Annotated in this window: 40 protein-coding genes and 2 pseudogenes (2 of these 42 cut by a window edge); 26 read left to right on the top strand and 16 right to left on the bottom strand. The window is 72.1% G+C overall.

Annotated elements, in window-relative coordinates:
* The 3 genes from ACIP4Z_RS16075 to ACIP4Z_RS16065 all read left to right on the top strand — a co-directional run.
* On the top strand, positions 1–2 hold a 2-nt sliver of the coding sequence (locus ACIP4Z_RS16075; RefSeq protein ID WP_401308431.1) for an MFS transporter. The gene continues 1,213 nt to the left of window position 1, outside the view; just 2 of its 1,215 coding nucleotides fall inside the window; the start codon falls outside the window, past its left edge; its stop codon straddles the left edge of the window (only 2 of its three bases are visible, at positions 1–2).
* Between the two features lie 267 nt (positions 3–269).
* Entirely contained in the window at positions 270–1,739 is a 1,470-nt protein-coding gene (locus tag ACIP4Z_RS16070) for an aldehyde dehydrogenase family protein (protein WP_401308428.1), read from the top strand.
* A 55-nt stretch (positions 1,740–1,794) separates the two neighbouring features.
* Positions 1,795–2,382 carry a short chain dehydrogenase gene (locus ACIP4Z_RS16065; protein WP_401308425.1) on the top strand — a complete coding sequence of 196 codons (588 nt, stop codon included), beginning with the start codon at positions 1,795–1,797 and terminating at the stop codon, positions 2,380–2,382.
* A 105-nt stretch (positions 2,383–2,487) separates the two neighbouring features.
* Here ACIP4Z_RS16065 and ACIP4Z_RS16060 read toward each other — a convergent pair whose 3' ends face one another.
* Entirely contained in the window at positions 2,488–3,075 is a 588-nt protein-coding gene (locus ACIP4Z_RS16060; protein WP_401308422.1) for a TetR/AcrR family transcriptional regulator, read from the bottom strand.
* Positions 3,076–3,145: 70 nt separating this feature from the next.
* Between ACIP4Z_RS16060 and ACIP4Z_RS16055 the strand changes: the two genes are divergently transcribed.
* The gene (locus ACIP4Z_RS16055; RefSeq protein WP_401308419.1) at positions 3,146–4,039 is read left to right on the top strand and encodes an NADP-dependent oxidoreductase; all 894 of its coding nucleotides are present in this window, start codon (positions 3,146–3,148) and stop codon (positions 4,037–4,039) included.
* Between the two features lie 113 nt (positions 4,040–4,152).
* On the opposite strand, the gene ACIP4Z_RS16050 is transcribed toward ACIP4Z_RS16055, so the two are convergent.
* The gene (locus tag ACIP4Z_RS16050; RefSeq protein ID WP_401308416.1) at positions 4,153–5,325 is read right to left on the bottom strand and encodes an ROK family protein; all 1,173 of its coding nucleotides are present in this window, start codon (positions 5,323–5,325) and stop codon (positions 4,153–4,155) included.
* A 541-nt stretch (positions 5,326–5,866) separates the two neighbouring features.
* On the opposite strand from ACIP4Z_RS16050, the gene ACIP4Z_RS16045 reads away from it, so the two are divergent.
* From ACIP4Z_RS16045 to ACIP4Z_RS16035, 3 genes are all read left to right on the top strand, one after another.
* On the top strand, positions 5,867–9,184 hold the full coding sequence (locus ACIP4Z_RS16045; protein WP_401308413.1) for a GH92 family glycosyl hydrolase: 3,318 nt from the start codon (positions 5,867–5,869) through the stop codon (positions 9,182–9,184).
* Positions 9,185–9,407: 223 nt separating this feature from the next.
* A complete protein-coding gene (locus ACIP4Z_RS16040) occupies positions 9,408–10,253 on the top strand; it encodes a hypothetical protein (protein WP_401308410.1) in 846 nt (281 codons plus the stop codon).
* Between the two features lie 135 nt (positions 10,254–10,388).
* Positions 10,389–11,456, top strand: a complete 1,068-nt coding sequence (locus ACIP4Z_RS16035; RefSeq protein WP_355341605.1) for a chitinase — start codon at positions 10,389–10,391, stop codon at positions 11,454–11,456.
* 73 nt (positions 11,457–11,529) lie between these two features.
* Here the strand turns inward: ACIP4Z_RS16035 and ACIP4Z_RS16030 are convergent, their stop codons facing one another.
* On the bottom strand, positions 11,530–12,414 hold the full coding sequence (locus ACIP4Z_RS16030) for a TIGR03620 family F420-dependent LLM class oxidoreductase (RefSeq protein ID WP_391045885.1): 885 nt from the start codon (positions 12,412–12,414) through the stop codon (positions 11,530–11,532).
* Positions 12,415–12,574: 160 nt separating this feature from the next.
* The gene (locus ACIP4Z_RS16025) at positions 12,575–16,585 is read right to left on the bottom strand and encodes a family 78 glycoside hydrolase catalytic domain (RefSeq protein WP_401308405.1); all 4,011 of its coding nucleotides are present in this window, start codon (positions 16,583–16,585) and stop codon (positions 12,575–12,577) included.
* Positions 16,586–16,852: 267 nt separating this feature from the next.
* Here ACIP4Z_RS16025 and ACIP4Z_RS16020 point away from each other — a divergent pair, with 267 nt between their 5' ends.
* Both ACIP4Z_RS16020 and ACIP4Z_RS16015 read left to right on the top strand, forming a co-directional pair.
* Entirely contained in the window at positions 16,853–19,999 is a 3,147-nt protein-coding gene (locus tag ACIP4Z_RS16020; RefSeq protein ID WP_401308402.1) for a glycoside hydrolase family 2 TIM barrel-domain containing protein, read from the top strand.
* 24 nt (positions 20,000–20,023) lie between these two features.
* Entirely contained in the window at positions 20,024–20,881 is an 858-nt protein-coding gene (locus ACIP4Z_RS16015) for an ABC transporter permease (protein WP_401308399.1), read from the top strand.
* Between the two features lie 65 nt (positions 20,882–20,946).
* Here ACIP4Z_RS16015 and ACIP4Z_RS16010 read toward each other — a convergent pair whose 3' ends face one another.
* A complete protein-coding gene (locus tag ACIP4Z_RS16010) occupies positions 20,947–21,090 on the bottom strand; it encodes a hypothetical protein (protein WP_391045879.1) in 144 nt (47 codons plus the stop codon).
* A gap of 324 nt (positions 21,091–21,414) precedes the next feature.
* Positions 21,415–22,083 carry a TetR/AcrR family transcriptional regulator gene (locus ACIP4Z_RS16005; RefSeq protein ID WP_401308396.1) on the bottom strand — a complete coding sequence of 223 codons (669 nt, stop codon included), beginning with the start codon at positions 22,081–22,083 and terminating at the stop codon, positions 21,415–21,417.
* Between the two features lie 129 nt (positions 22,084–22,212).
* Between ACIP4Z_RS16005 and ACIP4Z_RS16000 the strand changes: the two genes are divergently transcribed.
* A complete protein-coding gene (locus ACIP4Z_RS16000) occupies positions 22,213–22,950 on the top strand; it encodes an SDR family oxidoreductase (RefSeq protein WP_401308393.1) in 738 nt (245 codons plus the stop codon).
* Between the two features lie 128 nt (positions 22,951–23,078).
* Here the strand turns inward: ACIP4Z_RS16000 and ACIP4Z_RS15995 are convergent, their stop codons facing one another.
* Together ACIP4Z_RS15995 and ACIP4Z_RS15990 are read right to left on the bottom strand one after the other, a co-directional pair.
* Positions 23,079–24,068 carry an Ig-like domain-containing protein gene (locus ACIP4Z_RS15995; RefSeq protein ID WP_391045872.1) on the bottom strand — a complete coding sequence of 330 codons (990 nt, stop codon included), beginning with the start codon at positions 24,066–24,068 and terminating at the stop codon, positions 23,079–23,081.
* A 357-nt stretch (positions 24,069–24,425) separates the two neighbouring features.
* The gene (locus tag ACIP4Z_RS15990) at positions 24,426–24,803 is read right to left on the bottom strand and encodes a VOC family protein (RefSeq protein WP_188284292.1); all 378 of its coding nucleotides are present in this window, start codon (positions 24,801–24,803) and stop codon (positions 24,426–24,428) included.
* A gap of 123 nt (positions 24,804–24,926) precedes the next feature.
* Here ACIP4Z_RS15990 and ACIP4Z_RS15985 point away from each other — a divergent pair, with 123 nt between their 5' ends.
* From ACIP4Z_RS15985 to acs, 6 genes are all read left to right on the top strand, one after another.
* The gene (locus ACIP4Z_RS15985; protein ID WP_223187657.1) at positions 24,927–26,117 is read left to right on the top strand and encodes a sensor histidine kinase; all 1,191 of its coding nucleotides are present in this window, start codon (positions 24,927–24,929) and stop codon (positions 26,115–26,117) included.
* Positions 26,114–26,869 carry a LytTR family DNA-binding domain-containing protein gene (locus ACIP4Z_RS15980; protein ID WP_355341632.1) on the top strand — a complete coding sequence of 252 codons (756 nt, stop codon included), beginning with the start codon at positions 26,114–26,116 and terminating at the stop codon, positions 26,867–26,869. The genes ACIP4Z_RS15985 and ACIP4Z_RS15980 overlap by 4 nt, the downstream gene beginning before the upstream one ends.
* Positions 26,866–27,456 carry a hypothetical protein gene (locus ACIP4Z_RS15975; RefSeq protein ID WP_401308387.1) on the top strand — a complete coding sequence of 197 codons (591 nt, stop codon included), beginning with the start codon at positions 26,866–26,868 and terminating at the stop codon, positions 27,454–27,456. The genes ACIP4Z_RS15980 and ACIP4Z_RS15975 overlap by 4 nt, the downstream gene beginning before the upstream one ends.
* Entirely contained in the window at positions 27,453–29,300 is a 1,848-nt protein-coding gene (locus tag ACIP4Z_RS15970; protein ID WP_355341638.1) for a cation acetate symporter, read from the top strand. The genes ACIP4Z_RS15975 and ACIP4Z_RS15970 overlap by 4 nt, the downstream gene beginning before the upstream one ends.
* A gap of 183 nt (positions 29,301–29,483) precedes the next feature.
* Positions 29,484–30,131, top strand: a complete 648-nt coding sequence (locus ACIP4Z_RS15965) for an acetate uptake transporter (RefSeq protein WP_188284288.1) — start codon at positions 29,484–29,486, stop codon at positions 30,129–30,131.
* Positions 30,128–32,119 (top strand): acetate--CoA ligase, encoded by a 1,992-nt coding sequence (gene acs, locus ACIP4Z_RS15960; protein ID WP_401308382.1) that lies wholly within the window; start codon positions 30,128–30,130, stop codon positions 32,117–32,119. The genes ACIP4Z_RS15965 and acs overlap by 4 nt, the downstream gene beginning before the upstream one ends.
* A gap of 93 nt (positions 32,120–32,212) precedes the next feature.
* On the opposite strand, the gene ACIP4Z_RS15955 is transcribed toward acs, so the two are convergent.
* Both ACIP4Z_RS15955 and ACIP4Z_RS15950 read right to left on the bottom strand, forming a co-directional pair.
* Positions 32,213–34,483 (bottom strand): alpha-L-rhamnosidase C-terminal domain-containing protein, encoded by a 2,271-nt coding sequence (locus ACIP4Z_RS15955; protein WP_401308379.1) that lies wholly within the window; start codon positions 34,481–34,483, stop codon positions 32,213–32,215.
* 80 nt (positions 34,484–34,563) lie between these two features.
* Positions 34,564–36,771, bottom strand: coding sequence for a hypothetical protein (locus ACIP4Z_RS15950; RefSeq protein ID WP_401308376.1), 2,208 nt, complete (start codon positions 36,769–36,771; stop codon positions 34,564–34,566).
* A 276-nt stretch (positions 36,772–37,047) separates the two neighbouring features.
* On the opposite strand from ACIP4Z_RS15950, the pseudogene ACIP4Z_RS15945 reads away from it, so the two are divergent.
* Positions 37,048–37,191, top strand: a pseudogene (locus ACIP4Z_RS15945) (transcriptional regulator); the annotation flags it as partial.
* Positions 37,192–37,200: 9 nt separating this feature from the next.
* Here the strand turns inward: ACIP4Z_RS15945 and ACIP4Z_RS15940 are convergent.
* The 3 genes from ACIP4Z_RS15940 to ACIP4Z_RS15930 form a co-directional block, all read right to left on the bottom strand.
* Positions 37,201–38,103, bottom strand: coding sequence for a class I SAM-dependent methyltransferase (locus ACIP4Z_RS15940; RefSeq protein ID WP_401308373.1), 903 nt, complete (start codon positions 38,101–38,103; stop codon positions 37,201–37,203).
* 62 nt (positions 38,104–38,165) lie between these two features.
* Entirely contained in the window at positions 38,166–38,513 is a 348-nt protein-coding gene (locus tag ACIP4Z_RS15935; protein WP_355341654.1) for a VOC family protein, read from the bottom strand.
* Between the two features lies 1 nt (position 38,514).
* Entirely contained in the window at positions 38,515–38,703 is a 189-nt protein-coding gene (locus ACIP4Z_RS15930; RefSeq protein ID WP_355341781.1) for a ribbon-helix-helix protein, CopG family, read from the bottom strand.
* 97 nt (positions 38,704–38,800) lie between these two features.
* Between ACIP4Z_RS15930 and ACIP4Z_RS15925 the strand changes: the two genes are divergently transcribed.
* Positions 38,801–39,715, top strand: coding sequence for an EamA family transporter (locus ACIP4Z_RS15925; protein WP_401308903.1), 915 nt, complete (start codon positions 38,801–38,803; stop codon positions 39,713–39,715).
* 96 nt (positions 39,716–39,811) lie between these two features.
* Here the strand turns inward: ACIP4Z_RS15925 and ACIP4Z_RS15920 are convergent, their stop codons facing one another.
* Positions 39,812–40,360: a DUF1062 domain-containing protein gene (locus tag ACIP4Z_RS15920; protein WP_401308369.1), complete on the bottom strand. Its 549-nt coding sequence runs from the start codon at positions 40,358–40,360 to the stop codon at positions 39,812–39,814.
* Between the two features lie 485 nt (positions 40,361–40,845).
* On the opposite strand from ACIP4Z_RS15920, the pseudogene ACIP4Z_RS15915 reads away from it, so the two are divergent.
* The 5 genes and pseudogenes from ACIP4Z_RS15915 to ACIP4Z_RS15895 form a co-directional block, all read left to right on the top strand.
* Positions 40,846–43,179, top strand: a pseudogene (locus tag ACIP4Z_RS15915) (GH92 family glycosyl hydrolase); the annotation flags it as partial.
* A gap of 1,091 nt (positions 43,180–44,270) precedes the next feature.
* On the top strand, positions 44,271–48,182 hold the full coding sequence (locus ACIP4Z_RS15910) for a GH92 family glycosyl hydrolase (RefSeq protein ID WP_401308366.1): 3,912 nt from the start codon (positions 44,271–44,273) through the stop codon (positions 48,180–48,182).
* A gap of 205 nt (positions 48,183–48,387) precedes the next feature.
* On the top strand, positions 48,388–49,770 hold the full coding sequence (locus tag ACIP4Z_RS15905) for a carotenoid oxygenase family protein (RefSeq protein ID WP_401308363.1): 1,383 nt from the start codon (positions 48,388–48,390) through the stop codon (positions 49,768–49,770).
* 72 nt (positions 49,771–49,842) lie between these two features.
* Positions 49,843–50,025, top strand: a complete 183-nt coding sequence (locus ACIP4Z_RS15900; protein WP_401308360.1) for a hypothetical protein — start codon at positions 49,843–49,845, stop codon at positions 50,023–50,025.
* Between the two features lie 271 nt (positions 50,026–50,296).
* Positions 50,297–52,114, top strand: coding sequence for a hypothetical protein (locus tag ACIP4Z_RS15895; protein WP_401308357.1), 1,818 nt, complete (start codon positions 50,297–50,299; stop codon positions 52,112–52,114).
* 92 nt (positions 52,115–52,206) lie between these two features.
* Here ACIP4Z_RS15895 and ACIP4Z_RS15890 read toward each other — a convergent pair whose 3' ends face one another.
* Together ACIP4Z_RS15890 and ACIP4Z_RS15885 are read right to left on the bottom strand one after the other, a co-directional pair.
* Complete coding sequence (locus ACIP4Z_RS15890; protein ID WP_401308354.1) at positions 52,207–53,037, bottom strand: M55 family metallopeptidase; 831 nt, start codon at positions 53,035–53,037, stop codon at positions 52,207–52,209.
* Positions 53,034–53,981: a N(4)-(beta-N-acetylglucosaminyl)-L-asparaginase gene (locus tag ACIP4Z_RS15885; protein WP_355341674.1), complete on the bottom strand. Its 948-nt coding sequence runs from the start codon at positions 53,979–53,981 to the stop codon at positions 53,034–53,036. The genes ACIP4Z_RS15890 and ACIP4Z_RS15885 overlap by 4 nt, the downstream gene beginning before the upstream one ends.
* A 364-nt stretch (positions 53,982–54,345) precedes the next feature.
* On the opposite strand from ACIP4Z_RS15885, the gene ACIP4Z_RS15880 reads away from it, so the two are divergent.
* The 3 genes from ACIP4Z_RS15880 to ACIP4Z_RS15870 all read left to right on the top strand — a co-directional run.
* A complete protein-coding gene (locus ACIP4Z_RS15880; protein ID WP_401308351.1) occupies positions 54,346–55,005 on the top strand; it encodes a TOPRIM nucleotidyl transferase/hydrolase domain-containing protein in 660 nt (219 codons plus the stop codon).
* A gap of 130 nt (positions 55,006–55,135) precedes the next feature.
* Positions 55,136–56,035 carry a response regulator gene (locus ACIP4Z_RS15875; RefSeq protein ID WP_401308348.1) on the top strand — a complete coding sequence of 300 codons (900 nt, stop codon included), beginning with the start codon at positions 55,136–55,138 and terminating at the stop codon, positions 56,033–56,035.
* A gap of 40 nt (positions 56,036–56,075) precedes the next feature.
* Positions 56,076–57,671 carry the 5' portion of an ABC transporter transmembrane domain-containing protein gene (locus tag ACIP4Z_RS15870; RefSeq protein WP_401308345.1) on the top strand. Its footprint extends 120 nt past the window's final position, so only the first 1,596 of its 1,716 coding nucleotides appear in the window; its start codon is at positions 56,076–56,078; its stop codon lies beyond the right edge, outside the window.

Here is a 57,671-nt window from a genome sequence, read left to right as displayed (position 1 = left end):
GACGCGGACGGAACGCCTCCTGCCGGACGGCCCTCCTGCCGGACGGCCCTCCTCAAAGCCGGTCTTCGCTGCTACGGTGAGAGTTCGGAAGGTTAACAAACTCAGACGGCCGGACCGGCGCTGTCGTGCTGCCCGGGCGCGCGCGGACCGCGAGGACACCGCCGCGCGGGCCGCCGTACCGCCGCGCGCCCGTACCCGACGCGCGGCGCCACCGGGACCCGCACCGCAACACCCGTACTTCGACCAGTGCTTCGACACGGAGGCCCGTTATGCCGACCCCATCCACGCCGCGCGCCCGGGACGGCGCTCTCTTCGTCGGCGGGGCCTTCGTCCCGGCCGAGAACGGGCGTACGTCGACGGTCCTCGACAAGGCGCGCCAGGAACCGCTCGGCCGGGCGGGCTGGGCCTCGCCGGCCGACCTGGACCGCGCCGCGCGGGAGGCCGCCGTCGCCGGACGGGCCTGGGCCGCCGCGGACTTCGGCGCCCGCGCCGACGTGCTGCGCGAGGCCGCCGCCCGACTGCGCGCCCGCGCGGGGGAGTTCGCCGACCTCCTCGTCCGCGAGACCGGCTCGATCCGCGGCAAGGCCGAGTACGAGATCGCCGGAGCGGTCGAAGAACTCCACCTGGCCGCCGCGCTCGCCGGTCACATACGGGCCGAGACGCTGCCCACGCGTGCGCCCGGCCGGGAAAGCGTCGCGCAGCGCGTCCCGTTGGGCGTCGTCGGTGTGATCACCCCGTGGAACTTCCCGCTGGTGCTGGCCATGCGCGTCCTCGCGCCCGCCCTCGCCGTCGGCAACGCCGTCGTCCTCAAGCCCTCACCGCACACCCCGCTCAGCGGCGGACTGCTGATCGCCGATGTCTTCGCCGAGGCCGGACTCCCCGCGGGCGTACTCCAGGTCGTGCCCGGCGGGCAGGACACCGGCGAAACGCTGACCGCGCACCCCGACATCGCCATGGTCCACTTCACCGGATCCAGCGCCGTCGGCCGCACCATCGCGCGGGAGGCGGGCGAGCGCCTGAAGAAGGTCTCCCTCGAACTCGGCGGCAACAACGCCCTGATCGTCCTGGACGACGCCGACCTCGACCAGGCCGGACAGATCGGCGCCTGGTCCGCCTTCCACTACCAGGGCCAGACCTGCATCACCGCGGGCCGGCACATCGTCCAGCGGCCCGTCTTCGACGCCTACGTCGCCGATCTCGCCGCGCGTGCCGCCAGGATCACCGTCGGCGACCCGACCACGGACGGCGTCGGCCTCGGCCCGATGATCAGCGCGGAACAGCGCGAACGGGCCCGCGAACTCCTCGCCGAGGCCGTCGCCGCGGGTGCCACGGTCGTCGAGGGCGGCGACGGCGACGGCCTCTTCCACCGGCCCACTGTCGTCACCGATGTCACCCGCGACATGGCCCTGTGGACCGAGGAGATCTTCGCCCCCATCGCCCCCGTGCTGGCCGTCGACACCGACGCCGAGGCTCTCGCCGTCGCCAACGACACCCCGTACGGCCTGGTCGACGCCGTCCTCACCTCCGACCTCGCGCGCGGTCGCCGCCTCGCCGCGGGGCTCGGCTCCGCCATGGTCCACGTCAACGACTCGACCTGCCTCGACGAGCCCCAGGCGCCCTTCGGCGGCCTCGCCGCGTCCGGCCTCGGCGGCCGTTCCGGCGGTGAGTCCAACCTCCACGAATTCACCCAACTGCGGTGGCTCACCGTGCAGTCCACGCCGGTCCACTACCCGTACTGACCGGGTCGGGTGGGGTCGTTGAGGGGGAGGGGGCCGGTGGGGGATGATCGGGGGCATGAGGGCACTGCTGATCGGAGCTTCCGGAACCGTCGGGAGCGCGGTGGCCGCCGCGCTGACAGCGGCACGGCACGAGGTGGTCGCGGCCTCGCGCCGGGGTCCGCTGAAGGTGGACCTCGAAGTCCCGTCCACGATGGACACGCTCTTCGGTGAGGTCGACGGTCTGGACGCGGTCGTGTGCTGCGCCGCCAACGGCCCGCTGCTGGAGCTGGCGTCGGCCACGGACGAGGACTTCGCGACCGGGGTGCGGGCCAAACTCTGGGGCCAGGTCGCCCTGGTCCAGCGCGCGGCCCGCCATGTGCGCGACGGCGGCTCCATCACCCTGACCGGCGGCACCTTCGCCGCGCCCATGGCGGGCGGCTCGCTGGGCGCGCTCATCAACAGCGGCCTCGAGGGCTTCGTCCGCAACGCCGCGAGCGAACTCCCGCGCGGGCTGCGCCTCAACCTCGTCAGCCCCGGCTGGATCAGTGAGACCCTCCGGGCCATGGCCGCCGATCCCGCCGCGGGCACCCCCGTCCGCGAGGTCGCGGAGGTCTACGTCGGGATCGCGGAGGGGACGGTGCGGGGCCGCACCTTCCGCCCGTGAGCCGGGGGCGGGCTTTCTCTGCCTGAGCCGCGGGTCGCTGCGTCCCGTCCCTGGCGTTCCCGGCGTTCCCGGCGGTCGTCGCGTTCCCCGCGTCCTTCGCGTTCCTCACGCCTGCCGTGAGGGGCGGGCGGCCTCCCAGGCCGCGTCGATCATCGCGAAGACCTCGTCCACCGCGGCCTGCGGATCGGCCGACTCGCGGGCCAGCGAGAATGCGTCGATCACGAACCTCGCGAGCGTCCGGCAGGCCGTCGCGCTCTGCGGCAGTCCGGGATCGGCGACGAGGGCCGCGGCCACCGACTCCGCGTGCCGCAGCCGCATCGACTCCTCGTACTTCCGCAGCGCGGGCGACCCGTCGATCATCCGCCAGACCGGCGCGGCGCCGTCCGCCGTGCAGTGCCGTACCAGGGCGTGTATCTCGCGGCGCAGCGCGGGCACGACCGGCTCGTCCGGTGCCCGGTCGGTGACCGCCCGCGTGAGGCGTTCCTCGAAGTCCTCGTCCTGCTCGAACACCAGCGCCTCTTTGGCGGCGAAGTGCGAGAAGAGCGTGGTGACGGCCACGTCGGCCTCGGCCGCCACGTCACGGATTCCCACCGCGTCGTAGCCGCGCTCCAGGAAGAGCCGCAGGGCGGTGTCGGCGATCTTCCGGCGGGTCGCGGCCTTCTTGCGCTCACGGCGCCCGGTCGGCACGGTCATGACCGCACACTATCAGCTACGAAACAGGAACGGTTTCAAAACGCTAACCGTTAGTGTTACGGTCCGTCGCATGAAGAAAGTGAGCTTCGCCGAGTTCGGCGGCCCCGATGTCCTGCGCCTCATCGACGCCGAGGAGCCCCACGCGGGCCCCGGCCTGATACGCGTCGCCGTACGGGCGGCCGGTGTGAACCCCGCCGACTGGCGGGTTCGCGAAGGCCAGATCCTCAAGGCCCATCCGGTCCAACTGCCCGCGGGCGTCGGGTTGGACGCCGCCGGAGTGGTGGACGAGATCGGCGAGGGCGTCGACGGTGTCGAGATCGGCGACCACGTATTCGGCGAAGGGACCAGCACCTACGCCGAGTTCGCGGTCCTCTCGGCCTGGGCCCGGATCCCCGAAGGGCTGACCTTCGAAGAGGCGGCCGGATACCCCTCCGTGGTTGAGACCGCGCTGCGGATCCTCCGCGAGGTCGGCGTCGAGCCGGGACAGACCCTGCTGGTCAGCGGCGCCTCCGGGGGCGTCGGATCAGCCGTCCTCCAGATCGCCCGCGACCGCGGCGTCACCGTCATCGGCACCGCGGGGCCCGCCAACCAGGACTACCTCCGCGAACTCGGCGCCCTCGCCACGACCTACGGCGACGGCTGGACCGACCGGGTCCGCGCCCTCGGCCCCGTCCACGCCGCGCTCGACCTCGCGGGCTCCGGCGTCGTCCCCGAACTCGTCGCCCTCACCGGCGACCCCCGCAAGGTCGTCTCCATCGCCGACCTCACCGCCCCCGACCACGGCGTCCGCTTCTCCGGCACCGCGGGCAGCGTCCCCGCCGCCCTCGCCGAGGCCGCCGCCCTCATCACCCGCCGCGCGCTCCGCATCCCCGTCGACACCTCCTACCCCCTCGCCGAGGCCGCCGCGGCCCACGCCGACAGCCAGGCCGGCCACACCCGCGGCCGCAGAGTCCTGATCGTCTGACCCGCCAGCCGGACGAGACCTTGCGGACACGCCTGGGCCTATTCGGATGAGCCCGACAACGCAGCGAGCGTGCGTGCCAGGCGCCGCCAGCCGGACGGGACCTTGCGGAGGCCCTAGGTCATCGAGTCCAGGGCGCGGGTCAGGGCGACGTGGACGGCGCCGAGGAGGGTGGCGCGGTCGGCGAGGCCGCCGATGGTGATGTCGGTGGGCCAGGTCAGTTCGTGGACGGTGCGGCGGACTTCCAGGAGGACCAGCTGGTTCTGGCCCACGCCGCCGCCGAGGACGACGAGGCCGGGGTCGAGCAGGGCGACGACGGCGGCGACGAGGCGGCCGATGGCGGCGGCGTGTTCGTCGACGACGCGGCGGGCGGCGGCGTGGCCGGAGGCGGCGGACGCGAAGAGGGCCTTGGCGTCCAGTGGCACGGGTCCGCCGCCGGAGGCGGGCCAGGCGGCGCGGCAGCGTTCCATCAGGGCGTCGGAACCGAGGAACTGCTCGAGCCCGGCGCGCCGGGGCTGTTGGGACTCCGACCAGGGGAAGGGCAGCATGGCGGCCTCACCGGCGGCGCCGTTCGCACCCTGCATCAGGCGTCCGTCGAGCACGATGCCGACGCCGATCTTCACGCCGACCTGGATGTAGGCGAACATCTGCTGGTGGCGGGCGACACCGAAGCGGTGCTCGGCGACGGCGGCGCAGTTGACGTTGTTCTCGACGGTGACCGGCACGCCGTCGGGCACGGCGAGCGCGTCGGTGATCCGTACCGTGCCGTCCGGCTGAAGGCCACCGCCTCCGCGTCCCGCACCGGAAGCCCCCACATTCGGCAGCGTCGGCGCCGCGACCACCACCTCGCGCAGCGGCCCGTACCGCGCCCCGACCTCCTCGCGCACCGTACGCACCACCCCCGCCGCCGCGTCCGCCGCCTCCGGTGTGACCGTCGGCTGGTCGGAGGGCAGCCGCACCTCGGCGGTGCAGATCTCCTGGCCGTCGAGGGTGTACGCCGCCGCCCGGACCACGGTGGCGCCGATCTCGACGCCGAGGACGTGCCCGGCGGTCGGCGCGAGCGAGTAGAGGACGGCGCTGCGCCCGGTGGCACCGCGTGAACTGCCCTGCCCCTCGACCAGCCCGAGCCGTGACAGCTCCGCCATGGCCACCGACATCGTGGGCCGGGACAGCGCGAGCGCGGTGCTGAGCTGCGGCCGGGTCGCCGGGCCGTCGGTGGCCAGCGCGCGCAGCACGGCGCGGGCGCTGGCGGGCAGTTCGAAGCGGTCGGCGGCGGCGGTGGTGTCCATCAAGTCCCATCTCGGACGGCGTCGGACGGTGCCGGACGGCGTCGGTCAGTGCCCGGTCAGTGCCGGACCGTGCCGGTCAGTGCCGACCAGGCCCCGGCGAAGGTCGCCCGGCCTCCGGGGGGCGGCTCCCGATCCCGCCCCGCGGCCCACGCGACAGGCGCGCAGGGCAAAGTTACCCGATCGACGTCACGGCACCCCGCTGTGTTCACCCGCTTGCCCGAACACCGCCGCCCGCGCGCCCGCCGCGAGCCGTACGCGACACCGCCCCGACGCCGCGACTCCGCCTCCCGCCGAGCCGCCACCCCATCCCGCTCCGGGCCGCCACCCCACCCCGCTCCGGGCCGCCGCCCCACCCCGCTCCGAGCCGCCGCCCCACCCCGCCCGCGGGTACCTGACAACTCTTGACACCCTCCAACCCCGGGAGGAACATCTACAGTTGATCGTTTGACAACGTTGTCGTAAGCGATACACACGAAGGGCGGGAACCGTGTCGGACAGATCAGTGCGACCCGTGGACAGAAGGCGGTGGAAGGGTCGCGGCGTGCGCGCCGTGGCCGCGGTGGCGACGGCGGTCCTCGGCATCGGCCTGGGCCTCGGCGCCGGACCCGCCACCGCGAGTCCCGGCGCCTCCGGGGGGCATGACGCCGACCCGGCCTCGTACGTCAACCCCCTGATCGGCTCCTCGAACGCCGGCAATACCTACCCCGGCGCCGTGCTGCCGTTCGGCATGCTGGCGTGGAGCCCGCAGAATTCGACGGGCAACCAGTTCTCGACACCCGCCCCCGGCGGATACCGGTACGACGCGACGAAGATCCGCGGCTTCAGCCTGACCCACCTCAACGGCGTGGGCTGTTCCGGCGCCAACGGCGACATACCGATCATGCCGTACGTGGGCGACGTCGACTCCTCGCCGAGCGCCGACACCAAGGACGCGAAGTACGCCTCGACCTTCTCGCACGCCAACGAGACGGCGCAGGCGGGCTATTACCAGGTCGGCCTGGACAGCGGGGCCAGCGCGCGGCTGACCACCACCGAGCGCACCGGCACCGGCCAGTTCGGCTTCCCGGCCGACAAGCCCGCCAGCGTGCTGTTCCGTACGTCCAACTCCGAGAGCGGCAGCGCCGCGGCGGACGTCACCGTGAACGCGGCGGCCCGTACCGTGACCGGCTCGGTCAGCGCGGGCAACTTCTGCGGACCGCAGAGCGCGAACAACCGGCACGACGTCTACACCCTCTACTTCACGGCCCACTTCGACCAGCCATTCGCCAAGGTCGGCACCTGGACCGACGGCACCCTGACGCCCGGCTCCACATCGGCCAGCGGCGGCACCGGCTACAACTCCAGCGGCAACGCGACCGCGGGCAAGGGCTCGGGCGCGTATGTGACCTTCGCGTCCGGCACCAAGCAGGTGCAGGCCAAGGTCGCGATCTCGTACGTGAGCGCGCGCAACGCCGAGGCCAACCTGACGGCGGAGAACCCGCAGCGCGCCGGCTTCGACTCGATCAGGTCGAAGGCCACCGCCGCGTGGAACACCGCGCTGCGCAAGATCCAGGTGTCCGGCGGCTCCGCCGACCAGAACACCACCTTCTACACCGCGCTCTACCACTCGATGCTGGAGCCGACCCTCACCAGCGACGTCAACGGCCAGTATCTGGGCGGCGACCGCAAGACCCACTCGCTGGCCAGGGGACAGCACGAGCAGTACGGCACCTTCTCCGGCTGGGACCAGTACCGGGCGCAGGTGCAGTTGCTGACGCTGCTTCAGCCGAGAGTCGGCAGTGACTACGCGCAGTCGCTGTTCAACTATGCCCAGCAGCGCGACGGCGAATGGGACCGCTGGCTGCTGGAGAACGGCAAGACCAGCATCATGTCCGGCGACCCGTCCGACGCGGCGCTCGCGGGCATCTACGCCTTCGGCGGCCGGGACTTCGACGTCAGGGGCGCCCTCGCCTCGCTGGTGAAGGCGGCCACCGTGCCGACCGCCAACGACTCCGACAGCTCCGGCTGCAACGTCGAATGCGTGGGCCAGCGACCGGCGTTGGACAAGTACCTGACGCTCGGTTACGTGCCGTCCGACAACTGCCACTGCTGGGGAGGCGCCGCCGAGACCCTGGAGGACGCCGCCGCGGACTTCGGTCTCGCGGAGCTGGCGGGACAGGTCGGCGACCGAAAGAACCAGCGGAAGTTCCTCGACCGCAGCGGCAACTGGACCAACGTCTTCGATCCGAACGCGACCGCGCAGGGCGGCTACATGCGCGACCGCAAGTCCGACGGGTCGTGGGTGGGAGCCACCTTCAACCCCGCCACCGGCAGCGGCTTCGTCGAGGGCAGCAGCGCCCGCTACACGTGGATGGTCTACTCCGACATCGCCGGACTGGCCAAGGCCATGGGCGGCAACGCCACCGCGATCTCCCGCCTCGACGCCTTCTTCCGCAACCCGGACGGCACCTTCGACTTCTCCGCGAAGGACGACACGCGCTACGACGCCACCAACGAGCCCGACATCAACGCGCCGTACGTGTACGACTACCTGGGCGCCCCGTACAAGACCCAGGAGACCGTGCGCGCCGAGACCGACGGCCTGTGGACCAACGCGCCCGGCGGCATCCCCGGCAACGACGACGCGGGCACGATGTCGTCCTGGTACGTCTTCTCCGCGCTCGGCATGTACCCGCAGGTGCCCAGCCGCGCCGACCTGGTGCTCTCCAGCCCGGTCTTCCCGCGCGCGGTGATCCACACCGGGCTCGGGAAGACGATCACGGTCAACGCCCCGCGGGCGTCGGCCGAGAACATCTACATCCAGGGCCTGCGCGTCAACGGCAAGAAGTCCGACCAGCCGTGGGTCCCCGCCTCGTTCGTCACCCGCGGCGGCACCCTGGACTACACCCTGGGCGGCACCGCGAACACCACGTGGGGGAGCGCGGCCAAGAACGCGCCGCCGTCCTTCCGCGACGGTGAGGCCCCGTTCTTCGCCTCGACCGACCCCGGCCAGGTGAAGATCGAGCCCGGCGGCTCCGCGGACGCCGCCGTCAAGCTGTCCACGATCCAGGACAAGAAGGTCGACGTCCGCTGGACCGCGAAGCCGCCCGCGGGCATCACGCTCAAGCCCGCGTCCGGCACGGTGACCGTCCCGAAGGGCGGCGCCACCAGCGCGAAGTTCTCCGTGTCGGTGGCCGCCGACACCAAGGCCGGGGTCTACACGGTCCCGATCACGCTCGGCTCCGCGCACGGCGGCACCGCCCCGGCGGCCTCGCTGTCGGTGACGGTCGGCGTACGCGGCACCCTCACCTGGTACGTCAACAACAACGGCATCTCCGCCGACGACACGAATCCGTCCGCCAACTTCGACGGCGAGGGCTGGAGTTACTCGGCGGCGGCGCTCGCCGCGGCCGGTGCCGCGCCCGGCGGCACGGTGTCCTCCGGGGGCTTCGACTTCACCTGGCCCCAGGTGGCGCCCGGCGCGCCCGACAACATCGTGGTGGGCGGCGGCGACCAGGTGCTGGACGTCTCCAAGTCCGCTGCCGGTGCTACCAAGTTGAGCCTGCTCGGCAGCGCCAGCGAGGGCCAGACCACCGGCACGGTGACGCTGACGTACACCGACGGCACCACTCAGAAGGCCGACATCGGCTTCAGCGACTGGACGCTCGGCGGCGGCTCCCAGCAGCCCTCGTACGGCAACGTCGTGGCGGTGCACACCGCGTACCGCGACGTCCAGGGCGGCGGAAAGGACCCGGTGGGCATCGAGATCTTCTCCACCGCGCCGATCGCGCTCCAGGCGGGCAAGCAACTGGCCAGTGTGACGCTGCCGTCCAGCACGAACGGCGGTGACATGCACATCTTCTCCGTGGCGACCGCCTGACCCCGGCAGCCCACCGCGGAGAGCGCGGGGCGGGCGAGGACCGGCACGACCGGCCCCGCCCGCCCCGCACCCATGTCCGGCGCGAACGAACCGATCGCCGCCCGTTCAGGCCGAGTTGGCCCACGCGCTGTGGTGGCGTCGGCCCGTCAGGCCCTAGGGTCACTGCTGTCACAGGGCTGCCCCGTGCCGCGGGCGGCCCCCACCGTCCACACCGGGGGTTCCGTTGACCGCACGCGCACTCCGTAGCCGCGCCGCCGCCCTGCTGCTCGCCACCGCGGCCCTGACCGCCGTGGGCACCTCCACCGCGCACGCCGACTCGCCCGGCGGGTGGGTGGCCGCAGGCAACACGGTGTACAGCACGCTCACCGCGGGCGAGGGCATCGCCACCCGCGCCGACGGCTCGGTCCTCACCCGCGGCCTCGGCTCGATCCCGCTGCGGCTGCGCATCGCGGGCTGGAACCACGTCGGAGACCCGGACATCGTCAACGGCTACGTCTTCGACGCCTACCAGGGCGGCGACAGCGCCACCTCGAAGATGTTCGAGGTCACCACGCCCGACGGGCACAGCTACGACTACGTGCACCCGCTGGACCAGGGCGAGTTGCTCAACAACTCCTTCGCGACCGTCTCGCCGGACGCGCGGTGGCTGGTCGAGGGGGAGTGGGGCACGGTCAACCGGCTCCAGGTCTTCCCCGCCCCGCTGACCAACCCGGCCACCCCGGCCACCGGCGGCACCCTCGCGCAGGCCGGACAGATCAGCCTCGACAAGGCCGTCACGGACGTTCAGGGCTGCGACTTCGTCTCCGCGACCCGGCTGGTCTGCGTCTCCGACAACGACGCCAAGGACGTCTTCCAGGTCGACCTGCCGCACGCGCTCGACGGCACGCCCGTCACCGGCCGGGTCGCCACCCTCTTCCAGGTGCCGCGCGTCAGCGTCTGCTCGGGCGGCTTCGAGACCGAGGGCGTCGACTACGACGCGAACGCGAAGGTGCTGCGGGTCGAGATCATTTCGCCGAGCGTGTGCGCGGTCTCCACCACCGCCTACGCCTACCGTCCGACCACCGGCTGACCCTTCCGTATCCCCCGTCACTGTCGTCGCCGCACCACGGGCTTGGTCCAGACCTATTGACGAGTGGTTCAGACCACTTTACGATCCGGTCCACTACGGCCTGTGAGTGCGCGACGACACCACGAGGAGTACGACATGATCGGTCGGAGGGTGCGTCTGCTGGGAGTCGGCCTCGCCATGGCCTTCCTGGCGCAGATTCCGGTCGCCGCGGCGACCCACGCGGCACAACCGGCGTCGGCCGCGGCCGACACCTGCGCGACCAAGGCACGGCCCTCGGGCAAGGTGCTCCAGGGGTACTGGGAGAACTGGGACGGCGCCGCCAACGGCGTGCACCCCGGCCTCGGTTGGATCCCCATCACCGACAGCCGGATCGCCGCCCACGGCTACAACGTGATCAACGCGGCCTTCCCCGTCATCCAGTCCGACGGCACCGTCCTGTGGCAGGACGGCATGGACACCGGCGTCAAGGTCGCCACCCCGGCCGAGATGTGCCAGGCCAAGGCGGCGGGCGCCACGATCCTGATGTCCATCGGCGGGGCCGCGGCCGGCATCGACCTCAGCTCGAGCGCGGTCGCCGACCGCTTCGTCGCCACCGTCGTGCCGATCCTCCAGAAGTACAACTTCGACGGCATCGACATCGACATCGAGACCGGCCTGGTCGGCAGCGGCAACATCAACACCCTCTCCGCCTCGCAGGCCAACCTGGAGCGGATCATCGACGGCGTCCTGTCCCGGATGCCCGCGGGCTTCGGCCTGACGATGGCCCCCGAGACGGCGTACGTCACCGGCGGCAGCATCACCTACGGCTCGATCTGGGGCGCCTACCTGCCGATCGTGAAGAAGTACGCCGACAACGGCAAGCTCTGGTGGCTCAACATGCAGTACTACAACGGCAGCATGTACGGCTGCTCCGGCGACTCCTACCAGGCCGGAACGGTGGCCGGCTTCACCGCGCAGACCACCTGCCTCAACAAGGGGCTCGTCGTCCAGGGCGCCACCATCCGCGTCCCGTACGACAAGCAGGTCCCCGGCCTTCCCGCCCAACCCGGCGCGGGCGGCGGCTACATGACGACCGGTCTGGTCTCGCAGGCGTGGAACAGCTACAGCGGCGCACTCAAGGGTCTGATGACCTGGTCGCTCAACTGGGACGGCTCGAAGAACTGGACCTTCGGCAACAACGTCAAGGCGCTGCAAGGCCGTTGATCCCGCGGGAATCCGGGGCGCCCGTCCGCGGCGGGCGGGCGTCCCGGTCAACTCCGCGCGAAGAAGCGGAGACTCAGCCCTCGATCAGCACCGGAGCGAGCCTGCGCCACTCCGCCAGCGGCAACGGCCGCGCCGGATCGCCGGTGACCACCTGGACCGCGAGGTGGTCGGCGCCCGCGGCGAGGAACTCCGCCGCCCGCGCCGCGATGACGCTCTCGTCGCCCACGGCGAAGACCGCGTCCACCAGCCGGTCGCTGCCACCGCCCGCCAGGTCCTCCTCGGTGAAGCCCGAACGCAGCAGATTGCTCGTGTAGTTGGGCAGCGCCAGGTACAGCTTCAGATGGTCCCTGGCCTTGGCACGCCCCGACTCCAGATCCGTGTCCAGCACGACCTTGACCTCTGGCGCGAGCAGCGGCCCCGCACCGAGGACCGCGCGCGCCTTCGCGGTGTGCTCGGGGGTGACCAGATACGGGTGCGCGCCGCCCGCACGGTCACGGGACAGCTCCAGCATCTTCGGGCCGAGCGCCGCCAGCACCCGCCGCCCGGCGGGCACCGGCTCCGGCGCCGCGTCCAGCGCCGCCAGGTAGTCGACCATGGCGGAGTACGGCCGCGCGTAGCGCTTGACCAGCGGGCCGTGGCTGACGCCGAGCCCGAGCAGGAACCGGCCCGGATGCGTACGCTCCACCGCCGCCCACTGCGAGGCGACGTCCGCCGCCTCGTCGTTCCAGATGTTGAGGATGCCGGTCGCCACGGTCAGCCGGGTGGTGGCCTTCAGCAGCGGCTCCGCGACGGCGACGCCGGGACTCCCGCCGAGCCAGACAGCGCCGTACCCCAGCGCCTCGACCTCGGCGGCGGCCTCGTCGTACGCGCCGGTGTACGTCACTCCGGCGCCGTTCACCGCCGCCGTCCAGGCGCCGCTCCAGATCCCGATCCTGCCCAGCCGGTCGTGCTGTCCCATGTGAGCCCTTCCTCGATGCGCGCCGCGCGCCCGCCCGGTCGGCCGGGCGCGGTCCATCACCCATGCAAGCGGAACGGGCGGCCCGTCTGTTCCGCACCCGGTGAGCCGAACGGGTACGAACAGCCGGGCCGCCCGTGTGAGGCGCCCTGGGACGGCGGCCCTAGGGGGTCAACTCCACGATCCGGGTGAAGCTGTTCTGCGCCGCTGTCACCACGACGCGGACCCGCGTGGTGGTGACGGAGCCCGCGAAGGGGATCCAGCGGTACTGGTCGGTGTTGCCGGTGAGGTCGGCCTGTGTCACCCACGCCGCGCCGTCCCAGGTCTGGACGGTGAAGGCGGTCGGGACGCCGTCGCTGTGCGAGGCGAAGCCCACGCCGTTCAGTGTGGTCGGGGCGGGCGCGGTGACGGTCAGGGTGTCGGGGTACCGGGAGTCGGTGTCGTCGTTCCAGAAGGTGCTCAGATCACCGTCGACGGCATTGCCCGCGGTGTACGTACGGGTCGCGCCGTCCACGACGTTCGGCGCGTGTTCGCTGGAGGCGGCGGCCGTGGTGCCCTGCGGCCAACTGCCGAGGACCAGCACCTCGAGGGCGGCCTTGGCCGTCGTACCGTCGGACGACCGTACGGTCACAGTGACCGGATACGTACCGCTCCTCGTCCCGCTCGGCGGGGTGACCTTGACGTTCGCCAAGGTCGCGGTGGACGCCGGGGTCAACGGGACGCGGGCGGGCGTGGACGTCACGGTCCAGCCCGCGGGGACGTCGGCGCCGACCGCCGCCGTGGCGCCGGGCGCGGTCGAGTGGCCCTCGACCACCGCGCCGATCGTCGTACCGCCGTTCCCCTTGACCAGTGCGGGCGCGGGCGCGCCCGCGGAGACCGACACCTGGGTGTACGGGGTCCGCGGCGGGCGGACGGTGAAGGTGTAGTCACCGGACCCGGCGGTCACGGTGAGCGTCGTGCCGTCCGCCGTGCCCACGCTCAGGCCGGGGTCGCTCCGGCCGCGGCGGCCGTCCGCGAAGATCGTCCGGCCGCTCTCGGTCACCGTCGACCGGGCGCCGCCGAGCAGCGGCACCTTGATGGTCGCGGTCGAGCCGACCGGCACCACCGCGTGGTAGGTCAGCGTGGACCCGTCGCGCTGCCAGGCGCTGACGACCGTGCCGCGCGCGGTCCGCTGCCGCGCGGAGACCCGGGTGAGGTCGCCGACCACGCTGGGCGCGAGGGTGAAGGCGCGGTACGCGGCGCCCGCCGGTCCCGTGTCCGGCTGGATGCCGCCGAGCTGCTGATAGTACCACTGGCCGATCGAACCGGCGAGACCGATGTGGTCCTTGGACGAGGTGCCGTCCGCCGCCGAGGAGTTCGGCCACTTCTCCCAGATCGTGCCGGGGCCGTTGGCCACCATGTAGCCGAAGCTCGGGAAGTCGGTGCGCTCCGCGACGGCCAGCGCCACGTCGTTGCGGCCGGACATGCCGAGCGCCTGGTAAACGAAGGACGTGCCGACGAAGCCGGTCGTCACGTGATTGCCGTGCTTGGCGATGTCCTGGACGAGCCGGTCGACGGTCGCCTTCTGCTGAGCGGCCGGGACCAGACCGAGCACCAGGGGCATGGCGTAGGCCAGTTGGGTGCCGGTGCTCCACACACCGGTGTCGGCGTCGAGGAACCGCTTGGTGAAGCCCGCCCCGATCTGCCGCGCCAGGTCGGTGTAGCGCCTGGCGTCCGCGGTGTCGCCGACGACCGCGGCCATCTTCGCCAGCAGTGTGGCGTCCAGGTAGTAGTAGCCGGTCTGGAAGAAGACGTGCGGGGTGCTGACCGTCGCCACCCAGTCGTCGCCCCAGGAGCCGGGCGCGGCGGTGACGACGTGGTCGCTGTCGCTGATCGTGCCGAGGTAGTCGACCCAGCTCTTCACCTGCGCGTAATTGGCGCGCACCAGGCCCGCGTCGCCGTACTGCGTGTAGGAGTCCCAGATGATCTGCGGGTAGGCCGAGCCCCACGCGGGGTCGGTGAACCAGTCGGTGGCGCCCTGGGTGGGCGCGACCGAGGGCAGGCTGCCGTCGGGGTGGGCGCTGGTGACGACGGTCTGCGCCCACTGGTCGTAGAACGCCCGCATGTCGAAGTTGCTCATCGCCTCGACGTCGGTGTCGCCCGCGTCGCCGAGCCAGCCGTGCTTCTCACGCGTCGGGCAGTCCAGCGGAATCGACTGGAGGTTGTTCAACTGGGTCTGCACGAGGGCGGTCTGAATGCTGTTCAGCACCTTGTTCGACGTGTCGAACTGTCCGGTCGTGGCGACGTCGGAGTGCACTTCTTGCGCGGTGACGGTGACGGCGGTGCCCGCGGGCACGCCGGTGAGCTGGGCGTACCGGAAGCCGGAGTAGTTGAAGTGCGGGGCGTAGGTCTCGGCGCCCTTGCCCGCGAAGGTGTAATGCTCGGTCTGCCGGACCGGATCGCCGTCGCCGAAGCTGATGTTGGACGTGGTGACCTGGGCGTCCGAGGCGAGGATCTCGCCCTTCTTGATGTCAACGGTGGTGCCGGACGGGGCGCTTGCCCTGATCGTCACCCAGCCGACGATGTTCTGCCCGAAGTCGTACACCTGCGACCCGGCCACCGGGTGCGTGACGGCCACCGGCTTGAGGGTTTTGACGATACGTGTCGGAGGCGTCGTGTCGGCCTGGAGCCGGGTCAGCGCGCTGAAGACGGTGGCCGGGCGGGCGCCGTACACGCCGAGTTCGGCGAGCCGGAGATTGCACCCGGAGCCGTTGCAGTACAGCTTGGTGGCCGTGACGCGCACATAACGGGCCGTCACCTCGGCCGGTATCGAAACCGACGCCGTACCGGGGTTGGGCTGGTCGGCGCCGGTACGGTCCACGAGGGTCGTCGCGGTGGCGAAGGTCGGGTCGTCACCGGCCTCGACGCGGTAGCGGACCGGGAATCCGGCGCCGGGCAGGTCGCCCGCCGGGTCGTTGGTCGGCCGGGCGGGGAAGAGTCTGACGCCCGAGAGCGGCTGCGCGGAACCGAGGTCGACCTGCACCCACTTGGCGTCGTCCGCGGTCGTCGCGACGGCCGAGTGGTAGCCCTGGGAGGCGTCCGTCGAGCCGTCGACGCCGTCGGTGAGGGCGGCGGGCGACCAGCCGCAGCAGGCGGTCGTGTCCCGCGAGGTCACCGGCCTGCCCTGCGCGAGGCTCTGCGGGTGCGTCGCGGCGGCGACCGCCACGACGGGCTTCCACGCGCTGTCGTCGAAGCCCGCGGTGTCCCAGCCGGTCACGGCCCGACGGGCGTCGTACGTCTCGCCGAGGTAGAAGTCGTCGCCGGTCACCGGCCCCGCGGTGGTGCGCCAGGCCGGTCCGGTGCCGAATGTTGCGGAGGTGCCGTCGGTGTAGGTGACGTTGAGCTGCGCGACGAAGGTCGGCTCCCCGGAGAACTGTCCCTTGCCCGCCATGAAGGCCAACGCGTTGTGTCCGCGCACCAGTTGCCGGGTGACGTCGAAGTCGCGGTAGAGCACGCGCTTGGTGTAGTCGGTCACCGTCGAGTTGAGCACCTGGCCGGGTTCGGCCACGGCGCCGTTGACGTGCGGTTCCACGATGCCCTGCGCGCCGAAGTACAGCCGGGCGCGGGCGACGGACTTGGGGAGGTCGACGCCGCCGCGCACCAGCGCGCCGTCGGCGACCCGCAGCCAGGACGCGGACCAGTCGGACGCGGAGAACAGCGCGGTGTCGAAGTGCGCGGGGGCCGACCAGGGGGAGCGGTCGCCCGCCCGGTCCCAGGTGCGCACCGACCAGGTGTAGGTGGTGTTGCTCGCCAGCGCGGGACCACCATAAGAACGATTCACCGAATCGGCCGAACGAACGCGGCCCGAATCCCACACCTGATGCGCGTGGCCGCCCTTCCCGACGGCCGCCGCCTCGACCACGACCTGATACGCCGTCTGCGCCTCGGCACGCCGCGAGTCGTTCACCACCCACGACAACGTGGGGCGCTGACCGCCGACGACCGCGTCCGAGGACTCCCCGTCCACCTGCAAGGACGTCGGCGCGAGTGCGCCGAGGTGCCCGGACGACGCCTGGGCGGGCGTCACCGAGCCGACGGCGGGAAGCAGGGCCGCGACGGCCGCGGTCACCGCGAGGAGCGCCGAGCGGCGCCGGGGGGCGACGCGAGCGGCGGTCGTCCGGACCGGCCGCTTCACGGTGTTCTCCTGGTATGCGATCGAAACGTTTCAAGATGCATGGATAGATTCATACGGCGTGTGGCGGTGCCACGACAAGGTGTGCGACAGCGATTTCTGGGCTGGCCGAACCGGCGGTGACGCGACCCTTGACCCCCGGCGGTGCGGCCCTGCAAGAATCCGTGTGCGATTGGTTGATTCTGTTCAATGCCGGTTGTTCGCCCGTGAGTTGCCGACGCTCGGTCGAGGGCGCCGGAATGCGCGTACCTCAATGAGGAGGGATCCACCATGCCGGTCGATCGCAGGTCGTTCCTGATCGCGGGGGTGGCGGGGGCCGTTGCCGTACCCTCGCTCCCCGGTCTCACCGCAGTCGCGAGCGCCCGTTCCGGATCAACAGGAACCACCATTCCGCGGACGGTCGACCTCGCCGACGGGTGGCGTTTCGCCCTCGTCAACCCGGGCGGCATCACCGACCCGACCGGCGCCTACGCCGACGCCGCACAGCCCGGCTACGACGACTACCGCTGGCGCACCGTCCGCGTCCCGCACGACTGGAGCATCGAGCAGACCCCGACCACCGCCAACGGCACCTCGGGCGGCACCGGCTATCTGCCCGGCGGACTCGGCTGGTACCGCAAGGCGTTCACCCTGCCGCCCTCGGTCGCGGGACGCCGTGTCTCGGTCGAGTTCGACGGCGTCTACATGGACAGCAACGTCTACTGCAACGGCACACTCGTCGGCAACCACCCCTACGGCTACACGGGGTTCGCCCTCGACCTCACCGGCCTGCTGCACACCGACGGCCGCACCCCCAACGTCATCGCCGTCGAGGTCCGCAACCAACTCCCCAGCAGTCGCTGGTACTCCGGCAGCGGCATCTACCGCAACGCCCGCCTGGTCATCACCGACCCCGTGCATGTCGCGCGCTGGGGCACCCATGTGACGACGCCGGGACTCGCCGACACCCTCGCCGCCTCGCACGGCAAGGGCTACGCCACCGTCCGCGCGCAGGTCTCGGTCGTCAACGAGTCGGGCGCGGCGGCCTCCGCCACCGTCGTCAACACCGTCCTCGACCGGCGCGGCCGCCAGGTGGCGAAGGCCAGTTCACCGCTGACGCTGCCCGGCGCGGGCGGAGCGCGGGACGTCACCGCCGAACTGCGCGTGGACCGCCCCGACCTCTGGTCGTTCGACACCCCGGAACACCGGTACTCCCTGCTGACCGAAGTCCGCGTCAACGGACGGACGGTGGACACGTACACCACCGGCTTCGGCATCCGCCACGTCACGATCGACCCCGACCGCGGGCTGTTCGTCAACGGGCGGTACGCCAAGCTCAAGGGCGTCGACCTGCACCACGACCAGGGCGCGCTCGGCGCCGCCGTCCACATCGACGCGGTGCGCCGCCAGATGACGATCATGCGGTCGATGGGCGTCAACGCCTTCAGGACCTCGCACAATCCGCCGTCGCCGGAGATCGTCCAGGTCTGCGAGGAACTGGGCATCGTCATGATGGTCGAGGCGTTCGACTGCTGGCGCAGCGGCAAGAACACCTACGACTACGGCCGGTTCTTCGACGCCCACAGCGCCGCCGACATCACCGAGATGGTCGACGCGGCCCGCAACTCGCCCGCCGTCATCCTGTGGTCGATCGGCAACGAGATCCCCGACTCCACCAGCACCGCGGGCCTCGGCATGGCCGACGGGCTGATCACCGCGGTCCGCGCGCGCGACACCAGCCGTCCGGTCGTCATCGGCTCCGACAAATACCGCGGCCTGCCCGCGGTCGGCTCCGCCGCCGACCTCATGCTCGCCAAACTCGACGGCCTCGGCCTCAACTACAACACCGCGGCCTCCGTGGACGCCCTGCACGCCCGCTACCCGCACCTGTTCCTCTTCGAGTCCGAGTCGTCGTCCGAGACCTCGACCCGCGGCGCCTACCAGGAGCCGGAACACCTCAACACCGGCGAGAACCACACCCCGGGCAAGCGCGCCACCTCCAGTTACGACAACAACCTCGCGTCCTGGACGATGAGCGGCGAGTACGGCCTGAAGAAGGACCGCGACCGCGCCTTCTTCGCCGGCGAATTCCTCTGGTCGGGCACCGACTACATCGGCGAACCCACGCCCTACGGCGTCTTCCCGGTGAAGGCGTCCTTCTTCGGCGCCGTCGACACCGCGGGCTTCCCCAAGGACATGTACCACCTCTTCCGCAGCCAGTGGACGAGCGAGCCGATGGTCCACCTGGTGCCCATGGACTGGACCGACCACACGCCGGGCGAGACCGTCGAGGTCTGGGCGTACGCCAACGTGGACACCGTCGAGCTGTATCTCAACGGCCGCTCGCTCGGGGTGCGGCGCTTCGACACCAAGAAGACCGTCGACGGGCGGACGTATCTGGAGACCACCGAGGCGACCGGCGACGACAAAACGGTCACCGGCGGTCCGTACCCCGGCAGCTACACCAGCCCCAACGGCAGCGCGGGCAAGCTCCACCTGACCTGGAAAGTCCCCTTCGCACCCGGTGAGTTGAAGGCCGTCGCCCGGAAGAACGGCAGGACGGTCGCAACCGACGTGCTGCGCACCGCGGGCGAGCCGCGCGGCCTGCGCCTGACGCCGGACCGCGACTCCCTGACCGCCGACGGCGATCGCCTGGCCTTCGTCACCGCCGAGGTGATCGACGCGCACGGCACCGTCGTCCCCGGCGCCGGCCACCTGATCACCTTCAAGACCACCGGCGGCTCCCTGGCCGGAGTCGACAACGGACAGCAGGAGAGCGCCGAGCGCTACCAGGCCACCACCAGAACCGCCTTCCACGGCAAGGCACTCGCCATCGTCCGCTCGGGCACCGAGGCGGGCCGCCTCACCCTGACCGCGAGCGCGCCGGGGCTGCACCCCGCGACCATCTCGATACGGACCGGCCGCGCGTCGGGACCCGTCGCCACCACACCCCCGGTCCGCTTCTCACCCGACCCGGGCCCAGGGCCCGTCAGCTACCCGCTGGCGGACGCCAGTTACTCCGGTGCGGGCAACGCGCTGCCCGCCGCGATGCTCGACGGCAACCCCGCCACCGGCTGGTCCAACGCCTTCAACAAGAGCGCCACCGCCCTGCTGCCCGCCTTCCGCGGCGCCCGCCCCGCCGACTGGGTCTCGGTCGCCTGGGCCGCGCCGCAGCGGATCGACACCCTCTCGGTCACCTTCACCGTCGACGCCACCCACTCGCTGCCCGGCGCCGTCACGCTCTCCTACTGGGACGGCGACCGCTACGTGCCCGTCAAAAACCCGGCGATCACCTGGGCGACGGCGAGCGGCGCGCCGACCGTCATCACCTTCCCCGCCGTCCGCACCCCGCGGCTGCGCCTCGACCTGACCAGCGCCGCCCCCGGCACACCCGACGGCGCCCAGCGCATCACCGACTTCACCGTCAGCGGGAGCTGACCGCGCCGCCGTCACCGTTCGGTCGTGGTCCGTACCCAGGCGCCCCCGCCTCCGGGCGCGGTCGGGGCGCCGGGCTCGGGGCAGAACGGGCACAACGGGCAGACCGGGAAGGCCGATCCCGCCGCGGTCGGCCGGATTCTGGCCGCCCAGCCGGGCACCCGCTCCTACCTCGGCACCGGGTCGGTCGCCGCGAATTTCACGGGCGTCGCCGGGGCGACGACGGTGGTGGCGTACCAGGGCGACTCGTCCTGGGGCGCTTGTCAGATGGTCTCAGGGCGCTGGTTCACCGCGCCGGGCGAGGCGGTCGTCGCCGACCGGTTCCTGAAGGCGGCCGGGGTCCGGGTCGACGATACCGTCACCCTGGAGCACGACGGCCGCGGCACGCCGGTCCGTATCGTCGGCGAAGCGCTCTCCACGGGCGACTCGGGCACGCGGGTCCTGATGGACGAACCGACGCTGACCCGCGTCGGACTGGCCTTCCGACCGGACACGTTCTCCGTGCGCCTGACGGCGGGCACTGACCGCGACCGCTACCTCGCGGCCCTCGACACCGCGCTCGGCCCGCTCGGCCTCGGCGTGTTCAAAGCGCTCGGCATGGCGCCGCGGCAGACCGTCGCCATGGTGCTCACCTCGGCGGGCTCGGTCGGCGCGGTCGCGGGACTCGCGGGTGTGCCGCTCGGTATCGCCCTGCACGGCCATGTGCTGCCGATCATGGGCGAAGCGGCCGGTACGGGTATCCCGCACGCCGACCTCGCGGTCTACCACGCCCCGCAGATCGCCCTGCTCGCGGTGGCGGGTCTGGCCATCGCCGCGGGCGGGGCGCTGCTCCCGGCGAGCTGGGCGGCCAGGACGCGGACGGCGGTGGCGCTGCGGACCGAATGACGGGGTGACGGAGTGACCGAACGACGGGGTGACCGGGTGACGGGTCGGGACGGGGGCGCCGGTCGTTACGAGGCGTCCTCGTCCTCTTCCTCGTGCGGGGCCTCCGGCGGCGCGAGGAACGGGTCGTTGACCGGCGCCGGGTTGGGCACGGTGGCCGGGCGTGGGGCGGTCTGCTCCGGATTGGAGAAGAGCGAAGGCGAAGAGTCCATGAAGATCCCCCAGTGAGTGGTGATGACGGCGGTCGCCGCTGCCTCGGTCCGCCCGCGGCGGTCGTCGCCGTCATTGCTGACGGCTCCGCCCTGGTGCGTGGGAAAACGGCAGGTCGTGCTGGGACGACGGTACGCGCCGCCTATGACGGTACGCCCTGCGGGCCGCAGGACCGAACGTGGCGTTGGCCCTGGCGGGTCGGCGGGGTCCGGAGCGGGGTCGAAGCGGGGTCGAAGGGGGCCCGGCGCCGGCCCCGGTGCGGCCCGGCTCGGGCCTGTCGCGGCGCTGCGGCGGTCCCGTCGCGGCCCGGTCGCGGCCCCGCGCGGTCAGTCGTGCGGGCGTCCGGGGGAGGGCGGGCCGGGGGCGGCGGCTTCGGGCGCGCCGCGCACCAGGGCGCGGCTCGTGGCCACCGCGAGGTCCGCGGTGCCCTCGACCCCCTCCCGCGGGCTCACGCGGCTGAAGAGGCCGCCGGGGTGCAGTGTCGCGTAGCCGTGGGCGGCCGTCACGTGCTGCTCCAGGAGCGTCAGCGCGGCGGCGGGACCCTGACCGAGGGCGTCCTGGGCCAGTTCGAAGAGCAGGTCCACCAGCCGGCGGCCCGCGTCGGCGAGGTCGCGGTCCTGGAGCGCCACCAGGGGCCTGGCGAAGATCACGTCGAAACCGGCGCCGCGCGCGCCGACGTAGCGGACGTACGCCCCCGCGGTCGCCGCGAAGCGCTCGGCCGGGTCCTGGCCCGCGCCGTCGGCCGCCTGCCGGAACCGCTCGGCCAGTTCCTCGGCGGCGCGGGTCGCGACCGCGGCCAAGAGGTGGTCGCGGTCGGCGAAGTGCCGGTAGGGCGCGGCCGTGCTCACCCCGAGCCTGCGGGCGACCCGCGCGACCGAGAAGGCCGCGGGCCCCGCCTCCGCCAGCAGATCGAAGCTCGCCTCGATCAGCGCGGGGCGCAGCTCGCCGTGGTGGTAGCGGCCCCGCTGGGGGCCGCCCTGCGCGTTCCCCGACACGGGCCGCCTCCTCGCGCGCTGGACGTGATAGCCCTCTTACCGTACCGTAGTGATAGCCCTCTTACATTCCTCGTGCGCGGAACTCCCCCCGCACACTCGAACCCTCAATCCCGCAGGGACGGAAAAGTCATGACCGAAATCAAGGACAAGGTCGTCGCGATCACAGGAGCCAGCAGCGGAATCGGCGAGGCGACCGCGCTGCTGCTCGCCGAACGCGGCGCGAAAGTGGTGCTCGGCGCCCGTGGGACGGACCGGCTCGCCGCAGTCGCCGCACGGATCGGGAAAGCGGGCGGCGAGGTCGCCCACCTGCGCACCGACGTGCGCAGCCGCGCCGACGTCGCCGGGCTCGTGGGCCTGGCGACCGAGCGCTACGGACGGCTCGACGTGCTGGTCAGCAACGCGGGGGCGATGCCGATCTCCCCGCTCGACGAACTGCGCGTCGAGGACTGGGAGGAGATGGTCGACGTCAATCTCAAAGGCGTGCTGTACGGCATCGCCGCCGCGCTTCCGGTATTCCGCGCGCAGGGCTTCGGCCATTTCGTGAACACCGCGTCCACGGCGGCCCACCGAATTGTGCCCAGCCAGTCGGTCTATTCCGGTACGAAAATGGCCGTGCGCGCCGTCTCCGAGGGCCTGCGGCAGGAAGCGGGGGGCAAGCTGCGGGTGACGATCGTCTCGCCCGGCATGACGATGACCGAATTCGCGGGCGGCATGCGGCGCCCCGAAGCGCGCGCCAAGCTGGCCGAGATGGTGGAAGGGATCGCGATGCCGCCGGACGCCGTCGCCCGCGCCATCGCCTTCGCGATCGAGCAGCCCGCCGACATCGACGTCGGCGAGATCGTCGTCCGCCCGACCGCGCAGAGCTGACGGCGCGGGACCGGGTCGGCCGGTCCCGCGCCGCCGGTACGCGAACGCCGCACGTCGGACGGTCAGCGGTCAGCGGTCAGGGGTCCGGGGTCCGGGGTCAGCGGTCAGGAGGCAGGAGGCGGCGGGTCTCAGGCGGTCGTGGTCGTCATCTGGCCGGTGCCGCTGTCCTGGAGCCACTGCGACCAGGACAGGTTGAAGTCGGCGTAGCCGTTGTTACCCGGGGCCTTGCCGCGCGGGGAGCCGGTGATGGTGACCGGGTCGCCCTGCTTGACGTAGTTGTAGAACCACTTGGCGTCGGTGAGCGACAGGTGGACGCAGCCGTGCGAACCGAAGCTGTGCCCCGGCTGCGGGTCCCCGGTCGAGTAGTGGATGTACGTGCCCGAATTCGTCAGGTGCACGTCCCACGGCAGGGTCAGGTCGTAGTAGTCCGGATTGCTCTTGTCGCAGGTTATGTGGACGCTACAGGACGTCATGTGGACCTTCTCCGCCTTGTCGATGACGGCCATCGTCCCGTCCCAGGAGGGCCACGTGGGGCTGCCCGCGTCGATCGGCAGGGTCTTCACGACCTGTCCGTTGTGCGTGACCTTCATCGTGTGACCCGGCACCGACACGGTCGCCTCGTTGTCGTCGCCGACGGTGAACGCGTGGTGGTAGCCGTGCACCCCGTACCGCCCGTTGCCGTTGGGCACATCGGTCAGATTCGCGTCGACCGTGACCTTCGTGCCCGGCTTCCAGTACGACTCGGGCCGGAAGTCGACCCGGGTGGTGCTGAACCAGTGCCAGGCGCCGGTGGTCGGCACGGACGTGGTGATCTTGAGGTGCTTCTCTATGTTCGCGCGGGCCGAGGCCGCCACCGGGTTGGTGAAGAGCACCGAGACCGGCATCGCGACGCCGACCGTGGTCCCGGTCTGCGGGGTGATCGTGTCGAGCAGCATCGGCGGCCCCTTCGGGGTCGGCTTCGTCGGCGAGGGCGTGGCGCTCGGCTTCGCCGACGCCGACGCCTTCCCGTCGGCAGCGGACGAGGCGGCGTCGTGCCCGCTCCCGCCGCACGCGCTCGTGCCCGCGAGCACCGCTCCGGCCACCAGCGCGATACCCAAGCTGCCCCTGAACCGACTCATGCCCCTGCTCCACTCGTATCACTGCGTCACTTACGTCCGGTACGTACGGTCGTGTCCCGGCGCGTCCGCTACGCCTGATCACCACGGTACGTCTACTACAGACCCCTACCCGATCACGGCGGTTGCAGGGCTCACGTAAAGCGACGGCCAAGCCTGCCGGATCGCCGCGTGGCGTGTGTCACACAGGGTGATGCGGTGTCACCGGGCGTGTGCCCGGCGCCCGGACGCGCGGAATCGCCGCCCGGACATGCGGAATCCGCCCGGAGACGCGGAATCCGCGCCGAGACGCGGAATCAGCGGCCGGACACGCGGAATCCGTACTCGGACCCGCGGACGCGGTGTCCGATCAGCCGGGACTCAGTGCTTGATCAGGCAGAAGGGGTGCCCCGCGGGGTCCGCGTAGACGCGCCAGCTCCGGGTCCCGGCGCCGTCGTCGAGCAGGATCGCACCCCTGGCCAGCACCTTCTCCTCGGCCTCGGCCAGATCGGGCACGCCGAAGTCGAGGTGGAACTGCTGCGGGGAGGCGGGCTCCGGCCAGCGCGGCCTGCGGTATTCGGTGACCCGCTGGAAGGCCAGCACCAGCCCGGCCGCGGTGTGCAGTGTCGCCCAGCCGTCGCTCAACGACCAGCGCGGATCGGGCCGGTCGACCGTACCGCCGAGCAACGACTTGTAGAACCTGGCGAGTTCCGCCGGATCGGAACAGTCGAGCACCACGCACTGCAATTCGGCAATCATGAACAGAGCGTAGGGGGCACGGCGGCTCCGGCGCGCGACGGCGGGGCCGAAACCGGCGGTACGGCCCCCGCACGACGGAATCTTGCGAACGGAACCTGTCTCACGCCGTCACACCTGGCGATAATGCGGGGCATGGGGTCAGTGATCACCGTGGTGTCGGTCGCGCTGGTGGTCGCGGGCGCCGCGGCGGCCCTGTTCTGGCTGGTTCGCGGGCGCAGGGGATTCGGGACGCCCGCCGACCGGGCCGCCTTCGCCACCCTGCACTCGGCGTCACTGGCCGCGCCCCCGCTGCGCAACGGCCTCGACCCCGAGTCGGCCCGCAGCGCCGCCCGCCATCTGCGGGCGCTGCTCGGCACACCCGCGCTGGCCGTCATCGGCGACGGCGAACTGCTGGCCTGGGAAGGTCCGGGCCGCCGACACGCGGCGCAGGCCGTGGAACACGCGCGGGAGGCGATGGACGCCGGGCGGCCGTGGGTGGTCCCGGCCGAGGAGATCCACTGCGGCGACGACCGGTGCCCGATCCGCAGCGCCGTCGTCGTACCGCTGGTGGTGGACGGCCTGGTCGTCGGCGCGCTGTCGGTGTACGCGCGCCAGGTGTCGGCGGGCCTGGTCAGAGCCGCGGGCGAGGTCGCGCACTGGGTCATCTCGCAGTTGGAACTCGCCGAGCTGGACCGCTCGCGCACCCGGATGATCGAAGCCGAACTGCGCGCGCTGCGGGCGCAGATCTCCCCGCACTTCGTCTACAACTCGCTGACCGCCATAGCCTCCTTCGTCCGCACCGACCCCGACCAGGCCCGTGAACTGCTCCTCGAATTCGCCGAGCTGACGCGCTACAGCCTGCGCAGGCACGGCCAGTTCTCCACCCTCGCCGAGGAGTTGCGGTCCGTCGACCGCTATCTGCGCCTGGAACGCGCCCGGTTCGGCTCCCGGCTCCGCGTCGATCTGCTCATCGCGCCCGAAGTGCTGCCGGTGGCCGTACCGTTCCTCTGCCTCCAGCCGATCGTTGAGAACGCCGTACGCCACGGACTCGGACCAAAGTCGACGCCGGGGCGCATCACCATCAGGGCCGAGGACGCGGGCGCGGAGTGCCGCATCAGTGTGGAGGACGACGGCGTGGGCATGGACCCCGAGGAGGTCAGGATGCGGCTCGCCGGAGAGGACGACGGCGACTCGCTCGGCCTGGGCAATGTCGACGAGCGGCTGCGTACGGTCTTCGGCGACGAGTACGGCCTGGTGGTGGAGACCGCCCCCGGCGCCGGGACGAAGGTCAACGTCCGGGTGCCCAAGTACCGGAACGGAGTACGCGCATCGTGAAACCGTTGCAGGTCCTGGCCGTCGACGACGAACCGCCCGCCCTGGAGGACCTGACGTATCTGCTGCGCGGCGACCGGCGGGTCGGCCGGGTGCTCAGCGCGGGCAGCAGCGACGAGGCCCTGCGGCTGCTGGAGGACGAGTCGGTCGAGGCCGTCTTCCTCGACATCCGGATGCCGGGCCTCGACGGCCTCGACCTGGTCCGCGTCCTCGGCCGCTTCGCCCGGCCGCCCGCGGTCGTCTTCGTCACCGCCTACGAGGACTTCGCCGTCGACGCCTTCGCCCTCAAGGCCTGCGACTACCTGCTCAAACCGGTCGGCAGGGAACGGCTGGCCGAGGCGGTCCGCCGCGTCGCCGCCGTCATCGAGGGCAACACACCGGGAGCCGCGCCCGCCGGCCGCTCCGACGAGCGCATCCCGGTCGACCTCGGCGGAGTCACCCGCTTCATCCGCCGCGAGGACGTCGCGTACGTCGAGGCGCAGGGGGACTACGTACGCCTGCACGCGGGCGGCCACGCGCCACTGGTCCGGATAGCGCTCGCCGTCCTGGAGGAGCGCTGGGCGCAGCACGGCTTCGTCCGCATCCACCGCGGCTACCTGGTCTCGCTCCGCCACGTGGAGGAGCTGCGCTCGGACGCCGGGCACTGGACGGTACGCGTGGCGGGCGGTGAACTCCCGGTCAGCCGACGCCACTCCAGGGAACTGCGGGACCTGCTGATGCAGTGGTCGCCCGCGCCCGGCGAGGGGCCGTCATGAGCGGTACGCAACCGCCACCGCCGCGCCGGGTCGCGGTGACCGCGCCGCGCCGCGACCGTACCGGCGGCTGGTCCGCGCGAGCCGTCGCCGAGGACCTGCACGCACAGCCGCGCCTCGGCCAGGTCTATGTCCGCTCCCTGGTCAGGGACCAACTGCGGCTCTCGCTCGGCGTGCTGGCCGTCCTCGCGGTCGTCATCGGCGGTCTGCCCGCCGCCTTCGCGCTCGCGCCGGGGCTGCGCACGGTGGACGTCCTCGGGGTCCGGCTCGCCTGGCTGCTGCTCGGCGTCGTCGCCTACCCGCTGCTGGTGGGCGCGGCCTGGTTCCACGTACGGCACGCGGAGCGCGTCGAGCGGGACTTCACGGATCTGCTCAACGCCCCGGACACGCCGCCGGGTTCGGCCCCGGCACCCGCGGCCCCGACGGACACCGCCCCTGACGCGGCGGCGCAGGCCGCGCCCACCGCCCCTGACCCGGCACCCGCGGCCCCGACGCCCAGCGCCCCTGACCCGGCGGCGGGACCCGCGCCCACCGCCTCTGACCCGGCGACGGGACCCGCGCCCAGCGCCCCCGGCCCGGAGGCCGGATGAATCCGGCGCTCGGCTTCACCGCCCTCGTCGTCGTCCTCGTGGCGACCGTCGTGGTCGGCTTCTACGGCCTGCGGCTGTCCCGCGCCACCTCGGACTTCTACGTCGCCTCCCGCGAGATCTCACCGCTGTGGAACGCCTCGGCGATCGGCGGCGAGTATCTGTCGGCCGCCTCCTTCCTGGGCGTCGCGGGCCTGTTGATGGCCTACGGCGTCGACATGCTGGCCTACCCGGTGGGTTACACGGCCGGATATCTGGTGCTGTTGCTGCTGGTCGCGGCGCCCCTGCGCCGCTCGGGCGCGTACACGCTGCCGGACTTCGCCGAGGAACGCCTCGGGTCCACCGCCGTGCGCCGGGTGGCGAGCGTCTTCGTCGCCGTCATCGCCTGGCTCTACCTCGTACCGCAGTTGCAGGGCGCGGGCCTGACCCTCCAGACGGTGACGGGCGCGCCGCGCTGGGTCGGCGCGGTGGTCGTGGCGGTGGCCGTCGTCGGCGTCTCGGCGGCGGGCGGCATGCGCAGCGTCACCCTCGTGCAGGGCTTCCACTTCTGGCTGAAGCTCACCGCCATCGCGGTGCCCGCCGTCTTCCTCGTCCTGGCCTGGCGGTCGGCGGGCACCCCCTCGCTGACCGCGCCCGACGTGCCGCGCTTCCCGCACACCACGGTCGTACGGCTCGACAGCCAGGTCCGCTTCGACGTGGCGACACCCGTGACGGTGACGGTCAGCGGCACCCTCGACGGCACGGCCTACGGCGCCAAGGGGGCCTCGCGCGCGGAGCGACACGGCGTGCCCGTACGGCTGGTGCGCGGCGAGCACACGGCGGAAGGCGGCACCGGCCTGACCTTCCCCGAAGGCGTCCCCGTACCGCACAAGGTCGGCCTCGCACCGGCGACCGGCGCCAGGTGGGCGAGCCCGCTGTCCGGCGCGGGCGGCAGATCGCACCCGCTGTACGCCGTCTACTCGATCCTGCTGGCCACCTTCCTCGGCACGATGGGCCTGCCGCACGTCCTCGTCCGCTTCTACACCAACCCCGACGGCCGGGCCGCCCGCCGGACGACGCTGCTCGTCCTGATCCTGCTGAGCGGCTTCTACCTGCTGCCGCCGGTCTACGGGGCGCTCGGCCGGATCTTCGCGCCGCAACTGCTGCTCACCGGGCAGACCGACACCGCGGTACTGGTGCTGCCGCAGATCACACAGGCCGGTGAGGCGGGGCGGCTGCTGGCGGCGCTGGCGACCGCGGGAGCCTTCGCCGCCTTCGTGTCGACCGCGTCGGGACTCACGGTGTCGGTGGCGGGCGTGGTCTCGCAGGATCTGCTGCGCGGCTCGACCCACGGCTTCCGCTGGGCCTCGCTCGCGGCGGCCGTACCGCCGTTGGCGATGACGGTCGCGACCCCCGGCCTGCCGGTGGCCGACGCGATCGGCCTGGCCTTCGCCGTCGCCGCCTCGTCCTTCTGCCCGTTGCTGGTGCTGGGCATCTGGTGGCGCGGACTGACCGACCTGGGCGCGCTGTTCGGCCTGGTGGCCGGGGGCGGACTCGCCGCCGTCGCGGTCGTGCTGACCAGCGTGCGCGGACCCGGCGGCGGCTGGAGCGCCGCGCTGCTCGAAGAGCCCGCGGCCTGGACCGTCCCCGTGGCCTTCGCCGTCATGGTCGTCGGGTCGCTGCTGACCCGCGGCCGGATCTCGCGCGCGGACGTCGACCGGGTGATGCTGCGCATGCACCTGCCCGAGGAGGTCGGCGCGCAGCCGGAACCCGGTCAGCCCGGTCGACTCGGCGTCCCCGCGCCGCGGGAGACGCCCGGCGCGCCGGGACCCGCCGGTGAGCGGTCACCGACCGTTCGCCGTATCTGACCGACCGCTCGCCGTATCTGACGGACCGTCCGTCGCCCGGACCCGACCGCTGGGCGACGCCCGCTGTGGGGCTGTGGCCCCCCGACGTCGGCGTTCCTAGCGTGGGAGCGGGCCCAGCACGGCCCGCGGCGGCGTACGTACCGCGCTTCGCGCCGCCATTCCTCACCGAGGAGGGAACCGCAGATGAGCACCCCCGTCACGACCGAACGGCCGCCCGTGGACGGCATCGCCGACCCCGGACCGCTCGGCCTCGCCGCGTTTGCCGCCACCACCTTCGTCCTGAGTTCCTTCAACGCCCACCTCATCGACCAGAATCTGCTCACGGTGGTCCTGCCGCTCGCGCTGTTCTACGGCGGACTCATGCAACTGCTCGCCGGAATGTGGGAGTTCAAGAAGGGCAACACCTTCGGCGCCACCGCCTTCGGTTCCTACGGCGCCTTCTGGCTCTCCTACGCGGCCTATGTGAAGTTCGTCGTCGGCGATCTGCCCCCGGACACGGCCAACCAGGCCACCGGCCTCTATCTGCTGATCTGGGCGATCTTCACCGTCTACATGACGGTCGCGGCCCTGCGGACCAACGCCGCGCTGTTCGCGGTCTTCGTGGCCCTGTCGGCGACCTTCATCGTGCTGACCGTCGCGGAATTCGACAAGTCCGTCACCATCACCAAGGTCGGCGGCTGGATCGGGCTGGTCACCGCCGTGTTCGCCTGGTACGCCTCCTTCGCCGTCGTCACCAACAGCACCTGGAAGCGCGCCGTCGTCCCCGTGCTCCCGCTGTCAGGACTCCCCGTCGGCCGCCGCGGCGGACCGGTGGAGGAGCCCCACTCATGACCGAGGAGACCCTCTCCAACCTGCTCAGAGAAGACCGGCGCTTCCCCCCGCCGCCCGAACTGGCCGCGCGGGCCAATGTCACCGCGGCCGCGTACGAGGAGGCCGCGGCCGACGTCGAGGCGTTCTGGGCCGCCGCCGCGGCCCGGCTGGACTGGGCCGAGCCCTGGACCCGGGTACGCGACTGGAGCCGGGCGCCCTTCGCCCGCTGGTTCGTCGGCGGGAAGCTCAACGTCGCCGACAACTGCGTCGACCGGCACGTGCGCGCCGGGCTCGGCGACCGGGTCGCCTTCCACTGGGAGGGCGAGCCCGGCGACACCCGCACGCTCACCTACGCCGACCTCCACGAACAGGTCTGCCGCGCCGCCAACGCCCTGCTCTCGCTGGGCGTGCGGGCCGGCGACCGGGTCGCGCTCTACATGCCGATGATCCCCGAGACGGTCGTGGCGATGCTGGCCTGCGCCCGTATCGGCGCACCGCACACCGTCGTCTTCGGCGGCTTCTCCGCCGACGCGCTGCGCGGCCGGATCCTCGACTGCGACGCGCGGGTGGTGATCACCGCGGACGGCGGCTACCGCAAGGGCGCCGCCTCGGCCCTGAAGCCCGCCGTGGACGAGGCCGTGGAAGGCTGCCCCGACGTCCGCAGCGTCCTGGTCGTGCGCCGTACGGGCCAGGACGTGACGTGGACCTCGGGCCGGGACGTGTGGTGGCACGACCTGGTGGACGCGCAGTCGGCCGAGCACGAGGCCGAGGCGTTCGACAGCGAGCACCCGCTCTACATCATGTACACCTCGGGCACGACGGCCCGCCCCAAGGGCATCCTGCACACCACCGGCGGCTACCTCACCCAGGCCGCCTGGACGCACTGGGCGGTCTTCGACGTCAAGCCGGAGCGGGACGTGTACTGGACGGCCGCCGACATCGGCTGGGTCACCGGCCACTCCTACATCGTCTACGGCCCCCTCGCCAACGGCGTGACCTCGGTGCTCTACGAGGGCACGCCCGACTCCCCGCACCAGGGCCGGTGGTGGGAGATCGTCGAGAAGTACAAGGTGACGATCCTGTACTGCGCGCCCACCGCGATCCGCACCTTCATGAAGTGGGGCGACACGATCCCGGGCCGGTACGACCTGACGTCGCTGCGGCTGCTCGGCTCGGTCGGCGAACCCATCAACCCCGAGGCGTGGATGTGGTACCGGCGCGCCATCGGCGGCGACCGCTGCCCGGTGGTCGACACCTGGTGGCAGACCGAGACCGGCGCGCAGATGATCAGCCCGCTGCCGGGCGTCAGCGTCTGCAAACCCGGCTCGGCGCTCAGGCCGCTGCCCGGCATCTCGGCGGAGGTCGTGGACGACACGGGCCGTCCGGTGCCGAACGGCTCCGGCGGCTACCTCGTGCTGACCGAGCCGTGGCCCGGCATGCTGCGCACCATCTGGGGCGACGAGCAGCGGTACATCGACACGTACTGGTCGCGCTTCCCCGGCTGGTACTTCGCGGGCGACGGCGCGAAGAAGGACGAGGACGGCGACATCTGGCTGCTCGGCCGGGTCGACGACGTGATGAACGTGTCGGGGCACCGGATCTCCACCACCGAGGTGGAGTCCGCGCTGGTGTCCCATCCGCTGGTCGCCGAGGCGGCCGTCGTCGGCGCCACCGACGCCACGACCGGGCAGGGCATCGTCGCCTTCGTGATCCTGCGCGCCGACGGCGAGAAGGCCGCGCGGGAGGCGGGCGGCGACGACGTGGCCAGGCGATTGCGGGCGCACGTCAGCAAGGAGATCGGGCCGATCGCCCGGCCCCGGCAGATCCTCGTCGTCGCCGAACTGCCCAAGACCCGCTCGGGCAAGATCATGCGCCGACTGCTGCGCGACATCGCCGAACACCGCGACCTCGGCGACGTGACGACGCTGACCGACTCCACGGTGATGGACACCATCCGTGAACGGCTGCCCGGCGGCTCGTCCTCCGGCGCCCCGGCGGACGAGGAGTAGCGGGGAGCGGCGTACCGCGCCGGATCCGGTCCCGGCCGGTACGCGCCGACGGCCCGCGAGGCGGTCTCCCCACCGCCCGCGGGCCGTCGTCACTCAACTCCTGTGCCGCTGGAGCGCCTTGTGCGAGACCAGCGTGTGGTGCCCGGCGCCGACCGCGTCCACGTACACGTTCACCCCGTCACCGCTCACGCGCGCGCCGCCGACCGCCCGCGTGCCGTCCCAGACGGTCCGCCCGTCCAGGGTGACCCGCACCCTCGCGCCGCCGGTCGGCACCGCGAGCCTGCCGGTGGTGCCGCGCGGCGCGTCGGTGGCCAGCGTGAAGCCGCCGCCGTTCGCGCGCCAGGACGCGCTGATCGCGCCGTGCGGGGTGGGCACCTTGCCCTGCGCCCACGTGAGGTCGCCGGGCGTGGGCACGATCGCGTACGAGGCGAAGCCCGCGCCGGTCGGCCGGATGCCCAGCACCTGGTTGGTGAGGCTGACCGTCGGCCCCGAAGCCCAGCCGTGCGCGAGGCTGGTGAACTGCGAAAGGGCGGGCTGTCCCGCCAGGTCGGCCTTCTCCCAGAAGGTGCCGCCCGGGTCCTGCGAGAGCTGGTAGCCCCAGAAGGTACGGATCAGATCCAGGCCGCCGGTCTGCTGCGCGCCGCTCGCGTCGGCCAGACCCAGCCGCGCGCTCGCCTCGAAACCGCTGGGCAGCGGCTCGTAGATCGGCCCGATCGACGCGTTGGGCGTGCTCGGCGCCATCGTCAGCGCGCCGTAGGGACCCCAACTCGTCCGCCGCAGATAGTCCATCGCGCTGCTCGCCTGCCGCTGGTCGGCGACCCCGGTGAGAGCCGCCGCCGCGTTGGCGTCCTGCGGATAGGCGCCGGGGATCTCCCGCGAGAGCCGGTACGCACCGACGGTCGGGTCCCAGAGCTGGTCGTTGACCGCCTTCCTCACCACGGTCGCGCGGTCCGCGTACACCCCGGACGCGGCCTTGTCGTGCCGGGCGGTGGCCAGCTCCGCCATCTCCTGGAGATTGCGCACATACAGCGCGTTCACATACGTCTCGTGCCCGCAGTCGCTGTAGCCGTAGTGGCCGCAGGAGTTGACCGCGCCGAAGGCGATCAGCCCCTGCGGGTCCTGGGCGCGCACCGACTCCAGCCACGCGGTGGCCTTCGTCAGCGCGGGCCACCACCTGTCGAGATAGCCGCGGTCACCGGTGTAGAGCCAGTGCTGGTACTGGTTGTAGACGAACCACGTCACGTACTCGCCGTACGTGCGGATCTCGTCCTGATTGTGCGGCCCCACCAGGCTCTCGCCGGGCATGTACCCGTCCGGCAACTGCTGCGCGGCCAGCGAGGACAGCGAATTGTCCACCGCGTCCGTGTCGTTGGTGCTCAGATACGTGACCGGGACCTGCACCGCCAGGTCGCCCTGCCACACGATGCGGTCCCGCTTGGCGCCGTCGAAGATGACCTCCTTGGCGGGATCGGCGTTCGGCACCTGGCTGTCCGCGTGATCGCCCTCACCCGTCGCGTACGGCCAGCTCTTGGCCGTGTCCGACATCCAGGTGTCGAGCTGCACGGTGTACGCGCCCGCGTACCAGATCTTGTTCAACTCGTCGTCGCTGGACAGGAACCAGCCCTGGTACGCGGCGGGCGACTTCTGCCGCGGCGCCGCGTCGAACTCCACGGACACCGCGCCGAGGTCCACCCAGCCGGGCCCGTCGAGGAACAGCGTCGCGTAGCGGAAACCGCCGCGCAGCTGAGTGTCCGTCAAGGTCGCGGGCAGCTTCGCCGTGTCCAGGGTGATGGTGTGGCTGTCGGCGTCGTAGGTGTACGGCTGGCCGGGATAGCCGTTCCAGATGTTCGCGGTGTCGCAGCCCGGCGCATGGGCCGCCTCGCCGTTGTTGTCGCCCGGAGCGGTGGCCGCGTACTGCACCGACTCGCTGAAGCACACGTGCAGTCGAGGCGGTGTCTTGGACGCGCCCGCCACCTTGACGCTGATCCGGCCGCCGACGTCCTTGCCGAAGTCCAGTGCCAGCAGCGGGGATTGGGTGCGGTCGCCGGTGCTGACCAGCCGTACGGCCCTGCGACCGTCGCCCAGCACCGCCTTCGGGTCGCCCTGGATCGCGCCGCCTCTCGCGGTCGCCGACAGCACGCGGACCGGGGTGACCGTGTGCCCGGCCGGCGCCAGGACGTACGGGCGCCAGTCGCCGGGGCGCGGGGTGTAGCCGTGCTGCGTCCAGGGGTCGTGCGCCTTCGCCGCCGCGGTCGTCGTCGGCGCGTCGGCGCCGAAGGCCGAGCCGGGCAGCAGGCCCAGCATGACGGTCCCGGCCGCGACGGCCGCGGCAGCCGCGCGGCTCCTGCGGACATGAATGGGCATACGTCGTTCCCTCTCTGTGTCCCTCTGCGGAAGCGGGTGCGTTCCCGCGCGATCCCTGTGGGGCGCGGGCGGGCGGCCGGTCAGCGGCGGCGCACGGTCACCTTGCGGGTGCCCGCCGCCACGCCCGCGATCCGCACATAGCCGCCGGAGAAGGTCACCCCGGTGCGCCGCGCCGACCCCTGCCAGACCGTGCGGCCGTCGAGGCGTACGACGCAGGTGCGCGCGTCGGTCACCGGGACCGCGATCTCGTCCACGGCGCCGCCCGGCGCGCTCACCGTCAGGTCGAACTCACCGCCGCCGCGCTGCTGCCACGACGCGCCGATCACACCATTCGCGGTGGTCAACTGGCCCTGTGCGAAACGCTGTTGGCCGGGGTGCGGCTCCACGCGGTGCCCCGCGCCCGCGTCGCCGGTGGGGGAGATGCCCAGGAAGCGGTAGGTCAGCGCCGAGGTCGGGCCCGTCGACCAGCCGTGCGCGGCGCTCATGTACGAACCGGAGTAGTCCGACGTGCCGTCGGTGCGGTAGCCCTCCCAGAACGTACTGGCCGTCCCCGTGGGGCTGTCGAGCATGAAGCCCCACTCGCGGCGGATCAGGTCGAGCGCGGTCGCGTCCTGCCCCGCGGCGAAGTGCGCGTGCACCTCCATGCCGCCGGGGAACGGGTGCACGGAGGAACCGCTCTTCTCCGGCGACAGCGCGCCGACCGCCGTCCAACGCCACGCCAGTGAGGCGCTGATGGTCCGCGCGCGGTCCGCGGAGTCCACCAGGCCGAACCACACGGCCAGCGCGTTGCCGTCCTGCGGATACAGCGAGGCGCCGCCGCCGGTCGGCTTGTCGCGGTACAGGCCCACGGCCTCGTCCCAGTAACCGCCGCTCTCCACCGCCGACTTGAGCGCGGCGGCCTTCGCCTTCCACGCGCCCGCCGAGGCCGGGTCGCCGAGCGTCGTGGCGAGCGCGCTCGCGGTCACCAGCGCCCGGTACATGATGGCGTTGGCTTCGAGGTTCTTGCCGTCGGCGTCCGAACGCGCCCAGTCCGCCGCGCTGGTGACGTTCAGCAGCCCGTCACCGTCGATCTTCGCGACGATGTACGTCACGGCCTTCTTGTACGCGTCGTACGCCGTACGCGCCCACGCGGTGTCGCCGCTGAGCTGGACGTAACTCGCCGTGCCGATGAGCGTCCACAGGTGGTAGGCGTCGGAGTTGCCGATGAAGTTCACGGCCGGCCCCGCGTACGGGAGCGCGCCGTCGGCGTCCTGGTGGTTGTAGAGCGTCTGGAGCGAGTCGCGCACGGTCACCAGGTCGCCCAGCGACACGTAGTCGGTCAGGACGGAGATGCCGAGGTCGCCCGGCCACACCGTGCGGTCGCGCTTGGCGCCGTCGACCAGCACCGTGCCGCCCACCTCGCCGACCTTCGCGCTGTTGTCCCAGCCGAGGTCCGGCGGGCCCCAGACCCGGCCCTGGTCGGCGGCGATGATGTTGGTCTGCACGGTGTAGGCGCCCGCGTACCAGACCCGGTTGAGCATGTCGTCGTCGCAGTAGAAGTAGTTGGGGTACGCCGACAGGTCGGCGGCGTTCGGCGCGAAGGTGATCCGCACCGAGACATCGGTCAGGTCCACGGAGCCCGAGGTCTCGTTGACCACCGTCAAGTAGCGGAAGCCGCCGCGCAGTTGGGACGCCGGGTGCGCGGTTGCGGCGGGACCCGCGCCCGCGACCGGGGTGTCCTTGTCGGTGCTGATCCGCCCGCCGGGCGTCACCGCGTAGCGCACGGCGGGCTCGTTGTTGCTGCCGCCGTTGGACCCGTCGCTGGACGACGTGCTGACGAAGTCGGACAGCTCGGAGTACGTCAGCCCGACCGTCTGATTCGTTTCACCGCCCGGCCCGAAGCTGAGAGTGACGAATCCGCCGACCTCCTTGCCGAAGTCGAAGGTCACGGAGGAGCCCTTGCCGGTGATCCGGGTGACGGCCTTGGCGCCGCGCCCCTTGGTCACCAGCGCCTCGGGCCGCCGCACGACACCGGTGAGCGTGTAGACGGCGACCGGGCGCACCGTACGGCTGGCGGGGGAGAGGTTGAAGGCGTCCCACTTGCCCGAGGGCGCCTTGCCGCCGGGCCGCGAGGCGGGGACCGAGGCGCCCGCGGGCACCGCCGACGCGCCCTGCGGCGCGGCTCCCGCGGCCGGTTCCGCGGCGACGGCCCGGCCCCCGCCCGCCTCCGTCGCCGCGACGAACGCGGCGGCCAGCCCCGTCGTGACGAGTACGCGCCGTGTCGGTCCCTGCACTTCGCTGTGCGGCATGTCTCTCCCGGATGAATCGTTTCAAGATCGCGGACGCGGAAACCCTCACTGATCTTCCTGGGCCGCCGAGCACACTACGTCGGTGTTTCGCGGCCCGTCCATACCCGTGCGGGGAGTTGTTGCCCGGCCGATCGCGGCGGATCCGGGCCGCGGAGCGGCCATGGGGGCTGTGACCAGGGAGGCGGTGGGGGCGGGGGAGGCGTCCCGCCCGGGAGGGAGAAGTGCCCTCTCAGCGGATCAGGCGGATCGAGTGCCGTGGCTCGTCCAGCCGGACCCTGGCACGCGGAGCTGTGGATCGACGACGAGGTCAGCGTAGAGACGTACCTGCGCACCTGGCGCACCCTGCGGGAATCCGCCGTGTACGGCGCCGACGCCCTTCGCGTCATCGGCGCGGCTCGGCGGGACCCGCGGGGGATCTGAGGGAGCCGGTCAGACCGTCGCGACCAGCAGCTCCTCGCCGTTGGAGGTGCGCAGGCCGTCCGGGCGGTCGGCGAAGTAGCGCTCGTTGAGGGCGGCGGCCGAGACGTGGCGGGTGTCGGTGAATCCGGCGGCGCGGGCCAGGGCCAGGATCTCGGCGGGGGCGTAGAAGCTGATGAACGGGGTGCCGGAGCCGCGGGCGCCGTTCTCCGCGGCCTGGCGGACGGCGCGCTCGTCGGGTTCCATCAGGTCCAGCGGCGGCATGAACGTCATGACGACGGTGGAGCCGGGCGCGAGCGAGGCGAGGGTACGCAGAGTGGCGGCGTTGGCCTCCTTCGTGAGGTACATGCTGACCCCGGCGGAGGCCGCCACCGCGGGCCGTCCGGCGTCGAATCCGGCCCTCCTCAGCCGATCCCACCAGGAACCGGCCGTCTCGAAGTCGACCGGCACCAGGCGCAGCCCGTCGCCGACGCCGTAGCCGAGTTCGGTCAGCCGCCGCCGCTTCCACTCCTGCGGCTCCGGCCGGTCGACCTCGAAGATCCGCAGCCGGTCGGCGAGATCCGGCCTGCGCTGCGCGAAGGTGTCGAGCCCCGCGCCCAGCAGCACGTACTGCCCGACGCCCTCGTCCAGCCGCTCGACGACCAGGTCCTCCACGAAGCGCGCGCGGGCCACGACACCCGCCCGGAAACGGCTGGTGCCCTCCGGGTGCATGTCCCCGCGCTCCCGCCAGCCCCCCTCGGGGTCGGCCAGCCGCAATCCGATCTCGTCCGCCAGCACATGCGGCGGCGGGTCGTGCAGCACATGGACCGCCCGCCACAGCGCCACCCGTACGGCGGTGCTGTCGGGCTCGGCCGCCGCGCCGTCGGCCTCCGGGACGGCGCGGCCCGCCGTCGATCGCTCGTGCCGCTCGCTCATGTCGCGCTCCCTGTCGGTGCTGCCTGTCGCCTGGTGTGGTGCACGGCCCGCCGTGCGGACGGTCAGCTCTTCGCCGGGGCCTGGAGGCTCCACAGCCGGCCGTCCGGGTCCCGTACGGTCATCTCCCGCGTCCCGAAGTGGGTCTCCTCGAACGGCGTGACGACCTCGACGCCCGGCGCGGCTTCGAAGGCGTCCGCGTCGGCCACGGTCAGCACCATCCGCGGCGCCCGCGGCTCCTGGCTCTCCGGGATCTCGGCGATGAAGAGATACGGTCCTTCGCCGTTGCGCAATTGCCCCGAATTGTGATCGGTCGAGAACTCCAGCTCGTAGCCGAGCCCTTGGAAGAACTTGGCCGCCTTGCCCCAATTGTGCGTTTCCAAGAACACGGCCTCGATGCCCCGCGTCGTCATCTCAACTCTCCTTGTCACTCGCTCGCCGCCGCTGGTCGCGGGGCTCCGCCGCCTCGTCGAGATACGCGCGCAGCGCCTCGGCGACCAGCGCCGACAGCGACTTCTCCGACTCGATGGCGTGGTGCTTGACCTGCTTGATCAGCCCTATCGGCAGATACACGTTGAACTGCTTGACGTCGTCGTCGCCCACATCGCCCATGCTAGCAATCTAGTTCCCTAGGTCAAGCTTCCGGGAAAAACCACGCGACGCGCGGCGCCCGATCGTCGATACTCCGCGCGTGGCCACCATGAACATCGGCAGGACCGAACGCGCCCCGTACCTCCGCTTCTCGCCGGCCGCGCGGGCCCGACGCGGCTTCGGCGCGATCCCGCCGACGGCGCTGGTGCTGCTCGGCACCCTCAGCGTCCAACTGGGCTCGGCGGTGGCCACGCACCTGTTCAGCGCGGTGGGCAGCCTCGGTACGGTCGCGCTGCGGCTGTTCTTCGCCGCGGTCGTGCTGACGGCGCTGTGGCGGCCGTCGCTGAGGATGGACCGCCGGGCGTGGGCCGTGGTGATCGGCTACGGCGTCACGATCGGCGTGATGAACCTCTGCTTCTACCAGGCGCTGACCCGGCTCCCGCTCGGGATCGCGGTGACCACCGAATTCCTCGGACCGCTGACGGTGGCCCTGGCCGGGTCGCGGCGGTGGCTGGACGCTTTCTGGGCACTGCTCGCGGCGGCCGGTGTGCTCCTGCTGGTCGGAGGACGCGGCGACATCGACCTCGTCGGTTTCCTGTTCGCGCTCGCCGCCGCCGCGTGCTGGGCCGCGTACATCCCGGTCGGCGCGGCGCTGGGCCGGCACACCGACCACGGCAACGGTCTCGCGCTGGGCATGGTCGTCGCGGCCCTGGTGGCCGTCCCGTTCGGTGTGGCCGGCGGCAGTACGGCGCTGGTCCACCCGTGGGTGCTGGCCGCCGGATTCGGCGTCGCGCTGCTGTCGTCGGTGGTCCCGTTCTCGCTGGAACTGGAGGCGCTGCGCAGGATCCCGCCGCGGGTCTTCGGCATCCTCATGAGCCTCGAACCGGCGATGGCCGCCCTCATCGGCCTGATCGTGCTCCAGGAGGCGCTGCGCTGGACGCAGTGGATCGCGGTGCTGTGCGTGGTGGCGGCCTCGGCGGGCGCCGCGCGTGGTGCCCGCCTCGACGTCACGGACGCCCCGTAGGGCCTGCCCGGCGGACCCGTAAGGCTTGTCCGGCGGCCCCCTGGCGCCCCGTAGGGCCTGCCCGGCGGACCGCGCCGAACAGGCCCCCGGCAGGGCTCAGAGCTTGAGCAGGAAGGTGAAGTCGCCACCCGCCTTTCCGCTCAGGCGGTGCGCCGAGACGATCTTCCCCTCGTCGATCAGCCGCTTGACCTCGGCGCGTGGGACGCCGAGCCCGTCGGCGATCAGCCGGACGGGCCGGAGCGGGATCTGTGCCGCGAAGCGCACGGACACCTCCAGGGCCTCGTCGTCCGCGTGACCGGGGCCGGTGATGTCGAGGCGCCAGGCGTCGGTCCAGTCGAGGGCGACGCCGTTGCGGTGCCGGACGGCCGGGTGCCGGAGCAGTTCGGCCGTCAGTCCGGGGTCGTTGGTGTGGAGCCTGTCCAGCAGGTCGGGGCGCAGGGAACGCACGTTGACCCGCTCGAAGACCGTGAGCTTCGCGGTCTCCCCGCATCCTGCGCACAGGACGAGGAGCCAGACGTCGAGGGACTTGTGGTGCGCGTTGACCCGGAATCTGCCGCTCGCCCGGAAGCGATCGGACGGGCACGAGTGGCAACGGCGCACGACAAGAGGCGGGCAGGTGGGAGCGACCACCCAGGTTTGTGACACGAATGAACACCTGTTCGGTGAGAAAAACCGCAGCGAAAAGGGGCACGGCGCCCGGGGGCGACGTGCGACAGATCAGCGCCAGGGGTGTCTCAACAGGTGTACAACGGGGTTCCTTTGCCACGGCGACAGGTGCGGCAGCACGATAACCGTGCGTGGCGGCACGGTTCCACGGGTTTTCGCGGCCCGGCTCCCGAGGCATCCAGCCACACCGCGAATTCGCCCAACTAGGTACAAAATGCCCGCAAGGCGACCGCGTCCTCTGTCGAGTCGGTGCCGATTCAAGGGATTTGACGGACAAATACCCGCCATTGTGGGGGTATGCACCCCGTCCTTTGATCATCCTGCGCTGCGCCATTGACGCCAGGGGCTCTTCGGGCAAAGATTCCTGACGTCTCATTGGCATGTCCCCGTGCCTCCCACCACCTGTATCCCAGGTGTGCTCTGACAACGTTGTCAAACGAGTAGAGGACAAAATGACTCCACGGATGCCGCGTCTGCGCTCCGCGGCGCTGGCCGCGCTCACCGCGCTGCTCGCCGCCGGAGCGGCGACGCTGCCCGCGCAGACCGCGTCGGCCGACGGCGGTTCCGCCGCCGCCGGCGGCGATCTCACGCACCTGGTCAACCCTTTCATCGGCTCGCAGGACGACGGGAACACCTACCCCGGCGCCGCCGTGCCGTTCGGAATGGTGCAGCTCTCGCCCGACACCGGCCACAACACGGGTTACGACTACAACCAGGACCACATCCGCGGCTTCAGCTCCGTGCACCTGTCAGGCGTGGGCTGCGGGCTCGGCGGCGACCTGCCCGTACTGCCGACGACCGGTGCGATCACCGCCACCGACGACGCCGCCTACGCCGCGAAGTTCAGCCACGCCGACGAGACCGCTTCCCCCGGCTACTACAAGGTCAAGCTCGACACCGGCATCACCGCCGAACTGAGCGCCACCACCCGCACCGGCTGGCAGCGCTACACCTTCCCGGCGACCGACCAGGCCAACGTGCTGCTCAACAGCGGCCAGGCGCTGCACAAGGTGACCAGCAGCACGGTGACCGTGCTCGACGACCGTACGGTGCTGACCGCCATCACCGGCCGCGGCTTCTGCCAGGACACCCAGCCGTACACGGTCTACACCGAGACCCGCTTCGACCGGCCCTTCCAGTCGTACGGGACGTGGAGCGGCAAGACCGTGACGGCGGGCAGCCGTACCTCGACCTCCACCGGGCTCGGCGGTGCGTACGCGCGCTTCGACACCACGAAGGACCAGCAGGTCACCGCGGTCACCTCGCTGTCGTGGGTGAGCCAGGACGGCGCCGCGAAGAACCTCGCGGCCGAGGGGCGCGGCACCTTCGACACGACGGCCGCCGCCGCGCGGCAGTCCTGGCAGGACCGGCTCGGCCGGATCCGGGTGCGGGGCGGCAGCCAGGAGCAGCAGCGGACCTTCTACTCCTCGCTCTACCGCTCCTTCCTCGCGCCGAACGTCGGCAGCGACGTCGACGGCCGCTACACCGGCTGGGACGACAAGGTGCACCCGGCGGGCGGCATCACGTACTACCAGAACTGGTCGCTGTGGGACACCTACCGCACCCAGCAGCAACTGCTGTCGCTGCTCGCGCCGAGCGAGTCCCGCGACATGGCGCTGTCGCTGCTGCGCGTCGCGGACGAGGGCGGACAGCTTCCGCGCTGGGGGTACGCCACCGCCGAGACGAACATCATGACCGGCGACCCGGTGACCCCGTTCCTGGTGGACGCCTACCGGCAGGGCCTGCTCAAGGGCCATGAGGAGGAGGCGTACCGGGCGCTGAAGAAGCACGCGGACACCGTGCCGCCCGCCTCTTCCCCGTCCGCGGGCCGTCAGGCCGACGTCGAGTACCTGGCGAACGGCTATGTGCCGTACGACCCGGCGCGGCCCGGCAAGCCCGGTGACAACGACTTCCAGCACGGCCCGTCCGCGACGCTCGAATACGCGCTCGCAGACGCCGCCCTGGGCGGGATGGCGCAGTCGCTCGGCCACACCGCGGACGCCCGGCGCTATCTGACGCGAGGTCAGAACTACCGGAACATCCTCGACCCGAGCACCGGCTTCTTCCGGGCCAGGAACACCGACGGCGCCTTCGTCGGCCCGGCGGACCCCGCCTCCAGCGTCGGCTTCCACGAGGGCACGTCCTGGCAGTACATGTGGCTCGTCCCGCAGGACGTGCCGGGGATAGTGGATCTGATCGGCGGCAACGCGACCGCCAACGCCCGGCTCGACTCCTTCTTCGCCTACGACCAGTTGGTGAAGGACCCGGCGGGCACCGCGCGCGATGTCTGGGTCAACGGCCCGTACTCGTACTACAACCAGGACAAGTACAACCCGCAGAACGAGCCCGACCTCAGCTCCCCGTACACGTATCTGTCCACCGGGCAGCCGTGGAAGACCACCGATGTGGTGCACGCCGGGCTGACTCTCTTCACGGACGCGCCGAACGGCGTCACCGGCAACGACGACCTCGGCACCATGTCGTCGTGGCAGGTGCTCTCGGCGATCGGCATCTACCCGATGACGCCGGGCACCGACCTGTGGGGGCTGTCCACGCCGGTCTTCGACCGGGTCGACCTGACCCTCGACCGGCACTACTACCCGAGCGGCAAGATGACGATCACCGCGCCGGGCAGCACCGACACCAACCGGTACATCCAGTCCGCGCGGCTCGGCGGCAAGAGCCTGCGGACCACGTACATCAGCACCCGGGACATCAAGGCGGGCAAGGACCTCTCGCTCACCGTCGGCGCCAAGCCGTCGAGCTGGGGCACCGGCAAGAACGACGGGCCGCCCGCGCCCGCCCACGTGGCGGCGCCCGTACGGCACACCGCCGCGTCGCTCTCCCCGGCCGCGCCCGGCGTCCTCGCGGGCGGCCCCGGGACGGACGTGGACGTCTCCGCCGTCCTCACCGCCCCCGGCAAGGTCTCGGGCACCGTCACGGTCAGCGCGCCGCACGGGCTCACCGCGAGCCCGCGCACGAGCGGCTTCCGCGTGGACTCGGGGACGCTGCCCACCACCAAGGTGGTGCCGGTACGGATCTCCGCCCCGGCGGGCACCCCCGACGGCACCTACCAGGTCACCGTCAAGGTCACGCAGTCCGGCGGCCCCTCGGTGACCAGGACCGTCCCGGTCTCGGTCGCCACCTCGACCTGCCAGGGCGGCAGCGGGTACTGCCCGCAGGACCTGTCCGCGCAGTACGACGTGGACGGCGTCAGCACGGCGGGCGCGACCGGCGCCGACTTCGACGGCACCGGGACCAGCTTCCCCGCGGAACAGCTTCCGGCGCCGGGCCCCGGCGTGCTCGGCGGGCGGGCCTACACCTTCCCCGACACCACCGGCGCCGCGGCCAACTTCGCCACCGCGCACGGCCAGAGCGTCGCTCTCGTGCGGCGCTCCTACTCCGCGCTCGACGTGCTGCTCACCGCGCACCACGGCGACGTCACCGGCGCCGCCACCGTGCACTACTCGGACGGCACGTCCGCGCCCGTCACCCTGACCGCGACCGACTGGGCGGCCGGCGCTCCCCGGCTCGGCGAGGACGCCGCGATCCACGCCGACTCCCGCTACGACAAGCAGGGCGCGCCCGACGGTGTCGGGGTCGACATCTGGCACATCGCGGTCCCGCTGGACAGCGCGAAGACCGCCGTCTCCCTCACCCTGCCCGACGACGCCCGGCTGGCGCTGTACGCGATCAGCGGACGTGACGCGTGACGAGCGACGCCCCTGAACCCGTATCCGAACCCGCACCCGTACCCACAGCGGCACCCGCACCCGTAACAGAACGTCCCGGAGCACGACCCGGAGCCGCAAGCAGAAAGGCAACACCCATGAGACGTGGCCCACTTCGCCGCACCCTCACCAGAACATTGCTGGCAGGTGCGGTATCGATGACCCTGACCGTGCCCGCGTCCGCCGTGGCGCACGCGGACGCGGACGCGGCCAAGTCGGGCGGCGCCCCCGCCTTCACCACCTCCTTCGAGTCCGGCGACACGCAGCCCACGTGGAGCAGCACCGCCGAGACCGACGCCAAGGGCAACCCCCTGGTCTCCGGCGTGACCGCGGGCACCCTCCCGGTGCTGGCCGGCAGCGTCAAGGACAAGATCGCCGAGGTCACGGCCAGTTCGGACAATCCGCCGAACGAGGTCGCGAAGAACGCGGCCGACGAGGACGCCAACACCAAGTGGCTCACCTTCGCGAACACCGGCTGGCTCCAGTACAAGCTGTCCGAGGACGTGACGGTCAAGAAGTACGCGCTGACGTCCGCGAACGACTCGCCCGAGCGCGACCCGAAGGACTTCACCCTCCAGGGCTCCGACGACGGCAGCACCTGGACGACGGTGGACACCCGTAGCGGCGTGAAGTTCAGCGGCCGGTACAAGTCCAACATCTACGACGTCGCCGACCCCGCGCCGCACCGCTACTACCGGCTGAACGTCTCGGCCAACAACAGCGGCGACATCGTGCAGCTCGCGGACCTCATCCTGTCCGACGGCTCCCCGGCGCCGACGCCTGTCGCGGGCATGACCACCGAGATCGGCAAGGGCCCCGCCTCCGGGCCCAATGTGAAGCCGAGCGTCGGCTTCAGCGGCCTGAAGGCGCTCCAGTACTCGGGCACCCACACGAAGTCCGGCGCCGTGCACGCCTATAACAAGCTCTACGACGTGCGCATCCCCGTCAGCCGCAACACCCAGCTCTCGTACGACATATTCCCCGAGCTGACTGGCGGCGACCTGAAGTACCCGAGCACGTACGCCTCCATAGACCTGCACTTCACCGACGGCACGTACCTGAGCAAGCTGCGGACCCCGGCGCTCGACGAGTACGGCACCACGCTCAGCCCGCAGGGCCAGGGCGCGGGCAAGATCCTCTACGCCTCGCAGTGGAACGCCGTGGTCTCCGCGATCGGCAAGGTCGCCGCGGGCAAGACGATCGACCGGGTCCTGCTCGGCTACGACGACCCGGCCGGCAGCTCCGAGGCGGGCGCGTCCACCCAGTTCAAGGGCTGGATCGACGACCTGACGATCGGCGCCGCCCCGGCGCCCACCGCCAAGAGCTACGCCGAGCACGTCGACACCCGGCGCGGCACCAACGCCTCCGGCTCCTTCTCGCGCGGCAACAACCTGCCGCTGACCGCGGTCCCGAACGGCTTCAACTTCTTCACGCCGGTCACCGACGCGGGTTCGACGAGCTGGGAGTACAGCTACGCGGCCCAGAACAACGCCGACAACCTGCCGACGCTCCAGGCGCTCGGCATCAGCCACGAGCCCAGCCCGTGGATGGGCGACCGCGACACCTTCCAGGTGATGCCGTCCGCGGTGTCCGGCACCCCGGACCTGAACCGGAGCAAGCGGGCGCTGGCCTTCGACCACAAGGACGAGGTCGCGCAGCCGCACTACTACGGCGTCACGTTCAAGAACGGCGTGAAGGCCGAGATAGCACCGACCGACCACTCCGCCGTCTACCGCTTCACCTTCCCCGGTGACAACGGCGACCTGCTCTTCGACAACGTGAACAACAACGGCGGCCTGACCTTCGACGCCGCCAAAGGCACCCTGGACGGCTTCTCGGACGTCAACATCGGCGGCGGCGAGGCCGCGACGCGGATGTTCGTGCACGCCGAGTTCGACCGGCCCCCCGGCACGGCCACCAAGGTCACCGGACAGGGCCGCGACAACGTCACCGGCTACGCGCAGTTCGACACGTCCAAGAGCAAGACCGTGACGATGCGCCTGGCCACCTCGTTCATCAGCGCCGACCAGGCGAAGAAGAACCTGGACCTGGAGATCCCGCAGGGCACGTCCTTCGACAGCGTCAAGAAGAGCGCCGAGCGGCTGTGGAACGCCAAGCTGGGCAAGGTCGAGGTCCAGGGCGCCAGCGACGACCAGCTCACCACGCTGTACTCGAACCTGTACCGGATGAACCTGTACCCCAACTCCGGTTCCGAGAACACCGGTACGGCCAAGAAGCCGGTGTACAAGTACGCCAGCCCGTTCTCCAAGGCCACCGGCAGCAACACGCCCACCGAGACCGGCGCGAAGATCGTGGACGGCAAGGTCTACGTCAACAACGGCTTCTGGGACACCTACCGCACCGAGTGGCCCGCCTACTCGCTGCTGGAGTCGAAGACCGCGGGTGAACTCGCCGACGGCTTCGTGCAGCAGTACAAGGACGGCGGCTGGATCTCGCGCTGGTCCTCGCCGGGCTACGCCGACCTGATGACCGGCACCAGCTCCGACGTCGCCTTCGCGGACGCCTTCGCCAAGGGCGTGGAGAACTTCGACGCCAAGGCCGCCTACGAGGCCGCGGTCAAGAACGCCACCGTGTTCCCGACCGCGGGCGGTGTCGGCCGCAAGGGCCTGGACACCTCGGTGTTCACCGGATACACCAACACCTCGGTCGACGGCAGCGTCTCGTGGTCGCTGGACGGCTACATCAACGACTACGGCATCGCCACCATGGCCGCCAAGCTCGCCAAGGACCCGCACACCTCCAAGGCCGACCGGCAGCGCTACCAGGAGGAGTCCGCGTACTTCCTGGGCCGCGCGCAGAACTACACCAACCTGTTCAACACCGGTGTCGGCTTCTTCGAGGGCCGCAAGGCCGACGGCTCGTGGCGCGTCCCGGACGCCCAGTACGACCCGCAGCAGTGGGGCAACGAGTACACCGAGACCAACGCCTGGAACTACGCCTTCACGGTGCCGCAGGACCCGAACGGCCTCGCCGCGCTCTACGGCGGCCAGAAGGGCCTGGAGAAGAAGCTCGACGCGTTCTTCAACACCCAGGAGACCGCCGACGGTGACGCGGGCGGCTACGGCGGCACCATCCACGAGATGCTGGAGGCCCGCGACGTCCGGATGGGGGAACTCGGCCTGAGCAACCAGCCGTCGTTCGCCATCCCCTACATGTACGACTACGCGGGCGACCCGGCCAAGACCCAGGCCGTCGTGCGCGAGGCCACCCGGCGGCTGTTCACGGGCAGCTCGATCGGCCAGGGCTTCCCCGGTGACGAGGACAACGGCGCCACCGCCACCTGGCAGATCTTCAGCGCGCTGGGCTTCTACCCGCTCCAGGTCGGCAGCGACAACTACGTGATCGGCTCCCCGCTGTTCACCAAGGCGACGGTCCACCTGGACAACGGCAAGAGCATCGTCGTCAACGCGCCGAACAACAGCAGCAGCAACATCTACGTGCAGTCGCTGAAGGTCAACGGCAAGGCGTGGAACAAGGTGTACCTGACGCAGAGCCAGCTCTCGTCCGGTGCGCGCCTGGACTTCACCATGGGCTCCAAGCCGTCCAAGTGGGGCACGGGCAAGAACGCGCTGCCCGCGTCGCTGACCCCGGCGGGCAAGGCGCCGCAGCCGCTGGCGGACCTGACAGGGCCCGACCTGGGCACCGCGACGTCCGCTGACGGCACTGATGTCGCCGCGCTCTTCGACAACACCTCGAAGACCGGGGTGACCTTCCCCGCCGCCGACCCGACGGTGCAGTACACCTTCACCGGGAGCGCGGCGAAGAAGCAGGCCGGTTTCTACACCCTGACCTCCGGCAGCACCGCGGCCCAGGACCCGAAGAGCTGGCAGCTCCAGGGCACCACCGACGGCAAGCACTGGAGCACGCTGGACTCCAGGAGCGGCGAGAGCTTCGACAGCCGCCTCCAGACCCGGCCGTTCCAGATAGCCCACCCCGGCGCGTACTCCACGTACCGCCTGGTGGTGACCGCCAACAACGGTGCCGCGTCCACGACGCTGACCGAGGTGGAACTGCTGGCACAGCAGGGGCAGGGAGGCCACGGGCACTGACCGGCAGGTCCGTACGACCCGTGTGAGACCGGGGGCCGCGACACCATGTCGCGGCCCCCGGCCGCGTCCCCGGCCCCGGTTCTTCGGCGCCCGCATCAGGGATGTCCCGGTGGGGATGCCCCCACCCCCGTTCGGGCGCGGGCCGCAGTGACCCGGAACCCCGCGGCGCGGGAGGGTCGTTGAAGGCGCCGCGCGCCGCGGCACCGTGCCCTACCCCTTCCTCAAGGGCGCGTTCGCACCGGCCACCGAGGAGGTCACCGCCTTCGACCTGCCGGTGACCGGCCGCGTCCCGGCCGCACTCGACGGCCGCTATCTGCGCAACGGCCCCAATGTGCTGGGCCTGGAGGACCCGCGGACCCACCACTGGATGCTCGGCCAGGGCATGGTGCACGGCGTACGCCTCAGGGACGGCCGCGCCGAGTGGTACCGCAACCGGTGGGTGAGGTCGGCGGGCGTCGCCGCGCAACTGGGGGAGCCCTACCACGGCCCCGTGCCCGACGACGACTTCGCCAACAACACGCACGTGATCCCGTACAAGGGCAAGGTCCTCGCGGTCCAGGAGAGCGGCCCGGCGCCGTACGAACTCGACGAGGAGCTGAACACCGTCCGCCCGTACGACTTCGGCGGCACGCTCAGCGGGGCGTTCACCGCGCACACCAAGTACGACGAGCGGGCGGACGAACTGCACGCGATCACGTACTACCCGACCTGGGACCATGTGCGGCACCTGGTGATCGACCACACGGGGAAGGTCGTACGGACCACGAGGATTCCGGTCGCGGACAGCCCGATGATGCACGACTTCGCGCTCACCGAGCGGTATGTGATCATCTTCGACACCCCGGTGACCTTCGACGCGGCGGCGGCCGAGGCGGGCGCGATCGTGCCGTACGTCTGGAACGACAAGCACCCGGCGCGGGTCGGGGTGATGCCGCGCCGGGGCGGCCGGGTCCGCTGGTTCGAGGCCGACCCCGGCTCGTACTACTCGCACACGCTCAACGCCTACGACGACGGGCACTCGGTGGTCGTCGACTTCATCACCTTCCCCGCGCCGTTCTTCGCGGCGGGCCGCGGCACCCTCGGAGACGGCCCCTCGGCGCTGGGCACCCCCCGGCTCGACCGGCTGACGATCGACCTGGAGCGCGGCCGGGCCCGCCCGCGGCGGATCGACGACCGCCCGCAGGAGTTCCCCCGCATCCGCGAGAGCCTGGTCTCGCGCCGCCACCGCTACGGCTACGCCGCCACGGCCGCCGCGATGTGGACGGCGTACGAGACGCTGGACGGCGTGCCGCCCGACACCCACTTCGGCAACGCGCTCATCAAGCACGACCTGCTGCGCGGCACCACCCAGACGCACCGCTTCCCGAAGGACGCGGCCGTCAGCGAGCCGGTCTTCGTCCCCGCGCACGAGCACGCCAAGGCCGAGGACGACGGTTACATCCTGTCCTACGTCCACAACCCCGACCGGGGCGCGGCCGACCTCGTCATCCTGTCCGCCCAGGACTTCACGGCCGCCCCGCTGGCCAGGATCCACCTCCCGGCCACCATTCCGCTCGGCCTGCACGGGAGTTGGGTGCCGACGGTCTGACGGGGGAGAGCGGCGACGGTCTGACGGGGGAGGCGGCGCGCGGTCCGCACCGCCGCCCTCGGCTGTGCCCCCATGCTGGAGTCCGCCGTCGTGCTCGGCGCGGTCGTCGGCGTCGGCAGCGGCCTCACCGTCGCCGCCTTGGGCTCCGGGGTTCTCTTCGCGGCCTTCGCCGCCGTCTGTCTTCTGGCCGCGGTCGTCGCCCTCGCGTCCACGACGCTGCGCCGCGTCGGCCTCGGGACCCCGCACGGGGTGTGATCCAACTCGCTTGTGGCGTATGCCCCCGGCCCCCGATACTGGCCGTACACGGAGCGGCACGTACAGCAGCACGCGGAGCTGTGCGCGCACGCGCAGAAGAGCACGCATACCGCACGGGCGGGTACGCGCATGTCCCGCGCCGAGCGGGAACTGCCGCGTCGGCACCCGCGTCTTGTCCTCCAGCGGCCGGACGCACGGGCGCGCCCGCGGTGGGGTGGGGAAGCGCGACGGGCGGTGATCCCGTCCGCGCAGGAGCAGGGGGGAATTCGCCATGACCTGGGACCAGCGGGACGGAGCGGACGCCAGCGGTACGCCGGGCGGCGGCGGGAGACCGGACGGCGCCGACGCGCCGGGCGTTGACGGCACACCAGGCGCGGGCAGTACGTCGAGCGCCGGCGACACACCGAGCGGCAGCGGCACACCGGGGAGCGGCGGCGCGCCGGAGGGCTTCGGGCCCCCGCCGCCGCCCGCGCCGCCGGCCTGGCTGCCGCGGCAGCCCGCCGCGCCGCCCGGCATCCCGTCCGGATATCCGTCCGGCTACGCGCCCGGGTTCCCGGCCGGCCCGCCCGCACCACCGGCGCCGCCGCCCGCCCCGGCGAACGCGCTGCGGGCCGTCGCCGTCGGCCTGCTCAATCTCAGCGGCCTCGGCATCGGTTACGCGCTGACCCGCCGCTGGTTGGCCACGGCGGCCTGCCTGGTCGCGACCGGCGTCCTGCTCTTCGTCGCGCTGCCCGCGACGGCGGACGGCGTGTCCGGCGTCGTCGTCGTCGCCTACGCCGTCTTCCTCGTCCTCGCGGCCGCGCACGGCGCCTATCGCGGCCTGCGCACCCCGCTGTCCTGGCCGCCGCGGACGCCCGTCGCGATCGTGCTCGGCCTCGTGCTGCTCGCCGCGCCCGTCGGCGGCGTCGTCTACTACGACGGCGCGCGCGACGAGGCCACCCAGAAGATGCTGCTCGACCGGCTCGACACCGCCGACCAGCTCGTCCAGGCGGCCAAGAGCAAGCCGTTCGACGAGGCGCGCACCGACTACACCACGGCGCTGGCCGCGTACCGCGACCTCAGCGACCACCACGGCGGCTCCCGCGCCGCCAAGCGCGTACCCGACCGGCTGACCACGTACTACACGGCGGTCGGCACGCCCTACGAGCAGAAGAGGTACTGCGACGCCATCGAGCCGCTGAAGTACCTGCGGACCGTGCCCGAGCACTTCGACAGGAAGGCCCTCGGCACGCTGACCGGATGGCCGGACGACCGGCTCGCGACCTCGCTGTACGCGTGCGGTACGGCCGACCTGGCCGACGCGAGCGGCGCGGAGGCGAAGGACGGGTATCTGAGCGACCTGCTCTCCACGTACCCCAAGTCGCCGCAGGCGGCGAAGGTCGAGCCCGCCTTCAAGTCGACCATCGACGCGGCGGCCAGGGACCTGAACGGCGGCGACCCGTGCGCGGCCACCGACAAGGTGCGCGCCCTCGGCGTCCGCGCGGGCAACCTCAAGGGCGGGGACGCGGGCGTGGCCGCGGCCTTCGACAAGGACGCCCGCCGGGCCGACACCTATGTGCAGTCGGGCAGTTACACCTGCGCCGTCCACGAGTACAAGGGCGGCGACTTCAGCAGCGCGCTGGACAAGATCCGCGACTTCGTGAAGAAGTACCCGCGCGACAAGAACACCGCGTACGCCAAGAAGCTCGCCATCGCCGCCGAGGTCGCCGTGACGGTGCCCGCCGCGGGCAAGCGCATGCCGACCGAGGACTCCGGTGGCAGCATCTCCGTGACGGTCAGCAACGACAGCCCCGACCAGGTCGAGGTGCTGTTCACCGGACCGGTGACCGGCAGCTTCACGCTCAAGGGCTGCGGCGCCTGCAAGACGTACTCCAGCCAGGCGTCGGCGCAGACCTCGGCGTGCAACAACAGCGGCAGGAACTACCCGAAGAAGACGCTGAATCTGCCGGTCGGCACCACGTACTTCCTGCACAAGTCGACCAGTTCCGGCGACTCCGCGACGCCCGGCAGCGACACGGTCAAGCTCCGCAGCGGCTACATCTACACGGAGTGCGCCTATGTGGTGCGCGATTCGGCGCTGAGTTTCTGAGGCGCGGGCTTCCGAACCAGTAGGCGTGGGCGGTTGACGGCCCGCGACCCGCGCGGACACGGCGGGGCCCGGACGACCGGGCCCCGCCGTCGTCACTCCGCGATGCCGCGCGTCAGCAGCACGACGGTCACGAAGGTGCGGTAGAGCCGCACCGGATCCTCGTCGGTCATTCGTACCGTCACCGTGTCCGCCGGGTCCCGCTCGACGCCCGTGATCCAGGTCGCCATCTCCGCCAGGTCCGGATTGCGCATCCGCACCGTCAGCGTCGCGGGCAGCGCGATGTCCGGCAGGGCCGCCGCCGGCAGCCCTTCGACCGCCCTGCGGGCGGCGTCCCGGATCACCTCGCGCGCCTCCTCCGGGTGCAGGCTGTCGGCCGCGAACCGCGACACCGACGACTTGACGACCGCGCCCACCGCGCCGGGACAGAACGGCTCCAGCTCGGCGGCCGTCGTCGCGTCCCCGGTGACCAGCAGCACCGGCACCCCGTGCCCGAGCGCGACCAGCGCGTTGATCCCGCTCTCGCCCGCGACGACCCCGTTGAGCCGCACCTCGCTGATCGCCGCCGGGTTGTACGTGTGCGACAGCGCGGCCCGCTCGCCCGACATCGAGCCGTGGTACGAGACGAAGAAGACCCCGTCGTACGAGGAGTCCAGGCCCTGCATCATGTACAGCGGCTTGTGGCGGCCGGACAGATAGCGGGCCCGCCCGGCCAGCTCGTCCGGGCGCAGATTGGCCATCGTGGAGTGCGAGTCGTTGACCAGGAACGCGTTCGCGCCGCCCGCTTCCGCGCCCTCGATCGAGGCGTTGACCTCCGCCTGGAGCAGCGTGCGGTAGTACGCGTACTCGGGCTGCCCAGGACGGCACTGCGACCAGTCGACGACGCCCGCCGTGCCCTCCATGTCGGAGGAGACGAAGATCTTCACAGCACGGTCCGGGGGCGGAATTCGGGCTCGGTCGACGCGTCGGTCATCAACGCGTAGACGCTGCCCTCCTGTCCGGCCGCGCCGCCGTGCCTGCCGTCGGGGGTCAGGGCCAGCGCGCGCAGCTCGGAGCGGAACTCGTCCGGCAGGGTGGCCGCGTCGGCGAGCGCGTCCCGGCACGCGTCGGACGGATCGAGCCCCGCCGCCAGCAGGTCGACGATCGTACGGGCGGTGCCGCCGCGCATGCTCAGCTCGCCGCGGCCGGTGCAGGCGGCGCCACCGGAGCGCAGATCGCACCAGTTGCCCGCGCCGGGCAGCGCGGAGTCGCCGACCCTGCCGGGGTACTTGTACGGATAGCCGGAGGTCGAGACCCCGACGCACATCTCGCCCGACGGGTCCAGCGCGATGATGTTGATCGTGCCCCAGGGGCCGTCGTGCGGGGCGAGCCGGCGGATCAGGGCGAGCGCGCTCTCCCGGTAGCGGGCGTCGCCGTCGGTCGCCGCGGTGTTCTCACCCTCCACCGACTCCTGGGAGTCGGCGACCTGCTTGCGCCACTGCTCGCGCGAGGCGTCCGTCAGCAGGTCCGCGGTGTCGAAGCCGCACTCCCGCGCGAACAGCGCGGCGCCCTCGCCGACCAGCAGGCTGTGCTGCGGCAGTCTCTCCAGCACCGCGCGGGCCACCGAGATCGGGTTCGGGTACCCCTTGAGCGCGCCCACCGCGCCGAACTGCCGCCCGGAGCCCAGCATCAGGGAGGCGTCCAGCTCCACCACGCCCTGCGCGTTGGGCAGTCCCGCGGTGCCCACGTAATGGTCCGCCGGATTGTCCTCGCAGCGGCGCATCGCGGCCTCGACCGCGTCCAGCGCCGAGCCGCCGCGCCGCAGCACGTCCATCCCGGTCGGCAGTCCGACCTCGCTGCGCTCACTGCCGATGATCACCGCTTCGGGCATGTTCCTCCTGTCCGGTGCCTGACCGGCCGGAGCCCCCGTCGTATGGGGGTTCCCGCCGCTTCGCCCGTCCGACCTGCGTATACGCGCCCGTGTATACGCAGCGCCGGACGTCTGCGCAGTCTGGCACCAGCCGCCCGCGCCGCGGTACCCGGCCTCGCCGGGACCGGGGAAGGGACCTTGGGCGGACCCCGATCCCGCGCTCCGCCCGCGCTCCGACCGGGACCGCTCCGGTCGCTCCGACCGGGACCGCGCCGGGACCGCGCCGGTCGCTCCTACCGGGACCGCGCCGGGACCCCGCCGGGACCGCCGTCCGCCGTGAAAAACCATGCGGGGCCCGCCGCGCACCGGGGGGAGACTGGGCCGCGTGGACACGATGACGCGCTTCGGCCTGGCGGTGGTGGAGTGGGCCGCGGGCGGTACGGGAGCCGCGGCGGCCGAGGCGGCGGCGCGCGAGCTGGCCGCGGCCACGCACGTGAGGACCGCGGTGCTGGTCGAGGGGACCAGCGACCAGGCGGCGGTCGAGGCGCTCGCGGTCCGGCGCGGCCGGGACCTGGCCGCCGAGGGAACGGTCGTCGTGCCGCTCGGCGGCGCCATGAGCATCGGACGCTTCCTGAGCCTGGTCGGCCCCGAAGGGCTCGACCTGGCGCTGGCGGGCCTGTGCGACGAGGCGGAGGAGGGTTACTTCCTGCGCGCCCTGGACCGCGCGGGCGTCGGCTCGCCCCGCGACCGTCCGCAGATGGAGGCGCTCGGCTTCCACGTCTGCGTCGCGGACCTGGAGGAGGAGCTGATCCGGTCCCTGGGCACCGACGCGGTACGGGAGGTCGCGGCCGAACTGGGCGAGGCGCGCTCCTTCCGGATCTTCCAGAAGCAGCCCGCGCAGCGTGAGCGCCCGGTCGACCGCCAGCTCCGGCGCTTCATCGGCACCCACAGCGGACGCAAGTCGCAGTACGCGCACGCGCTGGTCGACGCGCTGGAGCCGCACCAGGTCCCGCGCCCGCTGGACGGGCTGCTCGCGCACATCTGACCGCGCACCGCCCCGGCGGACAGAGCGACGCATACGGTGACGGATTCGTCGCGTCCGCACGCCCTCCGCGCCCGCGCCCCTCGACAACGAATGTTGTCATGATGTCGATCTCCTCCCTAGGATGCGGAGCATGCCGATCCCCGTGACGGCCACCGAACCAGGCGGCCGGGAGCAGTCCGCGGCCGTCCCCGCCCCTCCCGCCGAGGCCGCGGGACCCGGTCGAGCCGCTGAGCCCACCGCTTCCGTCGAGCGGGCCATGACCGGCCTGACCGACGCCGCCGTACGCGACCTCGTCGGTGAACTGGCCGCGCGATTCGACGAGTTGGCGCCGGGCGACACGTCGTGGGGGCAGGACCCCGAGCCCGCCGCCGCGCCGCTGAACCGGCTGCGCGTGCTGGCCCATCTCATGCGTGCCGTCGACCGGTGCGCGGCGCAGGAGGCCGCGGCCGCGGTCCGGCTCGGCGCGAACTACCCGCGGCTCGGCCAGGCGTGGGGCATCACCCGGCAGGGCGCCCGGCGGCGCTGGCCAGGACTCGTCTTCACCTCGAATCCCCCCTCGAGGCCCCTCATGATCAGGAGCGACCCGATGAACGCCCTCACCCCGCGCCGCACATACAGCGTCCTGCTGGTCGAGGACGACCCCGCGGACGCCCTGCTCATCGAGGACGCGCTGTCCGAGGGCGGCATGACCCGGCAGCTCTCGCACGTCGGCGACGGCATCGAGGCGCTGGAGTACCTGCGCGACCCGGAGCACGAGCGCCCCGACCTGATCGTGCTCGACCTCAACATGCCGCGCATGAACGGCCGCGAATTCCTCGCCGTCCTACGGGACGACGACGAACTGGGCTCCATTCCGCTGGTCGTGCTGACCACCTCGGCGGCGCCGGACGACATCGCCGACGCCTACCAGAAGCACGCCAACGCGTATGTGACGAAGCCGGTCAATCTGGACGATTTCCTTGAGGCTGTGCAGCGCATCGACGCCTTCTTCCTGGAGACCTCCGCCACGCTGCCCGCGCCCGGCGAATAACCGCTCGGACCCGTCCCGCACCCCCGCATAGGGTGCGGGAATGGCCGACACTTTCTCCCCACCCACCCCGGGGGACATCCGAAGCCCTGTCCGCTTCCTGCTGTGGCTGGTCAGAAACCAGCCCGGCCGGGTCGCGGCCGGGGCGACCCTCGGCACCGTGTGGATGCTCGGCCTGGCCGTACCGCCCTATCTGCTCTCCCGCGCCGTCGACGACGGTCTCCGACCGCGCGACCACACCGCGCTGTTCGGCTGGGCCGCGGCGATGTTCGGCGTCGGGGTGCTCAACGCGTTCATCGGCATCGCCCGGCACCGCACCATGACCAAGGTGCGGATGGACGCCTCCTTCCGCGTCGTACGCGCCACCGTCCGGCGGGCCACCGAACTGGGCGCCACGCTGCCGCACCGGATGAGCGCGGGCGAGGTGGTGGCGATCGGGATGGCCGATGTCATGGTGATCGCCCAGTCGTTGACCGTCACCGGGCCCGGAATCGGCGCGGCCGTCTCGTATCTGGCGGTCGCCGCCGTGCTGCTGTCCATCTCGCCGCTGCTCGCCCTCGTGGTGCTGGCCGGTGTGCCGTTGGTCGCCGTCACCGTCGGCCCGCTGCAACGCCGCCTCCAGCGGGTCGGCACCGGCTACCGCGACGAGCAGGGCGAACTGACCGCGCTGCTGGTCGACGTGGCGACCGGGCTGCCCGTGCTCAACGGCCTCGGCGGCAAGGACGTCTACGCGGCCCGCTACCGCCGCCGCTCGCAGGCGCTGCGCGACCAGGGCTACCGGGTCGGCTCGGTCACCAGCTGGGTCGGCGCGCTCGCCGTCGGGCTGCCCGCCCTCTTCCTCGCCCTGGTCACCTGGCTCGCCGCGCGCATGGCGGCCGACGGCTCGCTCGCCATCGGCGAACTGGTCGCGGTGTACGGCTACGCGGCCATGCTCGTCGTCCCGGTCTTCTTCTTCATCGAGGGCGGCAACGACGTGGCCCGCGCGCTGGTCGCCGCCCGCCGCGTGACCGGCTTCCTCGCCCTGACGCCGGAACAGTCCGACGGCGCGCACCCGGTGGCCGCCCCGCCGTCGCCCGCCGCGCTGCGCGACCCGCTCTCCGGCGTCGTCGTCCGCCCCGGCGTCCTCACCGCGCTCGCCTCCGCCCGCCCCGCCGACACCGCCGCCGTCGTGGAACGCCTCGGCCGCTTCGCCGCCTCCGACGCCGAGTGGGGCGCCCTGCGGCTCGACACCGTCGCGCTGCGCGAGACACGCGAGCGCGTCCTGGTCGCCGACAACGATGCCGCGCTCTTCAGCGGCACCGTCCGCGAGGCCGTCTCGGGCCGCGCCGACCCGGACGACGCCACCGTGCGCGCCGCGATCCGCACGGCCGCGGCCACCGACATCGTGGACGCGCTGCCCGCGGGCCTCGACTCCTCCCTCAGCGCGGGCGGCCGCAATCTCTCCGGCGGCCAGCGCCAGCGGCTCCGGCTGGCCCGCGCGGTCTGCGCCGACCCCGAAGTGCTGCTGGCCGTCGAACCCACCTCCGCGGTGGACACCCACACCGAGGCCGCGATGGCCACCGGGCTGCGCGCCGCGCGCACCGGCCGGACGACGGTGGTCACCACCACCTCGCCGCTGGTGCTCGACCGGGCCGACGAG

Source organism: Streptomyces sp. NPDC088910 (assembly GCF_044749865.1).
Taxonomy (GTDB): Bacteria; Actinomycetota; Actinomycetes; order Streptomycetales; family Streptomycetaceae; genus Actinacidiphila.
This window is presented reverse-complemented; position numbering and strand designations above follow the sequence as displayed.

Excerpts from the sequence above, each read along its gene's own strand:
- ACIP4Z_RS16070 (WP_401308428.1), top strand. The coding sequence starts at position 270 with ATGCCGACCCCATCCACGCCGCGCGCCCGGGACGGCGCTCTCTTCGTC.
- ACIP4Z_RS16065 (WP_401308425.1), top strand. The coding sequence starts at position 1,795 with ATGAGGGCACTGCTGATCGGAGCTTCCGGAACCGTCGGGAGCGCGGTG.
- ACIP4Z_RS16060 (WP_401308422.1), bottom strand. The coding sequence starts at position 3,075 with ATGACCGTGCCGACCGGGCGCCGTGAGCGCAAGAAGGCCGCGACCCGC.
- ACIP4Z_RS16055 (WP_401308419.1), top strand. The coding sequence starts at position 3,146 with ATGAAGAAAGTGAGCTTCGCCGAGTTCGGCGGCCCCGATGTCCTGCGC.
- ACIP4Z_RS16050 (WP_401308416.1), bottom strand. The coding sequence starts at position 5,325 with ATGGACACCACCGCCGCCGCCGACCGCTTCGAACTGCCCGCCAGCGCC.
- ACIP4Z_RS16035 (WP_355341605.1), top strand. The coding sequence starts at position 10,389 with ATGATCGGTCGGAGGGTGCGTCTGCTGGGAGTCGGCCTCGCCATGGCC.
- ACIP4Z_RS16030 (WP_391045885.1), bottom strand. The coding sequence starts at position 12,414 with ATGGGACAGCACGACCGGCTGGGCAGGATCGGGATCTGGAGCGGCGCC.
- ACIP4Z_RS16020 (WP_401308402.1), top strand. The coding sequence starts at position 16,853 with ATGCCGGTCGATCGCAGGTCGTTCCTGATCGCGGGGGTGGCGGGGGCC.
- ACIP4Z_RS16010 (WP_391045879.1), bottom strand. The coding sequence starts at position 21,090 with ATGGACTCTTCGCCTTCGCTCTTCTCCAATCCGGAGCAGACCGCCCCA.
- ACIP4Z_RS16000 (WP_401308393.1), top strand. The coding sequence starts at position 22,213 with ATGACCGAAATCAAGGACAAGGTCGTCGCGATCACAGGAGCCAGCAGC.
- ACIP4Z_RS15995 (WP_391045872.1), bottom strand. The coding sequence starts at position 24,068 with ATGAGTCGGTTCAGGGGCAGCTTGGGTATCGCGCTGGTGGCCGGAGCG.
- ACIP4Z_RS15990 (WP_188284292.1), bottom strand. The coding sequence starts at position 24,803 with ATGATTGCCGAATTGCAGTGCGTGGTGCTCGACTGTTCCGATCCGGCG.
- ACIP4Z_RS15985 (WP_223187657.1), top strand. The coding sequence starts at position 24,927 with ATGCGGGGCATGGGGTCAGTGATCACCGTGGTGTCGGTCGCGCTGGTG.
- ACIP4Z_RS15975 (WP_401308387.1), top strand. The coding sequence starts at position 26,866 with ATGAGCGGTACGCAACCGCCACCGCCGCGCCGGGTCGCGGTGACCGCG.
- ACIP4Z_RS15970 (WP_355341638.1), top strand. The coding sequence starts at position 27,453 with ATGAATCCGGCGCTCGGCTTCACCGCCCTCGTCGTCGTCCTCGTGGCG.
- ACIP4Z_RS15965 (WP_188284288.1), top strand. The coding sequence starts at position 29,484 with ATGAGCACCCCCGTCACGACCGAACGGCCGCCCGTGGACGGCATCGCC.
- acs (WP_401308382.1), top strand. The coding sequence starts at position 30,128 with ATGACCGAGGAGACCCTCTCCAACCTGCTCAGAGAAGACCGGCGCTTC.
- ACIP4Z_RS15955 (WP_401308379.1), bottom strand. The coding sequence starts at position 34,483 with ATGCCCATTCATGTCCGCAGGAGCCGCGCGGCTGCCGCGGCCGTCGCG.
- ACIP4Z_RS15950 (WP_401308376.1), bottom strand. The coding sequence starts at position 36,771 with ATGCCGCACAGCGAAGTGCAGGGACCGACACGGCGCGTACTCGTCACG.
- ACIP4Z_RS15940 (WP_401308373.1), bottom strand. The coding sequence starts at position 38,103 with ATGAGCGAGCGGCACGAGCGATCGACGGCGGGCCGCGCCGTCCCGGAG.
- ACIP4Z_RS15935 (WP_355341654.1), bottom strand. The coding sequence starts at position 38,513 with ATGACGACGCGGGGCATCGAGGCCGTGTTCTTGGAAACGCACAATTGG.
- ACIP4Z_RS15925 (WP_401308903.1), top strand. The coding sequence starts at position 38,801 with ATGAACATCGGCAGGACCGAACGCGCCCCGTACCTCCGCTTCTCGCCG.
- ACIP4Z_RS15910 (WP_401308366.1), top strand. The coding sequence starts at position 44,271 with ATGACCCTGACCGTGCCCGCGTCCGCCGTGGCGCACGCGGACGCGGAC.
- ACIP4Z_RS15900 (WP_401308360.1), top strand. The coding sequence starts at position 49,843 with ATGCTGGAGTCCGCCGTCGTGCTCGGCGCGGTCGTCGGCGTCGGCAGC.
- ACIP4Z_RS15895 (WP_401308357.1), top strand. The coding sequence starts at position 50,297 with ATGACCTGGGACCAGCGGGACGGAGCGGACGCCAGCGGTACGCCGGGC.
- ACIP4Z_RS15885 (WP_355341674.1), bottom strand. The coding sequence starts at position 53,981 with ATGCCCGAAGCGGTGATCATCGGCAGTGAGCGCAGCGAGGTCGGACTG.
- ACIP4Z_RS15875 (WP_401308348.1), top strand. The coding sequence starts at position 55,136 with ATGCCGATCCCCGTGACGGCCACCGAACCAGGCGGCCGGGAGCAGTCC.